This window comes from Corynebacterium mendelii, from assembly GCF_017307055.1.
GTDB lineage: Bacteria > Actinomycetota > Actinomycetes > Mycobacteriales > Mycobacteriaceae > Corynebacterium > Corynebacterium mendelii.
Window position 1 is genome coordinate 663,297 of sequence record NZ_JAFLEQ010000008.1, and the last position, 42,542, is coordinate 705,838.

32 protein-coding genes are annotated in these 42,542 nt (G+C 63.8%); 15 read left to right on the forward strand and 17 right to left on the reverse strand.

Going from position 1 to position 42,542, the window contains the following annotated elements:
• The coding region (locus JZY06_RS06115) for a ComEC/Rec2 family competence protein (protein ID WP_207119183.1) at positions 1-1,546 on the forward strand (1,546 nt) is incomplete at its 5' end.
• Positions 1,547-1,808: 262 nt separating this feature from the next.
• Positions 1,809-2,777: a DNA polymerase III subunit delta gene (gene holA / locus JZY06_RS06120; protein WP_330617148.1), complete on the forward strand. Its 969-nt coding sequence runs from the start codon at positions 1,809-1,811 to the stop codon at positions 2,775-2,777.
• 182 nt (positions 2,778-2,959) lie between these two features.
• Here the strand turns inward: holA and rpsT are convergent, their stop codons facing one another.
• Together rpsT and JZY06_RS06130 are read right to left on the reverse strand one after the other, a co-directional pair.
• The gene (gene rpsT, locus JZY06_RS06125; protein ID WP_207119186.1) at positions 2,960-3,235 is read right to left on the reverse strand and encodes a 30S ribosomal protein S20; all 276 of its coding nucleotides are present in this window, start codon (positions 3,233-3,235) and stop codon (positions 2,960-2,962) included.
• 235 nt (positions 3,236-3,470) lie between these two features.
• On the reverse strand, positions 3,471-4,028 hold the full coding sequence (locus JZY06_RS06130; protein ID WP_207119187.1) for a type II toxin-antitoxin system PemK/MazF family toxin: 558 nt from the start codon (positions 4,026-4,028) through the stop codon (positions 3,471-3,473).
• 174 nt (positions 4,029-4,202) lie between these two features.
• On the opposite strand from JZY06_RS06130, the gene lepA reads away from it, so the two are divergent.
• Together lepA and JZY06_RS06140 are read left to right on the forward strand one after the other, a co-directional pair.
• Entirely contained in the window at positions 4,203-6,050 is a 1,848-nt protein-coding gene (gene lepA, locus JZY06_RS06135; RefSeq protein WP_207119188.1) for a translation elongation factor 4, read from the forward strand.
• A 174-nt stretch (positions 6,051-6,224) separates the two neighbouring features.
• Positions 6,225-6,716 (forward strand): GNAT family N-acetyltransferase, encoded by a 492-nt coding sequence (locus JZY06_RS06140; protein ID WP_207119189.1) that lies wholly within the window; start codon positions 6,225-6,227, stop codon positions 6,714-6,716.
• 50 nt (positions 6,717-6,766) lie between these two features.
• On the opposite strand, the gene JZY06_RS06145 is transcribed toward JZY06_RS06140, so the two are convergent.
• The gene (locus tag JZY06_RS06145) at positions 6,767-8,371 is read right to left on the reverse strand and encodes a glycerol-3-phosphate dehydrogenase/oxidase (protein WP_207119191.1); all 1,605 of its coding nucleotides are present in this window, start codon (positions 8,369-8,371) and stop codon (positions 6,767-6,769) included.
• 382 nt (positions 8,372-8,753) lie between these two features.
• Between JZY06_RS06145 and JZY06_RS06150 the strand changes: the two genes are divergently transcribed.
• From JZY06_RS06150 to JZY06_RS06165, 4 genes are all read left to right on the forward strand, one after another.
• On the forward strand, positions 8,754-10,430 hold the full coding sequence (locus JZY06_RS06150; RefSeq protein WP_242516665.1) for an FAD-binding oxidoreductase: 1,677 nt from the start codon (positions 8,754-8,756) through the stop codon (positions 10,428-10,430).
• A 173-nt stretch (positions 10,431-10,603) separates the two neighbouring features.
• Entirely contained in the window at positions 10,604-11,809 is a 1,206-nt protein-coding gene (locus tag JZY06_RS06155; protein WP_207119193.1) for a diacylglycerol kinase family protein, read from the forward strand.
• A 268-nt stretch (positions 11,810-12,077) separates the two neighbouring features.
• Positions 12,078-13,106: a diacylglycerol kinase family protein gene (locus tag JZY06_RS06160; protein WP_207119195.1), complete on the forward strand. Its 1,029-nt coding sequence runs from the start codon at positions 12,078-12,080 to the stop codon at positions 13,104-13,106.
• Between the two features lie 1,154 nt (positions 13,107-14,260).
• The gene (locus JZY06_RS06165; protein WP_207119196.1) at positions 14,261-15,271 is read left to right on the forward strand and encodes a diacylglycerol kinase family protein; all 1,011 of its coding nucleotides are present in this window, start codon (positions 14,261-14,263) and stop codon (positions 15,269-15,271) included.
• Between the two features lie 1,870 nt (positions 15,272-17,141).
• Here JZY06_RS06165 and JZY06_RS06170 read toward each other — a convergent pair.
• The 4 genes from JZY06_RS06170 to JZY06_RS06185 form a co-directional block, all read right to left on the reverse strand.
• Positions 17,142-17,807: a CAP domain-containing protein gene (locus JZY06_RS06170; RefSeq protein ID WP_207119198.1), complete on the reverse strand. Its 666-nt coding sequence runs from the start codon at positions 17,805-17,807 to the stop codon at positions 17,142-17,144.
• 929 nt (positions 17,808-18,736) lie between these two features.
• Positions 18,737-19,183 carry a cupin domain-containing protein gene (locus tag JZY06_RS06175; RefSeq protein WP_242516666.1) on the reverse strand — a complete coding sequence of 149 codons (447 nt, stop codon included), beginning with the start codon at positions 19,181-19,183 and terminating at the stop codon, positions 18,737-18,739.
• 183 nt (positions 19,184-19,366) lie between these two features.
• Positions 19,367-20,170, reverse strand: coding sequence for a class I SAM-dependent methyltransferase (locus tag JZY06_RS06180; RefSeq protein WP_207119199.1), 804 nt, complete (start codon positions 20,168-20,170; stop codon positions 19,367-19,369).
• Positions 20,171-20,941: 771 nt separating this feature from the next.
• Positions 20,942-21,637 (reverse strand): CAP domain-containing protein, encoded by a 696-nt coding sequence (locus JZY06_RS06185; protein ID WP_207119201.1) that lies wholly within the window; start codon positions 21,635-21,637, stop codon positions 20,942-20,944.
• Positions 21,638-22,733: 1,096 nt separating this feature from the next.
• On the opposite strand from JZY06_RS06185, the gene JZY06_RS06190 reads away from it, so the two are divergent.
• A complete protein-coding gene (locus tag JZY06_RS06190) occupies positions 22,734-24,062 on the forward strand; it encodes an alpha/beta fold hydrolase (RefSeq protein ID WP_207119203.1) in 1,329 nt (442 codons plus the stop codon).
• Between the two features lie 120 nt (positions 24,063-24,182).
• Positions 24,183-24,308 carry a hypothetical protein gene (locus JZY06_RS12435; protein ID WP_255568457.1) on the forward strand — a complete coding sequence of 42 codons (126 nt, stop codon included), beginning with the start codon at positions 24,183-24,185 and terminating at the stop codon, positions 24,306-24,308.
• Between the two features lie 237 nt (positions 24,309-24,545).
• Here the strand turns inward: JZY06_RS12435 and JZY06_RS06195 are convergent, their stop codons facing one another.
• The 3 genes from JZY06_RS06195 to JZY06_RS06205 all read right to left on the reverse strand — a co-directional run bounded on the left by JZY06_RS06195 (position 24,546) and on the right by JZY06_RS06205 (position 26,503).
• On the reverse strand, positions 24,546-24,908 hold the full coding sequence (locus JZY06_RS06195; protein WP_207119205.1) for a DoxX family protein: 363 nt from the start codon (positions 24,906-24,908) through the stop codon (positions 24,546-24,548).
• Between the two features lie 218 nt (positions 24,909-25,126).
• Positions 25,127-25,684: a DJ-1/PfpI family protein gene (locus JZY06_RS06200; RefSeq protein WP_207119207.1), complete on the reverse strand. Its 558-nt coding sequence runs from the start codon at positions 25,682-25,684 to the stop codon at positions 25,127-25,129.
• A gap of 285 nt (positions 25,685-25,969) precedes the next feature.
• Entirely contained in the window at positions 25,970-26,503 is a 534-nt protein-coding gene (locus JZY06_RS06205) for a hypothetical protein (RefSeq protein ID WP_207119209.1), read from the reverse strand.
• Between the two features lie 667 nt (positions 26,504-27,170).
• Between JZY06_RS06205 and JZY06_RS06210 the strand changes: the two genes are divergently transcribed.
• Positions 27,171-28,211, forward strand: coding sequence for a hypothetical protein (locus JZY06_RS06210; protein WP_207119211.1), 1,041 nt, complete (start codon positions 27,171-27,173; stop codon positions 28,209-28,211).
• Positions 28,212-28,290: 79 nt separating this feature from the next.
• On the opposite strand, the gene JZY06_RS06215 is transcribed toward JZY06_RS06210, so the two are convergent.
• The 5 genes from JZY06_RS06215 to JZY06_RS06235 form a co-directional block, all read right to left on the reverse strand.
• Positions 28,291-29,991 (reverse strand): dipeptide ABC transporter ATP-binding protein, encoded by a 1,701-nt coding sequence (locus JZY06_RS06215; RefSeq protein ID WP_207119213.1) that lies wholly within the window; start codon positions 29,989-29,991, stop codon positions 28,291-28,293.
• Positions 29,988-30,746: an ABC transporter permease gene (locus tag JZY06_RS06220; protein WP_242516781.1), complete on the reverse strand. Its 759-nt coding sequence runs from the start codon at positions 30,744-30,746 to the stop codon at positions 29,988-29,990. Before JZY06_RS06220 ends, JZY06_RS06215 begins: the two co-directional genes overlap by 4 nt.
• Before the next feature lie 110 nt (positions 30,747-30,856).
• Positions 30,857-31,810: an ABC transporter permease gene (locus tag JZY06_RS06225; protein ID WP_207119217.1), complete on the reverse strand. Its 954-nt coding sequence runs from the start codon at positions 31,808-31,810 to the stop codon at positions 30,857-30,859.
• Positions 31,811-31,816: 6 nt separating this feature from the next.
• The gene (locus tag JZY06_RS06230) at positions 31,817-33,379 is read right to left on the reverse strand and encodes an ABC transporter substrate-binding protein (protein WP_207119219.1); all 1,563 of its coding nucleotides are present in this window, start codon (positions 33,377-33,379) and stop codon (positions 31,817-31,819) included.
• An 87-nt stretch (positions 33,380-33,466) separates the two neighbouring features.
• Complete coding sequence (locus tag JZY06_RS06235; protein ID WP_207119221.1) at positions 33,467-34,387, reverse strand: fumarylacetoacetate hydrolase family protein; 921 nt, start codon at positions 34,385-34,387, stop codon at positions 33,467-33,469.
• Between JZY06_RS06235 and JZY06_RS06240 the strand changes: the two genes are divergently transcribed.
• Entirely contained in the window at positions 34,364-35,377 is a 1,014-nt protein-coding gene (locus JZY06_RS06240; protein ID WP_207119223.1) for an AEC family transporter, read from the forward strand. The genes JZY06_RS06235 and JZY06_RS06240 overlap by 24 nt on opposite strands.
• A gap of 155 nt (positions 35,378-35,532) precedes the next feature.
• Positions 35,533-36,102 carry a hypothetical protein gene (locus tag JZY06_RS06245; RefSeq protein ID WP_207119225.1) on the forward strand — a complete coding sequence of 190 codons (570 nt, stop codon included), beginning with the start codon at positions 35,533-35,535 and terminating at the stop codon, positions 36,100-36,102.
• Positions 36,103-36,345: 243 nt separating this feature from the next.
• On the opposite strand, the gene brnQ is transcribed toward JZY06_RS06245, so the two are convergent.
• Complete coding sequence (brnQ, locus tag JZY06_RS06250; RefSeq protein WP_207119227.1) at positions 36,346-37,959, reverse strand: branched-chain amino acid transport system II carrier protein; 1,614 nt, start codon at positions 37,957-37,959, stop codon at positions 36,346-36,348.
• A gap of 282 nt (positions 37,960-38,241) precedes the next feature.
• Positions 38,242-39,402: a MalY/PatB family protein gene (locus tag JZY06_RS06255; RefSeq protein ID WP_207119229.1), complete on the reverse strand. Its 1,161-nt coding sequence runs from the start codon at positions 39,400-39,402 to the stop codon at positions 38,242-38,244.
• A gap of 137 nt (positions 39,403-39,539) precedes the next feature.
• On the opposite strand from JZY06_RS06255, the gene JZY06_RS06260 reads away from it, so the two are divergent.
• Together JZY06_RS06260 and JZY06_RS06265 are read left to right on the forward strand one after the other, a co-directional pair.
• A complete protein-coding gene (locus tag JZY06_RS06260) occupies positions 39,540-40,130 on the forward strand; it encodes a hypothetical protein (RefSeq protein WP_207119231.1) in 591 nt (196 codons plus the stop codon).
• A gap of 656 nt (positions 40,131-40,786) precedes the next feature.
• A partial coding sequence (locus JZY06_RS06265) for a type VII secretion target (protein WP_207278668.1) occupies positions 40,787-42,542 on the forward strand: 1,756 nt, incomplete at its 3' end.

Here is a 42,542-nt window from a genome sequence, read left to right on the forward strand (position 1 = left end):
CCGCGGGCGGGCAGTGCTCGGGTGGGCCTGTGCGGTGGCAACGGCGGTGGCGGCCGCGGTGTACCGGCAGTCCGCAGCCCTGACGGTTCACGGATCCGGGCAGGAGATCGCCGCCACCGGCACGGTGGTGTCCTATCCGCATCCCACCGCGCGGGGACACTACAGTGTCTCACTGGTTGTCGACGGCACCCGCTGCGCGGTGACGGCACTGACCGGTAATGACCCCGGTCTTATTCCCGGAACACCGGTCAGTGTCACCGGCACTGTCCGGGAAACCACCCGGGTGGCGGTGTGCCCCGTGATCATCCGCGCCCACAGACTGGTTGCCGGCGGCCCGGCCGGGCCGCTGCGCACCTGGACCGCCGGGATTCGGCGGGAGTTCGCCGGTCTGGTTGCCGAGCGGGCCGATGGATCCTCGGCCGGGCTGGTCACCGGCATGGTGCTGGGGGATACCTCTGCGCTGAGCCAGGAGGCCAACCAGCTCTACCAGGACACCGGGCTGTCGCATCTGACAGCGGTCTCGGGGTCGAATGTGGCCATAGTCATTGGCTGCGTGCTGGCGGTCCTGGCGGCGGTGAAGCTGCCCGTGCCGATAAGAGTGGCGGTCGCGGCTGCCGCACTGGCGGGGTTTGTGGCGCTGGTGGGCACGGAGCCGAGTGTGCTGCGGGCCGCGGTGACCGGATACATTGCGCTGGCGGCCATCGCCACCGGGTCGCAGGCCATGGCGGTACGGTCGTTGTCTTGGGCGGTGATCGGGTTGTGCACCGTATTCGCCGACATGGCGGCAAGCTACGGATTCGCCCTGTCGGTGGCGGCCACGGTGGGCATTGTGGTGGTCTATCCGCGGCTGGAACAACCGGTCGCCAAACTGGGGTTTCCCGGCCCTGTCACCCGGGCGGTGGCCATCGCCCTGGCCGCCGACGTGGTCACCGCCCCGATCATTGCGCTGATGGTGGGGAGATTGTCGACGGTGGCGGTGGCCGCCAATGTGCTGGCCACCCCGGCGGTCGCGCCGGTGACAGTCATGGGTTTCATTGCTGTGGTGCTGCTGATTGCCGGTGCCCCGGCCGTCATCCCGGGGCTGTTGGTGACAGCCTGCCGGCCGTTTGTGTGGTGGATCGACACCGTGGCCGGCGCCTGCGGGAATCTGCCGCTGGCCACCATCTCCCTGCCGGAGGGGACAGCCGGCGTTTTCGCGGCCCTGCTGGTGGTGGCCTGGACGGTCACGGTCATCCACACCCGGTGGGGTGCCAGGATCACGGTCGGCCTGGTGGTGGCCGCGGCCGTGGGACTGTGTGTGTCCACCTGGCGGGCCAGCCCACGGATATCCCCTGGGAGCCTGACCCCCATCACCGTGGCCACGGTCGATGAGATCACTGATCTTCCGCCCGGGACCGGGGTGATCATCGTCACCGATCCGGCGGGCAGGCCACACACCCGGCCGACAGTCACCCGGGAAGGAATACCGGTGCTATTTCCCAACCGGGACGGACCGGTGACCATTCACCGCGACGGCAGCCAGCATGCGGCCAGCGGCAAGTTTTGAACAAGCGCGGAGAAAACAAGCCGCTGCAGCCGGCAATGATCCCGGAATATCCGGTTGTGAGCGGTCGACGAACACTGGCGTTTCTATGGCACATCCGGCATGGCGGTCCCGTTGTCCTCGATGCGTCTTGTGTGATTTTCAGTGGCTGTCACGCCGTGTGGCGGGGGAGGATCCACGTCGTGGCGCCGGGTGCGGGTACGTGGTCGGGTGGAGCGGGCGCCGGTGTCTGGCGGAGTCCCCGTGGTCTGGCACCATGGTGGATGTGAGTACGAAGTCCTTTCCCCCGGTGCACCTGATCCTCGGCGATGAAGCGTTTCTGGCTGAACGCACCCGCCACCGGATTGTCACTGAGGCCAGAAAAACCCTGCCCAAAGGTGCTGACATGCAGATATCCCTGCTGTCCGGCCGGGGACTGGAGGCGGGGGTGTTCGCCGAGGCGACCAGCCCCTCCCTGTTCGGTGATGAGCGCATTATCGCGCTGACCGAAGCAGAGGAAACCAACAAAGATACCCAGGCCGCCATTGTGGCTGCCGCCGCCGATCCGGCCCCCGGGGTGGTCGTGATTATCCAGCACAAAAACGGCCAGCGCGGCAAACCGCTGGCGAACAAGCTGAAAAAAATCGCCGAGACCCACACTGTCGCGCCGCTGAAACAAAAAGATAAGCCGGGCTTTGTCAAACAGGAATTTGCCTCCCACAAGGTCAATGTCACCCCGGATGTGGTGCATGCCGTGTTGACCGGTGTCGGCAGCGATCTGCGGGAGCTGGCCAGTGCGGTTTCCCAGCTGTGCGCCGATACCGGCGGCAATGTCACCGTGGAGACGGTGCGTGACTACTATGTCGGAACCGCCGAAATCAGCGGGTTTGAAATCGCCGATCTGGCCTGTGCCGGGAAAACCGCCCGGGCGGTGGCGGCCACCCGCCGGGCCCTGCAGCTGGGCCATGAGCCGGTGATGCTGGCCGGGGCATTGTCGCGGAAAGTCGCCGGTATCGCCCGGCTGTACAACCTGCAGGGGCGGGTTGACTCCTACGCTTTGGCCGCCGAGGTCGGTATGCCGCCGTGGAAAGTGGAGCAGACCGTCCGGGAAGCACGCACCTGGTCCGGTGACGCGGTGTCGAAGGCCGTCATCGAGGTGGCTGAGTTGACCGCTGATGTCAGGGGCCGCTCCCAGTCGGCCCCCTATGCCCTGGAGCGGTCGGTGACAACCATCGCCCGGCTGGCCGGGGGATGACACCTGCTGGTTTTGAAAAAACAACCGGCCCCCGCTCAAGCGGGGGCCGGGACGGCAGTGGGAAAGGCACAGGGAAATAAACAACACCGGCTGCGGCGGGGGGGCACCTTTTTTTAAAACAGGTGCACCCGTGGCCGGGCAGCCGGTGTGGGGAAACAGCCGTGAACCGGCTGGCGGAAAACCTAGGCCTTCTCGTCGGTCAGCTTGTTCAGGGCCTTGGCCATGCGCGACTTCTTGTTGGCCGCATTGTTGCGGTGGAAGACGCCTTTGGTGACGGCTTTGTCCAGGCTGCGGGAGGCGGCGCGCAGCTGAACGGCGGCTTCCTCGGCGTTGCCCTCGGCCACCAGTGCACGGAACTTGCGGATTTCGGTGCGCACGGCGGAACGCACGTGCTGGTTGCGCTGGCGGCGCTTTTCGTTGGTCTTGATGCGCTTTTGCTGCGACTTGATGTTGGCCATGATTGATGTACCTCTTTAACGTGGCTCGAAAATGTGACGTGTCATCTGTGGCGGAAACCGGCGACATAACCCTGCGGTTTTCTCCGGCCCACCTGCGACGGCCCCAAGGTCCTGGTCGTTCCAGCAGGTGGCTGATCAGGGCACGGTGTGCTCCTGGTCCAACAGACAACCTTGGAAAGACTACCAGCAGCAGGGCGGTGCCGCCAATTCCGTGCCGTCACCCGGCCGGGGCGCGTTATCCCCAGCCGTAGACCGACCGCAGCATGGAGGCCACCCGTTCGAAACGGCGCTGCGGCAGCACCGTGCCCTGGCGGCGGATACTTGATTCGGGGACCTCGAGGGTGATGTCCATGCGCACGAAACAGGGCCTGCCCTGTTCATCCCAGGCGCCGGAACCGATTCCCAGCCAGTTGTCTTCCGTGGCGTGCTCGGCTGCCGGGGAGATCAGCAGACCGAGAATGGTTTGCCGCGCGCGGCCGATGACCAAAATCGCCCGGTCGACTGATTGTTTCGGATTGTCCGGGCGTTGGACGCGAATCCAGACCACTTCCCCCGGATCGGCCTGCCCGTCCATGTCGGGGGCGTAGAAGATATTGCGCGCCAGCGCGGCCGTCGGCTCGGCGGAGTAGTCCACCGCCCCGCGGGTTGTGGTGGGGGGCAGCTGCTCGTCGTCGAGGCCCAGACGTTCACCGATCAGCCGCAGTCCACGGTCGAGCGGTTCCTCTTTGTGCAGGCCCAGGCTGGCCCCCAGGCGCTGCCACCAGCCGGGGTCGTCGATGTTGGAGTGCCGCATGGCTGATAAGTCTAGCCGCTGTCGGGCTGGTCTATCCCGGGGCATGCACCTGCCGTGTGGGGCCGGTCGGGGTGTGCGCCGCTTGTCCGATGCGTGGCCGGGCCACGGTCTCGGGTAGTCTCAGGTGTGGTTTTTATCCGCTCGCTACCGGGAAGGAACCCGCACGAGATCACCATGGTGAACAACTTTGCCGAGCACACGTTCACGGATCCGGAACAGATCCGCAACTTCTGCATCATCGCGCACATCGACCACGGGAAGTCCACCCTGGCTGACCGGATTCTGGGGCTGACCGGAGTCGTGGAAGCACGCGACATGCGGGACCAGTACCTGGACAACATGGATATCGAACGTGAGCGCGGAATCACCATCAAAGCGCAGAACGTCCGTCTTCCGTGGGTTCCCCGCACCGGCAAGCACGCCGGCGAGGAAATCGTCATGCACCTGATCGATACCCCCGGTCACGTCGACTTCACCTATGAGGTCTCCCGGGCGCTGGACGCCTGTGAGGGTGCGATCCTGCTGGTGGATGCCGCCCAGGGCATTGAGGCCCAGACGCTGGCGAACCTGTATCTGGCCATGGACAACGACCTGGAGATCATCCCGGTTCTGAACAAAATTGATCTGCCGGCCGCCGACCCGGACAAGTACGCCGACGAGATCGCCCACATCATCGGCTGTGAGCCGGAAGAGGTGCTGCGGGTATCGGGTAAAACCGGTGAAGGTGTGGAGGCCCTGCTCGACCGGGTGTGTGAACTGGTGCCCCCGCCGAGTTCAACTGTCGGCGCCGACGCCCCTGCCAGGGCGATGATTTTCGACTCGGTCTACGACACCTACCGCGGTGTGGTCACCTACATCAGGGTGGTTGACGGCAAACTGTTCCCGCGCGACAAAATCAAGATGATGTCGACGGGCGCCACCCACGAGCTGCTGGAGATCGGCATCGTTTCGCCGACCCCGAAAAAGTGCAAGGGGCTTGGTCCCGGTGAGGTCGGCTATCTGATCACCGGTGTGAAAGAGGTCCGCCAGTCGAAGGTGGGCGATACCGTCACGTGGGCGCACAACGGTGCCGATGCCCCGCTGAAAGGCTATGCGGAACCGAAGCCGATGGTGTATTCGGGTCTGTTCCCCATCTCCCAGGCCGACTATCCCGATCTTCGCGACGCCCTGGAAAAACTGCAGCTCAATGACGCAGCCCTGACCTTCGAGCCGGAAACCTCGGTGGCGCTGGGCTTTGGTTTCCGCTGCGGGTTCCTCGGCCTGCTGCACATGGAGATCACCCGGGACCGCCTGCAGCGCGAATTCGACCTGGATTTGATCTCGACTGCGCCGAGCGTGAACTACCGGGTGATCACCGAATCCGGCGAGGAGATGAAAGTCCACAACCCCTCCGACTGGCCGGACGGCAAGCCGAAGCAAGTGTGGGAGCCGATCGTGAAAACCACGGTCATTGTTCCGGCCGAGTTCGTCGGCCCCACCATGGAGCTGTGCCAGTCCAAGCGCGGCCAGATGGGGGGCATGGACTACCTGTCGGAAGACCGTGTGGAGCTGCGCTACACCATGCCGCTGGGCGAGATCATCTTCGACTTTTTCGACATGCTCAAATCCCGCACCAGGGGCTACGCCTCGCTGAACTACGAGGAAGCCGGCGAGCAGGAATCCGATCTGGTCAAAGTCGACATTCTCCTCCAGGGGGAGCCGGTGGATGCGTTTTCCGCGATCGTGCACCGCGACAATGCCCAGTGGTACGGCAACAAGATGACCGTGAAGCTGAAGGAGATCATTCCCCGCCAGCAGTTCGAGGTCCCCGTCCAGGCGGCCATCGGCTCCCGGATCATTGCCCGGGAGAACATCCGCGCCCTGCGCAAAGATGTGCTGGCCAAGTGCTACGGCGGCGATATTTCCCGCAAGCGCAAACTGCTGGAAAAGCAGAAGGAAGGCAAAAAGCGCATGAAATCCATCGGCAGTGTCTCGGTGCCGCAGGAAGCCTTCGTGGCGGCGCTGTCGACCGACGACAACTAGGAATTGGAGACGTTGCTCCCGCCGCGTTGAAACTGCCCGCCGCCGCGCGCAGGCGGCCATCCGGTTTACCCGGATGTTTCCCTGTGCGAGGCGATTGTGTGCCGTCCGCGTCCAGCACGCGCCGGGGGATGCGGCGGGTTTTTAGGACAATGACGCCGATGGAGGGTTTGTGCCATGAGGATCCGCCTTGCCGCAGCCGGGGATGCGGCCGAATTCGTGCGGCTGAAGGAACTGATTGTCACCGGCTCCTATCCCTTCGACTATTCCCCGGCCCAGCTTGCGGCTTGGCGGCCCCGGGCGCGGGAAGCCTTCATCGACCTGGTGGGCCGGGATGATCATGTGCAGTTCGTCATCGACCGGGATGACGGGGGCCGGTTGGCCGGATGTGTGTCTGCGGCACTGGAACGGGTACTGCCGTCGCCGTCCTGGCCCGCTGTTCACGGCTATATCGGGGATATGGCGGTGGACGACGATGTTCGCGGCCTCGGGTGGGGCACAAAGCTGCTGGACCGGGCGATGGACTGGTGCGTGGCCTCGGGAGCGGAAACCATCCGGCTTACCGCCACTGCTTCGGCAGTGGGGTTTTACCGTGCCGCGGGTTTCCGGCCGGAGGGGGGCCACGAGGCTTTCCAACATATGCGGTGGTCTGCCCCGCAGCCGGACTAGCCGGCGGGTGGTTGTGCTTCCCGCCGCCTGCGGTGGGGTGGTTTTTTCTTTCAGGCCAGATGGTCGGACAATTCGTCGAGGATGTTGTCCACCGCCGGGAGGCAGCGTTCCCGGTCGCTTGCCACCATGCCGATGCGGGTGCGCCGGTCCACAATATCCTCGGCCGACAGCGCCCCTTCGTGGGTGATGGCCCAGGCGATTTCGGCGCGGGTGTAGGGCACCGATTCTGCGACCGGTTCCAGCGGGTTGGCGATGGGGCAGCTGTCGACCAGGTTGGGGGCTTCCAGTCCGAAGCGCTGCAGCATGGTTGACGGCAGGCCCGCCATGCGCCGCTGGTTGGCCGTCGGGGCGCCGTCGTTTCCCGGCGAGCCGATCAGCGGGATGGTGGCGGTCACACACCGCCCGACCGCGGACAGCCCCCGGGTGTGGCGGACAACGGTGTCGACGGCCTGTTCGGCCATGAAACGGTATTCGGTGAGTTTGCCGCCGACAATGCTGATTACACCATCCCCGTTGATGATGGTGGCGTGTTTGCGCGACAGGTCGGCGGTGCCGCCTCCTTCGGCGCCCAGCAGCGGGCGCAGACCGGTGAAGGTTCCCAGTACCTCGCTGCGGGCAAGCGGCCTGGCCAGATAGGGGTTGAAAATTCCGAGCAGAAAATCGATGTCACCGTCCCCGGCCGGCGGCACATCGGGGATCGGCCCCGGCGCATCATCGTCGGTCAACCCCAGATAGATGCGGCCCGGACCGCCGGGAAGGGTGAAACAGAACCGGGAGACCGATCCCGGGTGGGGGACAGTCAACGAACAGCTCGGATTGCCCAGCCGGTCGGCATCCAGCACCAGATGCGTGCCCCGGGAGGGGCGGATGCTGATGCCGCTGTCGATGTGGGCGGCCCACACACCGGTGGCGTTGACCACCGCTTTGGCGGTCAGTTCATAGCTGTCGCCGGTGAGGGTGTCGGTGGCGGTGACACTCCGGCCGGTGGCATGGCTGACCCCCAGTTTGGTGATCACGGTCGCCCCGTACTGCACGGCGGTGCGGGCCAGGGCGGTGACCAGCCGGGCATCATCGGTGAGGGTCCCGTCAAAGTTTTTGATGCCGCATTTCAGCCCCTCGCGGCTGATTCCGGGGAACAGTCTTTTGACCTCGTCGGCGGTGATGAACCGGGAACGCGGCAGGGTGGTCGCGGTGGTGCCGGCGGCAATGCGCAGCATGTCCCCGGCGAAAAAACCCATCCGCGGCAGCAGGGTTCCCACCGGTCCGGTCCCGTCGGTGACCGGAATGACCTGGGCGAGTTTGGCGGTCAAGTGCGGGGCGGTGCGCTCCATCAAAATGCCGCGTTCCCGCGCCGAGCGCATGGCAATGCCCACATCGCCTTTTGCCAGGTAGCGCAAACCGCCGTGCACCAGTTTCGACGACCACCGGGAGGTTCCGAAGGCAATATCGTTTTTATCGACCAGCACCACCTTCAATCCCCGGGTGGCCGCATCCAGGGCCACCCCGCAGCCGGTGACCCCGGCGCCGATGACAATAAGATCGATGGCGGCATCGTTGGCGGATACCTCTTCAAGCCACCGGGTCCGCCGTGACCCGTTGATCACGGGGGAGTCGGTGATCCGCGGCCGCGGGGGGTTGGGTGTGCTCTTGCTCATCGGTTACTCGCATCCGTGGGGTGGTGCACCCGGGGGTCCGGGTGTGCGGTGCCAGCCGGACAAAGCCGGGTGCGTGCGCATGTTTTTCAAAAACAGGTCGACAAAACAACTACGAAACCTACCGCACCCGCCCGACGGGAGTGGCGTGGCTGCCCATCGCCGGGTGGGCTGCTGGCCGCGGTGCGGAGAACTTCCGGGCCGGCGGAACATAGCCGCCGGTGACCGTGTATTTGTCACCGGTGATCCGCGGCCGCGGTGACGGCTACGAATCTACCCGCCGCGCGGGTGGGTTTTAGCGATGAAAAATCTTTATCCCCGCTGTAGGGGGGCTTAACCTGCCGGGGAGGGACACGGGATGGGCCGGTGGGATAGCTTTGGGTCCATGACCGCTTCCACACACACCTCCGCCATGTCGTCGCCTGTCGCCCCGGACGCATTGGCCGTCCCCCCGATGCTGTATTACGCGTGGGCCACCGACGATGATGCGGTCAGCCTGCCGGAGCCGATCAAAGGGATGATCGGCCAGGTGCTGGGGGCCACCAGTGACAGCGCCCGCCCGGTGCGGGACGCTGACAGTATTGAACTGACCCCGGTGCGGCTGGAAGAAGAAGACCTGGACTGCCTGCGCGGCGTGGTCGGTGAAGCCAATGTCTCCACCGAACCCGGCCAGCGGCTGCCGCGCAGCCTCGGGAAATCAGGCATCGACCTGTTTTTCTTCCGGGGCGGTGATGACGTGTTGGACGCACCCGACGCGGTGGTCGCCCCCCACACCGCCGGGCAAGTGCTGGAAGTCCTGCAGTGGGCCGAACACGCCGGGGTTGCTGTGGTGCCCTTCGGCGGCGGAACCTCCGTGGTGGGTGGCGTCGCCGCTGTCACCGGCGGACACCGGGCGGTGATCTCCATTGACATGCAGCATTTCACTGCGGTCGAAGATATCGACCACGAATCCGGGTTGGCCACCCTCGGGGCGGGACTGACCGGCCCGGAAGCGGAGAAACTGCTGGCCGCCGAAGGACTGCAGCTGGGCCACTACCCGCAGTCTTTCCCGTACGCCACCATCGGCGGCTATGCGGTGACCCGGTCGTCGGGCCAGTCATCCTCCGGCTACGGTCGCTTCGATCAGATGGTGCACTCCATCGAAATGGTCACCCCCCGCGGCATCATTGACATCGGCCGCGCCCCCGCGTCGGCGGCGGGACCGGATTTGAAGGAACTGGTCCTGGGTAGTGAGGGCACGCTGGGGGTGGTGACCAAAGTGCGGCTGAGAGTCCATCCCGTGCCCACCGTCACCTTGTATGCCACCTACCATCTGCCCGATTTCGACTCCGGGGCGAAAGCCGTGCGGATGATCACCCAACAAGGCATCCAGCCGACGGTGATCCGGCTGTCGGATGAGGCCGAAACCGCCGTCAACCTGGCCGGGCACGGCAAAGACACCCAGGCGCCGGTGTCCGGCGGCTGCCTTGCGGTGTGCCTGTTCGAAGGCGACGACAACCAGCGGGAGCTGTTGGCGGCGCGCCGGGATGCGGCACGGGCGGTTGTGGAGCACTGCGGCGGCACCGACATCGGTGAACAGCCCGCCATCAAGTGGGAGAAAAACCGTTTCGACGCCCCTGTGCTGCGGGATGCGCTCATGGACAACGGGGCGATTGTCGACACCGTGGAAACCGCCTGCGACTGGTCGAAGGTGCGCCTGGTCCATGATGCTGTCGGCGAGGTACTGCAGCAGTCGTTCATCGAGGGCGGAACCCTGGCGCTGGTGATGTGCCACATCAGCCATGTCTACGCCACCGGCTGTTCGCTGTATTTCACTTTCGTTGCGGGCCAGCGCAATGATCCGGGACAGCAGATCAGGGATGCGAAAAAAGCGATGCTCGACAAGGTCACTGAACTGGGGGCCACCATCACCCACCACCATGCCGTGGGCACCGACCACCGTGGATGGATGGATGAGGAGATCACCGGTACCGGTGTGGAGATCCTGCGGGCGGTGAAAAACCGGCTCGACCCGGCGGGCATCCTCAATCCGGGCAAGCTGCTTCCCGACCCCGGGCAGTAGACGGTGCGGTGTGCCGGGCGATGCCCCGGCGGGGTGGGCCGGGGTGGGCGGAGCACCAGCGGTTTCCCCATGATTGTCCCCGCGACCATATAGTTTGGGTGCGCAGGTTTTGCAGAAAACTTGTCCGCCATGAGCATCTGTCCGGGTTCGCCAGAAAGGTAGCGATCAGCGCGATGACACCACCACTCCCGCCTGCTGACGCCGCCGACGGTACCGGCGACAGGGTGTACCCCCGCAAAACGGCGTTTCCGCCGTCGTCGCACATCTTTGTTGAACCCAGTCACTGCCCGGCGCCGTTTCAGGCCGGTTTTCCCGCCATTGCCAGTGTTTTTCCGAAAGGCCAGGACAAAGACACCGTGCTTGGCGGGGCGGGGATGAACTATGCGATGGGTTTTGAGCGCATCAACTCGGTGGCGGTGCTGACCAATCCGCATTCGGGCAAAGGCTCCGGCATGTCGACCATGGGCCGTGCCCTGGACCGTTTCCGGCAGCTGGGGGTGACGGCGGTGGCCTACCACGGCACCGGACCCCACGACTCACGGCGACTGGCCCGGGAAGCGATGGCGGATGGGCGTTTCGACGCGATCGTGGTCTGCGGCGGCGACGGCATGATCAACCTGGTGCTGCAGGAAACCGCGGCCTCCGGGTTTCCGGTGGGCATCATCGCCTCCGGCACCGGCAACGACCATGCCCGGGCGTTGGGGATTCCCCACCAGTGCCCGGAGATGGCGGTGGAGGTCATTGCCGCCGGTTTCACCTCCACCTTCGACCTGGGGCTTGTCACCGGCGGTGATGGCTCCCGCAACTGGTTCGGGACCGTGGCCTGTGTGGGCCTTGACGCTGCTATTTCTGAACGCACCAACAAAATGAGCTGGCCGACCGGGGCCACCCGCTACTATGCGGCCATTATCCGGGAGCTGGTTGGTTTCACACCGGCCCGCTACACCCTGACTTTGGACGGCGCCGCCCCCATCGGGGCATTGCCGCCGGCGGCGAAAAAACATCTGCAGGATCAGCTGGCCGCCAGCGGGGACCGCCTGGTCATCGACCGCCCGCTGGTGCTGGCGGCCTTCAGCAACACCGGCACCTACGGCGGCGGCATGAAAATCGCCCCCTACGCAGACGACAAAGACGGCCTGCTCGACATCACTGTTGTGGAGGCCTGCAGCAGACGGCAGCTGATCGCCAACGGCACCAAGTTTTTTTCCGGGGCACTGACCTCGCAGCCGGAGTACGCCTCGGTCTACCGCTGCCGGAAAGCCACCGTAGAAGCAGCCGGTGCGTCCACCTGCTTCGCCGACGGGGATCCGATGAGTCCGCTTCCCGTCACCATCGAATGCGTTGCCGGTGCCGGAAGGTTCATTGTCCCGGTTCCTTGAAAAGCCGCACACAGCCGGACGGCGCCCGCACCCGGCCCGCCCGGCAGGGTGGATCAGCGCGGCAGCCGGGGCTGGGGTTAATCCGTGTGCCCAACCCGGGGCAGTGACTGCACCGGCGCTGGTAGTGTCAGTGCCGTAACGGCGTCTTCCCCGCCACCCGCAGCCTTGTGCCGGCGGTGCCGGGGGATTGTCCGTCGGCCGTATCGTGCTGCCGCGGGGCCACCGACCCCACCCCGGCACTGTCATTTCCAAGGAGCCAGCGAACCCCATGTTTGAATACCCCATCGGCTACGAGACCATCGGTTGCGTCGCGATGCTGACCAACCCGAAGGTCGGCTCCGGCAGTGTGCGCCATGCCGCGGAAGAAGCTATGGAACGCTTCGGCGTGCTCGGGGTCGAGGTATTTACCTTCCAGGGTGTTGACCTGCAGGACACCCGTCGGTTGACGCGCCAGGCCATCGAAGACGAATACGATGCGATTGTGGTGTGCGGCGGCGACGGAACCGTCAACGTCGCCCTGCAGGAGGTCGTCGGCACTGACATGCCGCTGGGTATCATCCCGGCCGGTGTCGGCAACGACCATGCCCGCCAGTTCCGGCTGCCGACCTCCCCGGAGTCCGCCGCCGACATCATCTACGAAGGCTTCACCACCACCTCCGATGTCGGCAAACTCACCGACTCCAAGGGTGAGTCCCGCTACTTCGGTACCGTGGCCTGCGCCGGTTTCGATGCCGCTTTCGGCAACCGGGTGGCCGGACTGCACCTGCCGACCTCCAAACTGGGCTACTCCGCTTCGGTGGCCGCGGAATTTTTCAATATGACCCCCCGGCTCTACCGCATCGAGTTCGAGGGCCTGGATGAGGTGCCCTACATCGACGAGGAAGCCCGGGCCACCCGCATCGCCCGCGACGGCCAGGCGGCCGGATCCGGTGATTCGCTGGTGCTGGAAAGAAGAATCAATCTTGCCGCCTTCGGCAATTCCCGCTACTACGCCGGCGGAATGATGGTCTGCCCGCGGGCAGACCACCACGACAACTATCTGGATGTCACCATCATCGAAGACGCAAGCCGGATCGGTGTCATGCGCTCCTACCTCGGCTTCCGCAAAGGCACCCACCTGGACTACGAGTTCTGTTCCTCCTACCGCTGCCGCAAAGCCACCATCGAACTGCTCGACAAAGGCCCCGACACGCTGGCCGACATCGACGCCTACGCCGACGGTGACCCGATGCTCAGCCTGCCGGTGACCATTGAATCGGTCCCGGCTGCCGTGCGCTTTATCGTCCCGGCCCCGTAACAGACTAAAAAGAACTCCACCACCGGCAGGCAGCGTGGCACCGTCGGCCCGTACAACGTCCGGGCCGGCGGTGGGTTCGGCCGGTAAAACAACCAGCTGGACTGTTACCGGCGGGTGTGGCCGCGTCACCGCCTGCCCCGGATGTGTGTGCCCCGCACTTCAGTGATGGGGGAGGGGGTATTGTGGGTTGTGGCGGTGTCCCCTCGCGTGGCCCGGGGCGGGGCCATCGGTCCGCTGCCGCAAATGGGTGCGGCAACCGCGGCCCTGTCCGCCTGCCGGGCGGGCACGGGAAGCGGGGTCATACGCTGGGTATTTCCGGTGCTCAACGGCAATGACCGGCTGGTGGGGCAGCTGGCTACCCCCAGATTGCAGAGGATGGAAAATGTATGTTTCGGCAAAGGAACACACTTCCCGTCTGTCGCTCTAGGCTTGCGTAACGGCGGTGACGCAAGCAGTGTGGGGCGCCATCACCCCTGCTCACCGGCGGAAAAGAGGGCGTGCACAACCGCGGGGCCGCTCGGTCTGGATGCACTGAAAGTTGATTTGGGCTGAAAGTTACGCCAAAAAAATAAAGAAACCAATTCATTGTTTCGGGGGTTGAAGGTTCATTTCAACGCTGATTCAACTGGTAACGTTGCCGGTGAACCACACGGGCGGATGCCTTCCGGTACCCGCTGTGACTAGGGCTTTCCCTCGTTGCGCCGCCGTTGGGTCACGCTTGACGAAAGAAGCGCGGCACACCGGCTGTGGTTCACCAAGACGAGTCAGTTGTCTTCCATCCCACCCGGATGCCCATCCGGGGACGATGGCTGGGGACACTGTGCCATATCATCCGGGCGTTGTTGGAAGGCGGCGGCCGGTGTACCACGATCCGGCACACCCGACCCCCAGGCGCTGCTCCGCGGAAACGGAGCAGTTGTGATTGGCACTGTATTTTCCACCGCCCATGTGGGAGCTGACGGCGACGGAGGGTACACCCGTCTGAGAAACCAATTGTCGAGGTTTGACACGAACCGGGCCCCGGGAGGGCGCCGATCGGTGGGTGGTACGGCACGGGAAGGATGCCGTACCACAACACAACCACCCGGCGCCTTGCCCCGGTGCTTTTTCCGGTTGGACCCCAGAACTCAGTCGCACGAAGCTAGGAGCATGCAATGCCTGATTACCCGATCGGATATGAGCCGATCGGAACCGTCGCTTTGCTCACCAACCCCCGGTCCGGTTACGGTTCCGCCCGTCACGCAACGGAACGTGCCCTGTCGCACTTCAACAAGCGCGGCGTGGAATCGGTGGCCTTTACCGCCATGACAGCCGAAGACAACGGCCGGTTGATTCGGCAAGCCCTCGACGACGATGATTTCGATGCCATCGTAGTCTGCGGCGGGGATGGCATGATCAACTCCGCATTGCAGGAAACCGCAGACACCGGCATTCCGTTGGGGATCATTCCCGCCGGTTCCGGCAATGACACCGCCCGCCACTTCCGAATCCCGATGGATCCGGGGGCCGCGGCCGAAGTCATTGCCGATGGCTTTGTCACCACCACTGATTTGGGCCGGGTCTCAGATGACAACGGCCAATCCAAATGGTTTGCCACCCTGCTCGGCTGTGCCACGGACGCCTATGCATCCCGCCGGGCCGATTCTTTGACCTGGGCGAAAGGTCCGAACAAGTTCACCCTCGCCATTGCCCGTGAGATCATCAGGCCGACCACCCACACCTACCGCTTCGAGCTGGAGGGCGTGCGGCCAATACCGTTTCTCAGCGATGCTGAAAACGCCCGCCGTATTGCCCGTGACGGAGAAATACCCGATGATGGCCGGGTGGTTATTGAACGTCAGGTCGGTATGGCCACCTTCGGCAACACCCGCTGCTTCGGTGGTGGCCGGGCCGTGTGCCCGCGGGCCGACCACCGGGACGGGATGCTCGATTTCACCATCGCGGAGCTGTGCAACCCGCTGATGTATGTGAGGTATTTCAACGACTTTGGTTCCGGAAACCACGCCGATGTTCCCTTCGTGACCAGCTACCGCTGCCGGCGTGCCCGCGTGGAATGCCCGGCCATGCGCACCGCCGCCCACGGTGACGGTGAACCCCTGATGCGGGTGCCCTTTACTGTGGAGGCAGTCGAAGCCGCCGGCCGCTATATCGTCCCGGCGCCGTAGAAAACATAACCAACATCCCGCGGGCGACAGGCTCTGCGGGCATTGAAACCGGGCGCGTTCGTCCGGCCGGGAAAGTGGAAGGTTTCCCGGGCCGGACATTTTCGTATGATCTTGGTCGATCAGCGCGGCACCGATATATGAACATTCATGATCAGGCCTTTTGTCCGCTCTTACGGAGATGAGGGCCAGTCGGCTGAAAGGAAGGTATGCCTTTTCATTGTCGTTGTTCTTTATTGATAGATCTTCCGAATATTGGGTAAAAAGCGACTGCCTACCCCCATGCGGGGGTAAGCAGGTCCCTGAAATCTTGTTATCTTTATGGCGTTTTTGGCCAGGAAGGGTAAAGTTTAGGGCAGAGCATGACAACAGATCTACGCAGCCGTGAGCGCGAGATTTCGATACAAACTCCAGTTCCCGACGGTAACCTGCAGCAACCAGGTTTCCTCAGCCGTTGGACAAGGGCTGGTGGAGTATGGGATATCCCGTTTACGGAGCCTTTCTCCTAAAAGGTTGCCGTAGCGTCGTGCATCTGGCTTTAAGACGAATGGGAACGTCTTTCAGCTGTATATAAAGAGCAGTGGTTCGGTCGTTTTGGTGCGGATCGAGACGCTGCTCTTTATTTTTTCCGGTGAAGTCCACGATGGCGGGGTGCCGTTGTGGGCTTGAGGGGCCGGGGTTGGTTTCGGGGAAAAATATTTGGGCAGATCAAACGCCGTCGCCGCATGTTGAGTCTCGGCGGGGGCACATTGCCGCCGTCAAAGCGGTGGTGTCCCTCTGTCTGGGACTAGGGGGTAGTGGGATTGAAATTCGGGGGTGGGCTAAGTATTCCTTTTGAATCTGTCTTCTTTTGGGGACGATAGGTTGGATACAACTAATAAGTTGCATAAACCAATGGGGGGCGGCTAGGGGCCGATGACCTGCGTAAAATAGCGTGACGGTTGATCGGGGATTTAGTGTGATCTGGGGAAGGGAATGGGCATTCCTTTTTCTGTCCCAACCGCTTGTTGTCTGCCGTGGCGGGGATCTGCCTGCCGGTCAACTGTGGGGAACTGGGGGCGGGGGTTTGGGGGTCGGCATTACCGGGTGTGTGTTGTGCACGTGTGCCCGGCCGCGGTGCGGCAACAGCGACAACCACTGTCTTGTTTCGGGACAGTGGTGGGTTATCCATCCGGCGCATGTTCCTGTGGCGGCCGGCGTGGTGGATATCCGCGAAGCCGGGGCGAAAAGCCGGTGACTGTGTCTGGCACGTGCGGGTCAACCGCCGTGAAGAACCCCCGGGGGCAACGCATGGCGCGCCCCGCCCGGCCTGGGGAGGGTAAGTTGTGAAAGCTTCTCAGCGCTTCTTCCGGGGGGCCATCCGGGGCATCCGGGTCGTATCCGGATCCTTTGGGTGGGGGCTAAAAAATGAGGGTCCACAATGCCATGTGGACCCTCACTCAAACTCAGGTGGAAGGAAGACTGCAGATGCCGCACTCGGGGGATCCTGTTGTGGCTTCGGGACTTTCTGGGAGGAAAGCGCCGGTGGGCCGTGATGGGAGCGGATCAGCCGGGGGCATGAGCGTCTGAAGGAGCACGTGCCGTATAGAAACCTCCTGTGCGTGTTTCGCGTTGTTGTCATCGTGGGGCTAATGTCGTTCGCCCGTTACTTTCAACCATAGATCCGCAACGGGGTGAAATCCACCGGGAGTGACGAAGGCAACAATGGGAAACGGGCAGTACCGGGTATGAATCTGGCAACCCGGTTGAATGGCCGCCGCGACCACAGCTGATCGGTGGGGTGGTCCCGGATATAGGTGCGCCCCGGTTGATGGCCGGGGCGGGGGTGTCCCGCAGACTTCTGGGGGTCTGCGGGGCGATTCGGGGTGGTTTTTTAGTGGAAGTAAAGGCGGACGACAGCGTAGACTTTGCCGGTTTTATCGTTGGCGGCGATGCCTACTCCCATGGCCGTGAAGTTGTCTTGGTGCAGGAGTTTGTTGTGTTCGGGGCTGTTTTCCCACTGCCAGATGAAGCGTTCGGCGGTGTCAGAGCTGTCGATGTTGTAGCGCATGGCGATGATTTCGCCCATTTTTTTGCTGGCGGGGTCGTGGTCGAACCAGTCGTATTCGGCCATGTGTTCCGCCCAGGCCTGGGCGGCGACGCTCATGGTCGGGTCGAGGCGAAGGGGGCCTTCTCCTTGGTGTGCCCGGTGCCGGTTGATGTTGGTGGCCATCTCGATGGCTTTGGCGCGGTAGACCTTGTTCGTCCAGATGTCCTGGGATTTGTCGAAGTCTTTGCCGAGCATGTCTGTGGCACTGCGGGCGGTGTTGTCGGCCGTGTAGTCGGCGGCCATTGGGGTGTTGGTGGTGGCTGTGGTGTGTGTTGCGCGGGAGCCGCTGGGTGCGGTGGTGTCGTATTCGGCTTGTCCGCCCGCCGAGATGGAAAGTCCGTTGCTGATTGCGTCGAGAATGCCAGCGTTGGCTGCGGGGGCGAACCCTGTGAAGGCGACTGCCGCTGCAACTGTCGCCGTCAGGAATTTGGTGCGAATGGTCGTGGCCATTTCGGTCTCCTAGGTGCGTGTAAGTTTTTGGAGTTTTGTGCTTCACCCGGTTTGGGAGTGTCCGGGTTTCCTCTGAAGCGGTGGGACGCGGTGTGAGTGGGGGCTTCACCTGGATTGGGAGTCCGGGTTTCCTCTGAAGCTTTATTCTCATCGTGTCCCGTGAAGGCTAACTGCTTTTGCCTTCGGGACCAATACTATCCCCTCCGAACTCATTTGGTCTACTGAACTAAATATGGTCACCACCTTATTGGGGGTGATTTGAGGGGGATAACGCTGTTTCCCCAGGTTGGAAACCGTCGGATGTCGGGACGAAATGTGACGAAACAATGATCAGCGGACGTTGAAAACGACCAAAAACGGGCCCAAAACGATCGAAAAAATATGTTGGTGATCGATACTGTTAAGGCTTATCAAACGTATTAGTGCTGGTTAAAAGTTCTCTCCCCCGAAAGCAAACGCTGTTATCTCCCCGGAGCTACCCCCGATACGGGCATAATCCAACTATTGATGAGTTAGTCTATTGTTGATTGAATTTCCTTTTTGTTGCCGTGTCGGGTGTGTGTTGTGGTGCTTTTTAGTGTGGCCGTTCGAGTCATTTGTGCTGGTGAGGGTGTTTTTGCGGGTGTGGCGCGGCGCTCTGTGGTGGGTGCTGGGCGATCGTTGGGTTACGGGGCCGAAAGTTAAGGTTCGGTAGGGATAGGTTTGGTGAAGAAAATAAGTTATGTGCTGGGGAATTGGGTGTTGCGTGGGTTGTGTCGGCCCGGCTCTTCCTTTAGCGGGGGGTAGTTTTAGGGGTAATAGTTATATGTGGGGAAACCTTTGACAGGGTTCTCTCTTTTCTGGTGTAACGGACGTAGATGCGGCAGGACGCAAAAAACCGGCCGCAGTGTCTGACAGACACCACGGCCGGATTGATGGCGGCAGTTGTTCTACTGTTGTTCTTCCCCGGTAAGCATGGTCAGAAGGAGGATATTGCCGGATTCCGGGGCGGAGTCCGGGCAATCGACCCGGTGGAGCGAGTAAGCGGGAAGATGGGCAACCGTGCCGGGCGCCAGGTCGATGGTTGTGTCACCGCAGGAAAAAGTCAGTGATCCCCCCAGGCACTGCACCGTGATCGGGTGCGCGGCTTTATGGTCGGGGAGGCACTGGCCGCGGCAGAAGTTGAAGGCGATCAGATTTGCCCTGTCCCCGCTGAAAAGTCGTTTAACCGCGGGACGTGGCTTGCCGGGCTTGGGGTCGGGGACAAGGTCGGTGACCGGGATAACGGTCATCGCGGTCACAGGCGATGCGGCTGTGCCGGGATGGCTCTCGGGTGCTGAAGCAGCCGGGCCAAAAGAGTCCGGGGTGTGGGTTGGTTCATTCGGTGTGGCCGTCATAGTCAGCGAATCGGCTCCTTGTGATCGTTTGTTGTCCGCCACGGGTGGATGCTGCTCACCGGTTTTATCAAAAGCTTGTGGCGGGTGCCTAGAGAAATTTTAACCCTTCCGGGCCGGTTGGCCGGGCTGCGCTGCGAGTGTGAGGGGAGCAAAGCCAGTGGTTAACACGGTCTGCCGGGTAGCTTATGGCTTGACGAAGACCACGCCGATTGCCCGGAGATGTTCTTTGTTGTCGCTGAAACACCTGCGCATATTGAGCACCCGTTTGCGCAAATCTTTGTTGCGCAGAACGTTGAAGATAATTGTGGCCGTACCTTTGATTCCCTCGTCGGCGAGCAGCCGTTTGGGTTCCAGCAGTGCCATGGCCTCGAAGCGGTGGCACTCGGGGGAAAATCCTGCCTGGCGTCCCAGTTCTTCCCATTCGCTGCCGGTTAACGGGCGGGCGTTGACTTTGATGGAACGGGCCAGCGCCCGTTGGATGTCTTGTTTGGTCTCGTCGGCCAAGTCATCGGGTTGGAGGGCCAGTTCGTGAATGGCGTAGAGGCCTCCGCTGCGCAGAAGACGGTGTGCTTCCCGCATTATTTCGAGTTTGTGTTCGTTCGTGGTCATGGTCAGCATCGCCTCGCCGATAACAACATCGGCTGATTCAGCCTCCAGGCCACTGTCGGCGGCGGAACGATTGACGATACGGTGGTTGTCGTCCGCCGGAATTTTGGAGGACACCATGGCGACCGCATCGCTGTCCTGCTCCACGCCGCGGTAGGTTTTGGGCCGACAGTTGATCAGCTCAACGGCAGTAATCCCCAGTCCGGGCGCAAACTCCACAACATCGTGGCCGTTGACGGGCAGCCTGTCGAGCAGCCAGTTGGTCAGTTCTCTGCCGCCCGGGCGCAGAACTTTCTTGCCCGCCCGTGCAAGCAGCCAATGTCCCTGTGCTGCTTCATCGGACCGGTTGCTCCCGGGTATCACATGATCCTGATCAGACATTTCAATCTCCTTTTTCTGGGGACGGCCCCGAGAAAACACGGGATGGCCCAAGTGTGGTGCCATGGCGGACGTGCCGTGGACTTTATCATCACCGACGAGCCGGTTGACTGTCTCTTTGAGCTTAGCCGTGCCTATGTCACTGATGGCCGGTCAGGTGTCCTGCCCCGGTACCGGCGCGGCGGCACCGGGCACCGGAAAAGCGCGTGGTAGGCCCGGTGGGCAACAGCTGCACAAGCGCCATTGTTGCTAACTGGGGAGGGGAAACCCTGCGCTCACAATATCGTCAGTTGACGGAAAAAGGGCTCTGGGGGGTGATGGAATAGGGTGGGCCGGTTTCTGCCGGTGGCAGGTGACAATGAAAACCCGATGACTGTCGGCGATGAGCAAAATCCGGGGAGGGAAATAGCCGTTAGCCCCCGCCACATTTCTGTGCCGGGGGCTGGCTCCCGTGAAACTTCGCTCCGTTCGAAGGCGTCGGTTGTAATCACCGACGTGCTCCCATGCTGTCGGTACCAACACCTTCGATGGGCCGTAATGCGAAGAACTCGGGGATCATTCACACGGTTCCCAGTTTCCTGGAAGAGATCGAAGTGGCTGTGGAATCCGCCCCAGAGGTGGGCTCGTCGTGGATTCCACGGTTTCTTCGACAACCCGGACAGTGGCGTTTCAACAACGCCCTGCCGGGAGTTTTTTCAATTGTTCGGGCGGCATCAGGTCCCCGGGAAGCTCTCGGTGTTCACGGTGCCTGATCTTTTTGCCTGCCCGGATGGCTCAGTTGTAGTAGAAGCGAACCACAGCGTAGACTTCGCCGGATTTCTCATCGGAGGCAATGCCGACGCCCATGACGTTGAAGTCCGACTGGTAGAGAACCGCGTTGTGCTCTTTGCTGGCTTCCCACTGGTCGATGAAGCGCTCGGTAACGGTGGGATCTTTGAGATCGGTGTAGCGCATGGCGATGATCTCACCGTTTTTCTTGGAGGCGGGGTCGTGGTCGAACCAGTTGTACTTGGCCATGTGTTCGGCCCAGGCCTGGGCGGCGACGCTCATGGTCGGGTCGAGGCGGAGGGTGCTTTCGCCGTGGTGTGCGCGGTGGCGGTTAACCAGGTTGGCCAATTCCACGGCCTTGGCGCGGTAGACCTTGTTGCTCCAGACATCCTGGACTTTATCGAAGTCCCTGGTAAGCATGTCGGCGGAGGTGTCGGTCCGGTGGTCGGCCGCGTAGTCGGCAGCCATCGGGGTACTCGTATCAGCGGTGGGGGTGAAGCTCCGCTGGTTTGAGTTGCTGGTCGACCCGCGGGTCTGTGTGGGTGCGGTGGTGTCGTATTCGGCTTGTCCGCCCGCCGAGATGGAAAGTCCGTTGCTGATTGCGTCGAGAATGCCAGCGTTGGCTGCGGGGGCGAACCCTGTGAAGGCGACTGCCGCTGCAACTGTCGCCGTCAGGAATTTGGTGCGAAAAGTGGTGGCCATTTCGGTCTCCTTGGTGCGTGTAAATGGTGCTGTCCCACCCGGTTGGGAGTTCCGGGTTCCTCTGAGACGGTGTGTGGGAGTCGTCGTGAACTGTGCTTCACCCGGTTGGGAGTTCCGGGTTCCTCTGAAGCGTGGTTCTTAACTTGTCCCCGAAGGCTAATGTCCTTTGCCTTCGAGAGCAATACTATCTACGGCAAAGTCATTTCGTCTAATGAACAAAATAAGGTCACTCCCCTTACGGGGGTGGTTTCTGGGGTGGGGTCTCCCTTTTTGCAGGTGGCGTTCAATCAACTTACGGTACAGAAAGTGACGAAATGACCATCAGCAGTTGTTGAAAACGCTGAAAAGACAGTCAAAAACGGGTTGAAAAATATGTTGGGTGGCGATAGCAATACGGCGTTCAGTATTTAAAAGCACTGGTAGAAAACTCTCGCAGGCGAAAGGAAACTTAGTTAGCCCCCTTTAGATACCCCCGATTCGGAAATGAAGTCACATTTAAACGAAAATAACTATTGCAAAATGGCGGCCCGCCACCTCGGCGGCCGGGAGGGCGGCGTGGGGCTTCAACTGACGTCGAAGGGTCGGTGTAGTAGCAGGTCAGGGTGATGAAATGGGGTGAAGTGGGCATCCTTGTTTCATTGCTGGACCGATGTTAAAGGGCGTAGGCATGGAAGTTGAAACCTATGGACCCGTAAGTTTAGGTTTGCTGGCAAAAACAGGTATTTTCCTGCGGGAAGAGTCTGTTTTTGCCGACGTGTGATCGTTTCAGGGCGGTGAGGGTGGGGGGTTGTTTCGGGGGGGATAATGTTTTGCGAAGTGGTCGACCGGGTGAACAAGCGGTGGAAGCAGGGCGCGGGATCGGATTGCGGGAGATGGGTTTGTCGGAGTGGGGGAGTCCATGGTGGTGACGTTGGGGAGGATTCTTCGTGCGGGGCGCCGCCGGCGCAAAGCCGGCGCACGGGTTTGTGACCTGCACAGGTGGCTGTTTGTGTGGGGGTGATGCCGTTTGGATCGGGTGTGTTGTTTGCCGGTGGTGTGTCCGCAGGTGCTGCGGGGGAGCGTGCCGGGAGGTGGTGGGCAACTACGCTGGTCAACCATGAACACAGATGAGCATGTTTTCGATGGTGCCGCGACAATCACGCGTTTTGGCCACACGCTGCGCCCGATCACCCTGACAAGGCCGTTGAACTGTGCTGAAGGCACGCAGGAAGAGATCGATGTCTTCGCCCGTCTGGTCACACCCCGCGGTGGGGATGATCTTCCCGTCGTCATCAAGCTGCAGGGCGGCCCGGGCTTTCCCGCACCGCGGCCGGTTGAGGCGAGCGGATGGCTTGCAACACTGCTCGAGCGCTACCGGGTGTTGCTTCTTGATCAGCGGGGAACCGGTAACTCCACGCGGTTTGACCCATCGTCGCCACATGTGGTCGGGGCCAGTGCCAGCCAGTTGGCCGGGAAACTGTGCGGGCTGCGCGCCGATGCGATCGTTGATGACTGTGAGGCGTTCCGGGACTATCTGGGTCTGGACACTGTCAGCCTGTTCGGGCAGTCCTACGGCGGTTTCATCGCCACAACCTATATGAGCCTGTATCCGCAGTCGGTAGACAAGGTTTATCTCACCGGCGGGTTACCGGCCATCAACGTTCATGTCGATGACGTCTACCGGGCCACGTACGCCAAGTTGCGGCAACGTCACCGGGAGTTTTACCGCCGGATACCGTGGGCCGAGGACCGGGTGAGGGAGATTTGCCATCATCTGGACCACAGCGACGAAAGACTCCCCGACAACAGTCGGCTGAGTTCGAGACGGTTCCGCACCATTGGTGTGGCATTGGGCCGGTGCAGCGGAATCGACAATCTGGCCTGGTTGCTGGAACAGCCCTTCCACACCACCGGCGGTGAAAAGCGTATGACCACGGCGTTTCTCGACAGTGTCGGGGCAGCGGTTTCTTTTGCCGCGGCCCCGCTGTATGCCGTGGTCCACGAGTCCATTTATGGCGGAAATGTTCCCGGTGCCACCGCTTGGTCGGCGGAGAGAATACGCCGGGAAGTCCCGGGATTCGAAGAAGATGCCGATCCCCGCAACCGGAGCGAACCGTTTTATCTCACCGGCGAACACATCTATCCGTGGCTGTTCGAGGAAGATCCGTCACTGCGCGCATTTGCTGCGGCCGCGGATATCCTGGCGGCCAAGGATGACTGGTCCCGGCTGTACAACGAGGATAATCTCGCTGCCAGCCGCGCGACAGGAGCGGCGGCCGTGTATGTCGACGATGTATTTGTTCCCATGGACCATTCACTGGCGACCGCGGATGTGATGCGCGATATGCGGCCCTGGATCACCAACCGGTTCCAGCATGACGGCATCGGCAAAGACGGTGCCGGGATTGTCGGAAAGCTCATCCACGACGTCGATGAGATGGTCTAAACAAAAACCGGGTGTTGGTTTCCCGGTGGCCGCGGAAACGGCCACCGGGGGCTGGGGGCGGGTAGAATTGCCACCGGAGGATCGTTTTTTCTGCCGGAGAAAAACCAGGAGGGTGTTTTCATGGCCGGTGACTGCGACAGTGCCGCGGGGCAGCTGACCGCCGATGAAGTGGATTTTCTCTTCGAAGTGGCTGAGGAGCACCGTGTGAGCATCGACGATGCTCCGGTGCGTGTGTTCAGCTCCTGATGCCGGGCGGCCTTGCGCCGCCGACCGCCGGCGGTGCTGTCCCGGGCCGCCGGCTACCGCCCCACCGACCCGTTGCCCAGCGGGGTGACGGGTCGTTTTGTACGGGTGGATGCCGCCCCCTGGGTCCGGGCGCGGCACAGGTTTGCCGAGACACTGGTCTGTCCGGGCGCATGCAGGGGGCTTGCCGTGCGGGCCAACACACTGTTTTCCCGCGGGTTGTTCCCGCGCCGTCGGCGACTAGGCGGTGCGGGTGCTATCGGTGTAGATTTTCCAGCCCCCCATGATCAGCGGGATTTGCAGCGGAAGCCGGATGAGGGCGATGGCTTTTTTCAGCGGGGATTTTTTCCGCCAGTTCCAGGCCATCTGGAAATTGCCGGGCCATACCGCAACCATGAGAATCGCGGTGGCCAACCCTCCCATACGGCGGGTTTTTTCTGTGCTCAACAGTGCGGCGGTGGCGATCTCCGCGACACCCGAGCCGTAGGTCCAGGCCCGCTGGCCCAGCGGCAGTTGTTCGGGAACGATTGAATCGAAGCCTTCGGGTTTGACGAAATGCATGACCCCGGCGAAGCCGAGCAGACCGATCAAAAACTTTCTCATGGTTGTCCAACCTACCTTTCTTGCAGGTTGGGTGCCGGGGATATCTGCCCGTGGTGGATGACCGCAGTTGCGCCGGTTGCACCTGACGGCATGAAGCGGGGGAGGGAAACACCGGGCAGCACGATCCCCGCCCCTTAGTCCATACCAGGGGCGGGGATGCCGGTGTGACAGCCCGCGGTGGGCGGGATGTGCGCCGGGGAGGGGGATAAGGCGCTGGATCAGGCCTTGTCGACAAGCGCGATGAACGCGCCGATCCACGGGCCGTTGTCGTTCCAGGCGCGGGCAGTGACCAGATTTCCGTCGACCACCGCATCGCCGTCGACGTAGGTGGCCCCGGCGTCGGTGACATCGGGTTCAATCATGGCGAATCCAGAGCATTCGCGGCCCTTGATCACACCGGCACGGGCCAGGATCAACGGACCGTGGCAGGTGGCCGCGATCGGCTTTCCCGCCCGGTCGAAGGCGGCGACAATATCCAGGACTGTGGTGTTCAGCCGCAGGTATTCGGGTGCGCGGCCACCGGGAATGATCAGGGCGTCATAGTCATCGGGGTTGACATCGTCGAAGGTGATGTCCGCCGGCCAGGTGTGGCCGGGTTTTTCGGTGTAGGTGTCGAAGTCGTCCACGAAATCGTGGCAGACCAACTGGATTTTGCGGTCGGTGTTGCTTGCTGCGACCACCGGTGTGTAGCCGGATTCGCGCAGCCGCTCATAGGGGTAGAGGACCTCCAGGTCCTCGCCACCGTCACCGGTGATGATCAGAATTTTTTTGCTCATGCACGTACTCGCTTTCGGTTGCGGCATCGGCGGATGTGTGTGGATGCTGGTTGAAAACAACCCCGGCCCGTTCCGCCTTCCGGCCGCAGGGTGGGGTTTGTCATTTTTTCGGGGTGAAAAAATGCGGGGCCGGTGGAGTCCACTCTAGTGACACATATCCTTCCCGGACGCCGCAGTGCCGCCGGTGGGTGTAGCGGGCGGGCATGGCCGACCGGGTGCGGGTGAAAAAAGAAAAGCGGTAAAAACAACCGTGGTGTCCTGCGGTGGGCACCCGGCACTCATCGGCTACAGGCGGTGCCGCCCCTGACAGGGCGCAGCCTGCGCGGCTGATTCGGTGGCGGACCCACCGCAGCAGTGCCTGCCGTAGGGGTGGGTGGCCGAAGAAACCGGAGTGGTGCCCGGGGCGGTGATGCCAACCACAGGCGATACGTTCCGGGGGGATGGGTTCTGGTGTGCGGGACCGTCGGGGTGCAGGCGCCGGGAAGAGATGCGTGCCGATTCGTAGAGGGGGGTATCGGGCAGATCATCGGTGTCCAATGCCGGGAAGGGATCTGTCAACGGATCGAAGCGGCCGTTGTCGTCTGCGGGGGTGTCGGTGCGGCCACGCACCACATCGGCCAACTCCGGGTGCCCCTGGTTTCCGGGGGTTTCCGCCGGGTGGGTGCCGGCCCGGTCAACCAAAGCCATAAACGGTGCCGGTGCGGCCGCAAGCGCCGGAAAAGAACCGGTGTCGGTGCGTTCAAGGAAATCACTGTGGCTGCCGGGTGCGGTGTCATCGGCGTGGTCAGTGCACAGTCCGTCACCGGCGGGGGCATTCACAGTAAACGATCCTTTCGAATGATGCTGCCTGACATGCCCGCAGCAGGCGGACGGGGTGTGCCGGGTGCCTGCGGGGCGGGTTCCTTGCTGTTTATAGTAGGGGGCCGTCGGAGGGAAAACAGCTGGGTGAAGACTAAAACCCCGAAGCTGGGGGACGATCATTGTTAGCCTTGCGTGCCGGGGTGGCACGGTAGCCGGTACCGGCTGCACCTACTGTAGTGTAGTCGAACATATAGGTGACTAAAGCAAAAGTGTTCGAATAATTGGCGGGCCGGATGCGCGGCGGCGGATTTGTTCAAGTCCCGGTGAGGGGGTCTTTCCCGCGGGTGCCGCTGCCGGGCAACGGGAAGTGCCGTTGTGGCGCCGGCTGGCGGGGATGGCTGTGGCTGCAGTGTCGCGCGAACCGGTGGCGCACAATGGTGCTACCGCGGTTCCCGCTGTTGTCTGTGCGATGGGGGCACCCCGGGATCGTTGTGTCCGGGTCTGCCCCCGGAGCGGGGGATCGGTACTGCGGTGGTGCGGATACGTGTTCGACCGTCGGCATCCGTGTTCGGCAGCCGGGGTGATGGCCACCGGGGCCGCTGCCGGTTATCCGGTGGGTTGTGCCGTGTACCCCACCTTCCCCGGGGGTGGGTAACAGCAGGTGGTCACCGTAAGATAACAAAGTGTGAAACGAACCAGACAAATTCTTGCTGCCCTTGCCGCGGTGTCTCTTCTGGCACCCATTGCCACGTCTCCGGTTATCGCCGATGACCACACCGGTGGAACCGGGACCACCACCGGTGCATCCGGAAGCGGTGTGACAACCGATGGCGACAGCGGGGACACCGGTACCGGCGGGGACACCGGTACCGGCGGGGATACCACTGGCGGGGACACTGCTGACGGGGGTGACGCCGGAGGGGATACAGCCGACGGGGACACTGCGGGTGGAGAGAAGGGCACCGGTGGTGCGGGCGCTGGTGGGCAGACAACCGGTCAACAAGACGGGGAGAGTGCTTCCGGCGGGCACAACGATGACGGTGACACAGACGGCGGTGACGGCACTCCTGCCGGGGGCGGCACTTCCGCCACCGGCACCTTGGGCGGGGATGATGATGCTGCTTCCGGCGGTGCAACCGACACCACCGGTGGGGAGGGCACGGATACACCTGACGGCCGGGATGACAGCGATGGTGATGTCTCCGACGGTCAGAACAGCGCAGACAGCGGCGAAGCGTCGTTGAGCGATGATGATTCCGCCGCCGACGACACGGCGGACAACGGTACTGCCGCGGCGGGCACCTCGCGGCGGGCACGGGGAAAGGTCTACACGCCCGCTGATTTCATCAAGGAATACGAGTCGGTGAGTCTGTGGTACAACTTCCCGACGGCCTGGTCGGGAGGGTCACTGCCGCGCAATGTCCGTGATGCTTTCCGCTTCGGTCCCACCGATGACAAGGACGTGGAGCGGTGTCTGCGGGATTTCATCGACAACAAGGACGATTACCTGCACCCGAATCCGATTTCCGGTTTCCTGTACAAAGACGCGAAAACCTTCCCCTGCCCACGGCACAGGATCACTGTTTTTGATTTTTTGGCGTCGGTGATTTTGTCGCTGATCAACGCCCTGGCGCAGGAGCCGAGCCAGTACGGCCTGTCGTCGGTGTTCAGCCCGGTCAACGAGACCCTGTCGTCACCGTCGTCGAAGATGCCGCAGGACGCATAACCGTCTGTCCCGGCGGCGGTGGACAGGGTGCAGTCCCCGGTGCGTGCCGGTGGGGTGCTGCCCGGCCGGCACGGGTGGTCTAAGCGCCCTGGTCGCCTGCGGTGTCGGTGACCCGGGGTACCGCCTCCAACAGGGTGCGGGTGAACGGGCTGCGTGGATTGTTCCACACCTGTTCCACCGGACCCTGTTCGACAATGGCGCCGTTGTTGAGAACAATCACCCCGGAACACATTTGCCGGATCACCGCCAGGTCATGGCTGACGAAGATCATTGCCAGATTGTGGTTGACCAGCACATCGGTCATCAGGTTGAGTACCTGGGCGCGCACCGACACATCCAGGGCGCTGACAGGTTCGTCGGCCAGCAGAATACGCGGCCTGACACTTAACGCGCGGGCTATGGAAATCCGCTGCCGCTGTCCCCCGGAGAACTCGTGGGGGAAACGGTTCACCGCCTCCGGGTCGATGCCGACTTCCCCCAGCACTTCGGTCACCCGCCGGGTTTTGTCCGCCGGATCCAGTCCGGCCACCCCAACCAAGGGTTCGGCGACGATATCGCCGACGGTCATCCGCGGGTTCAGGGAACTCATCGGATCCTGGAACACCATCTGCATGCAGGCGTGGGCTTTGATCAGCTCTGTTTTGTTCAGTCCGCCGCGGCCGTCGGTGATGGTGTGCCCGCTGACGGTGATGGTTCCGGTGGTCGGTGTTTGCAGTCCCGCCAGCAGTTTCAGCAGGGTGGTTTTACCCGATCCGCTGCCGCCGACGATGCCCAGCCGCTGTCCCTCGTTGAGGGTGATGGTGGTGGGGGACAACGCCTCGACCGGTGGTTTTTTCCGGCCGAACAACCCGCGGCGCACCCGGAAGGTTTTCGATATGCCTGTCGCGGTGAGTACCGGTGCGCCTTCGGCGGGAAAATCCGGCTGCGCCAGGGCGGTGCCGGGAACATAGCTGTCCCCGGCGGAATCGACGGTGAACAGATGCCCGTTGCGGTCGCGCGCCGCAAGATCACTGGCCGCCAGCAGCCCTTTGGTGTAGGTGTGGGTCGGCCGGGTGAGGATTTGTCCGATGGGGCCGCGTTCGACGATTTCACCGCCCCGCATCACCAGCACCCGCTGGCAGACATGGTTGACCAGGCCCAGATCGTGGGTGATAAACAGCAGGCCGGTGCGGTGTTTGTCGACCAGGGCGATAATCAGGTCGACGATTTGCCGCTGCACGGTTACATCCAGGGCGGTGGTCGGTTCATCGCAGATCAGCAAATCCGGATCATTGGCCAACGCCATGGCGATGAGTACCCGCTGGCGCTGCCCGCCGGACAGCTGGTGGGGATAGATCGAAAACGCGTCGGCGGCCCGGGCCAGCTGCACGTCGGTGAGAATCCGGATGGTTTTTTCCACCGCTTGTTTCCGCCCCCGCACCGTGTGGTGGTGGACCATGACTTCGGCGATTTGGTCGCCGATGGTCATCAGCGGGTTGAGGGCGGTCATCGGTTCCTGGAAAACCATGGAAATCCGTTTGCCGCGGATGGTGCGGGTGATCCGGTCGGGGGAGTCGACAATATTGCCGTCTAGCCCGTGGAGGGTGATTTCACCGGAGTCGTCCAGTCCCTCCGGGAGCAGGTCCATAATGGAAAGCGCGGTCACTGATTTTCCGGAGCCGGATTCCCCGATCAGGCCCACCCGTTCCCCGCGCCCGATGGAAAAAGTCAGGTTGCGGCAGATCGGTTCACCGGTGCGGGTGGTCACCGACAGGTTGGTGACGGTCAGCAGATCACTCATGCCTGCCCCCTGGTTGTCGGGTCGAGGTGGTCGCGCAGGCCATCGCCGAGCAGGTTGAAGCCCAAGACTGTGACCGCGATGGTCATTCCCGGCCAGAAAGCCAGCCACGGCTGGGTGCCCAGGCTTGACTGGGCGTCGTTGAGCATCCGGCCCCACGACGGGTCGGGCGGGGGAGTGCCCAGCCCCAGGAAACTCAACGCGGCTTCCGCCAGGATCGCCAGTGCAAAACCGACGGTGACCTGGACTGTCAGCATGCCGGTGAGGTTGGGCAGCACATGGTGGACGGCGATGGCCGTGCTGCTTCTGCCCGACAGCCGGGCGGCTGAGACATAGTCGCGGGTGAGAATCGACAGGGTGCCTGCCCGGGCCACCCGGGTGAAACCGGGGATGGTGGCAATACCGATGGCCACCATGGCCGATGCCGTGGAGGCGCCGAACACGGCCCCGGTGACAATGGCCAGAAGAAGCGCCGGGAACGCCAGCAGCAGGTCCGCCCCGCGCATGATCAGCTGCCCGATCCACCGGTTGCCCACGGCGGCGGCAATACCCAGCGGGGTGCCTGCCAACGCCCCGATGCCGACGGCAACAACACCGACGAACAAGGTGATGCGGGAACCGGCCATGATCCGGGACAACGTGTCGCGGCCGTAGCGGTCGGTGCCCATGAGATGGTCCACCGACGGTCCCTGCAGCCGGTCGGCCGGAATCGCGTGAATGGGATCGTAGGGGGTGTAAAACAGCGACACCACCGCCATCACGATCACGCCGGTGACGATCAGGGCGCCGACGGCGGTGGTCACCGTCGGGCGGATGCGCCGGTTGACCGGGGCTTTTGGGCTGGTGCGGGGGTGTTGTTCCGGCAGGGTCATGACAGCGGCTCCTTGCGCAGCCGGGGATCCAGGGCGGTGTAGGCGATTTCGACGGCGAAGTTCACGGCCAGGGTGGCCAGCACAAGCAGCATCACAATGGTTTGCACGGTCGGCAGATCGCGGGTGATCACCGCATCCAGCAGCATGCTTCCCAAACCGGGGATGACGAACACCCGTTCCACCACCACGGCGCCGGTGATCAGGGCGGCCAGCTGCAGGGCGGCCACCGTCATCACCGGCAGTGCGGCATTGCGCAGACCGTGGGTGAGCAGCGCCTGCCACAGGCTCAGGCCCTTCGCCCGGGCGGTGCGGATGAAATCGTCGGAGAGCACCTCCAGCACCGCGGAGCGCACATAGCGGGTCATAATCGCCGACTGCACGGCAGCCAGCGCCACCGTCGGCATGATCAGCCGCCGCACAAACTGCAGCGGATCAGCGGCCGGGGGCACCCAGCCGTTGGCCGGCAGCCATCCCAGGTGCACCGCGCACACGGTCACCAGGAGGATGGCGGCCAAAAAACTGGGGATCGCGATTCCGATCTGGCTGGCGGCGGTGATCGCGATGCCGTCGGCGTGGCGGCGGCGCATCGCGGCCCAGGTGCCCACCGGCACAGCCACCGCAATCGCCAGGGCCATGGCGGTGGTGACCAGGATCGCCGATACCGCGGCCCGGTCGGCCACCAGCGGGGATATGTTTTCCCCGCTGGTCAGCGACACCCCGAAGTCGCCGGTGGCCATGCCGCCGATCCACGAGAAATACTGCACCGCCAGCGGCTGGTCGGTGCCCAGCTGGGCGCGTTTGTCGGCCAGCAGTTCCGGGGTGGCGCCGACCCCGAGGGCGATTTCCGCCGGGTCGCCGGGGGCGATGCGCAGCAGCAGGAAAACCACCAGGCTCGCCACCCACACGGCGGCGGCGTAGCGCAGCAGATGTGTCACGATCGAACGCAGCATAGTGTCCTAGCCGTCGCTTTCCGGATCCGTTTTGACCAGGGCGGACAGATCCAGGCCGTCGGAGACCGCATTCGGGTCGATGCCTTCCACCCCGGGGGCGAACACGACAATATTCGGGTAGTTGAACACCGTGTCCGCGGCCGCCTGGTCCATGATCTCTTCGACGGCCTGTTTCATTTTCGCCGGGTACTGGTCGGGCGGGGCGGTGTCCGCGGCCGCCAACAGTTCACGCACCCGGGGGGAATCGAAACCGAGATAGTAGTCGGGGTTGCCGAACAGGGCGGGGATGTCGCGCGGTTCGATGTGCATGATGATCGACATGTCATAGTCGTGCTGCCGGTAGACCTTCGACAGCCACACCGCCGGGAATTCGGTTGATTCGATGGTCGTGTCAAAGCCGACATCGTTGAGCATGGAGACCACGATCTCGGAGACGTTTTGCGCGTACGGCCTGGACGGAACAGAGATCACCACCCGGTTGTTGGTGTCGTTGATGCCGGCTTCGGCCAAAAGCTCCCGGGCTTTGTCCGGGTTGAAGGGATAGGCGTCGGAGACGTAGTACCACGGGTCGGTCGGCGGGACCGGAACCCCGCCGGTGTCGGTGCCGTTGCCGTCCCAGGCAGTGTCGATGACCGCCTGCCGGTCGATGGCGTACATCACCGCCCGGCGGACCCTGACATCGTCAAACGGTGCCCGCCGGTTGTTCATCGACAAAAGCACCTCACCGTTGGTGCTGCCGGTTGCCACCGTGTAGATCCCCTGTGCGGTCAGCGCGTCGAGAAGCTCCGGGGACTGCATGGAATAGACCACGTCCACATCCCCGGACTGCAGGGCGTTGGTGGCCCCGGTCGGATCGGGGAAATAGCGGATGGCCACCGTCTCCGATGCCGGTGCCGGACCCCAGTAGTTGCCGCGGGCCCGCAATTCGATCGCCTGCCCGGGTGCCCACCGGGCGACCGTGAACGGCCCGGTGCCCACCGGATGGCGGTTCAGCTGCTCGTCGGTCACCCCGTCGGGGGTCATCATCGCCCCGACCATGGTGCCCATGTTCCACAACCACTCATTCGACGGCCGGGACAAGGTGACCGCCACCGTCAGCGGGTCGATGACATCCACCCGGTCGACAACCGACATCTGTTTTTTGCGTCCGTTGGTCCACGCTTCGGATGTGACCCGCTCCAGGGAGAACTTCACGCTGTCGGCATTGAACGGGGAACCGTTGGAGAAGGTGACATTCTCCCGCAGGTGGAACGTGTAGGTCATCGCGTCATCACTGATATGCCAGGACTTGGCCAGCCACGGTTGAAGGCTTCCGTCCGGGGCGATACGAACCAGGGTTTCGTAGATGTTCGCCATCATCGCCTGCGGGATGGCCGCACCCCCGGTGCGGGTGAAGTCGAGGGTTGCCGGCGCCCCGGACACCGCCACCGACACCGCCCGCGGATCCTGGGTGGTGCCGGTTTGCGTGGTCAGATGTCCCGCATGGCACGACGACACCGTCAGCGCGCCGGCCAGGGCCGCAGCGGCAAAAAGCGGGGTTATTTTGGGCAGTGCCGGGAGGTTTCCCATGGGGCACAGGGTAGCCGGTGCGGTGGTGTTATCAACAATGGGCGCTTCCCGGGCCAGGTGGGGCGGCCCGGCGGGGGAGAGGGGCCGCTAGTCGGTGACGGTGATCGTCGAGCTGATCGCCCCGATTCCCGTGACAGCGACCTCCACCACATCGCCGTGGTGGAGGAATATCTGCGGATCACGGGCGAACCCCACCCCGCCGGTGGTGCCGGTGATAATGACATCGCCCGGCGCCAGGGCAGTAAAGGAACTGATGAACTGCACCAACTGCGCCGGACCGTGCAGCAGATCGGATATCTGCGCCTGTTGCATGGTGGTGCCGTTGACCCTGGTTTCCAGCCTGGCGGATCCGGTGTCGTGATCGGCGCCGTCGGCAAGCCACGGTCCCAGGGGCGTGGAGTGCAGCAGGTTTTTCCCGGCCAGCCACTGCGGGGTGGCTTTCTGGTAATCGCGCATCGAGACATCATCGGCGATGGTGAATCCGGCGATGGCTTCCCGGGCCTGCCGGAGGGAGGGACGGAAGTTGTATCCGACGGCCCGTCCGATCACCACCGCCAGTTCGCCTTCGAAATCGAGCCGGGCGGCATTGTGGGCGGCCACCGTGATCGGGTCGAAGGGGCCGGTGAGAGTGTCGGCGAACTTGGCGAACAGGGTCGGCCGGTCCGGCAGCGGGTGGCCCATCTCCCGGATATGGCTGGTGTAGTTCAGCCCGCAGCAGAAGATTTTTTTCGGCTGCCCGACCACCGGGGCGATCTGTGCCCTGCTGACCGTGGTCTCCCCGGTGACGGTGAAACCGGCCCGCTCAATATCGGTGATGCGTGCACCGCGGCCGATCAGGCCCGCCGCACACAAATGCCCGACATCGCGCACCGCCGGAATCAGACGGACCCTGACCGGTTCCTCCGCGCCGATCGCCCGGCCATCGGTGGCCCGCGGGTCGGTGACGACAGCGGCGCAGGTACCGGTGCCGGTGGCAGTGGCGGTGTGGCGGATCGTCGCAAAGAGCATGCCCCGATTATCACCCAAGCCTGTTTCGTCCCGCCAGCGGTGGATGCAACAATGGTCGTCATGTCGGCGGTGGTCAACGGATATGCGGTGGTGGCTGTGGTGGTCGCTGTCGGTGTCCTTGTCGCGCGGTGGAATGTGTTGGGGCCATCCGCCCGGCAGATGCTCAACAGGTTCGCTTTTGTGGTGGCCACCCCGGCGCTGCTTGTCGATGTGATCACCTCCGCCGGGCAGCCGGTCGCCGACGGCCGCCGTCTGGCGGTGATCGCCGCCAGCGCCCTGGTCACCGGGGCGGTGGTGTATGTGGCGGTGCGCCGGGTGATCGGGCTTGACCGGACGCAGTCGGTTATCGCCATGCTGGCCTCCAGCTACGTCAATTCGGCGAATCTGGGTATTCCCCTGGCGGTCTATGTTCTCGGCGACGCCGCCGCCGTGATCCCGGTTCTGGTTTTCCAGGTCGCTTTCTACGGACCGGTGGCACTGGCGGTGCTCGATGTGCTGTCCGGCAACCGTCAGGCCCGCCCGGTGATGCGGTTTGCCGCCCCGCTGCGCAACCCTATTGTGCTGGCCGCCGCCTGCGGGGTGGGGGTGGCGGCCACCGGCGGCAGCCTGCCGCCGGTGGTGGCCGAAGCGGTGCACATGATCGGTGGTGCGGCGGTGCCGGTGGCGCTGATTGTGTTCGGTATGGCCGTGGCGGAACCGCCGTATCTTCCCCAGGGCCCCAACAGGCAGGCTGTGGCGGTGGCCACGGCCGCGAAATGTCTTCTCCACCCGGCGGTTGCCGGGGTCATTGCGGTGGCGGTGTTCGGTGTCACCGGACGGGAGCTGGTCACCGCCATGGTCCTGGCCGCGCTTCCTACCGCGCAGAACGTCTACATCTATGCCGGGCAGTACGGCACCGGTCAGCAGCTGGCCCGGGACACCGCGGTGGTGACCACACTGGCGGCCATCCCGGTACTGATGGCGATCACGGTGCTGGTGCCGGGGGCGTGAACGCAATATGCACGATTCGGTTACAGCTTGGGGTGTATCCGGCCACACCGGCTCTCGGCAGGCTGGCTGCGGTGCATAATCGTCGCCAGCACACCCGCCGGGCGGGCCAGTGGCACGAGCCGATCATTTGTCGCCGACTTTCGGGAGGACCCTCCATGGACACGACACCACCGTTGGTGATCAGACGCTCGACCGGATCGCTGTGCCGGTCGCGGGCGACCGTCAGTTTTGTGCTGTTCGCCGTGGCGATGGCCTGTGTGTCGGTGGTCAGCTGGAATGTGCGTGCCGGAGCCGGGCACTACCAGCAGGCGGTGCTGTTCGGGGTGTCCGCCCTGTCGCTGGGGGCGATTGTGCTGGTGCTGTTCGCCGCCACCCTGTGGTGGGTCAGGCAGCGCACACCGCTGGCGGTGATCGGCGACGACCGGGTGACCATAGCCCGCACCGGGGCCAGCATCGCCACCGACACAATCGGTGCCGTACGCCTGTGGACCCAGCAGTACCCGGGGAAAACCGTCCACTATGCGGAGTTCGTGCCTCATGCCGCATCCCACAACCGGCGGCTGTCGGTGACCATCGGCAAAGACAACAAAGGCGCCATTGTCACCGAAGCCAATGACCGGCTGACCGTGGAGATGCCCCACGGCACCCGTCCCGCGCCCGAGGATTTGGCCAACCAGTTGCGCCACCGCCTGCCGCAGGCAACCGTGACGATGATCCGCCCCTGAAAAACCGCGCACCGGGCAACACCGGTGGCACTGGCCACCCCCGGCCCATACTGCGTTGCGCTGCACCCGGAACCGGCCCGACCCGCCGGGGCAACGGGGACAGCGCCCCGCCCCCGCCGGATGCGGGGGCGGGGCAGGGGGGAGGGTCTTTGTTGAAAAAAACAACTCCCCGCCTGTGGCACGCGGGTGTGACACGGTGCCGCAGGCGGGGAGAAAGTCAGGTCAGTGGCTGTGGGGCGGGGTTTATTTTTCCGTGGGCGCGGAGTCTGATTGCGACAGCGACTGGTGGTGGGACTGCGCCGTGGAGATCGCCTCATCGAGGGCTTTGAGCCGGGCTTTGGCTTCCGCGCGTTCGCAATGCAGGGCCGCCAGCCGGTGATCGACCTGGTCGAGTTTGTCCGGGCCGTCGGCGCCGGGCCTGTCCGGATGTTCGATCAACACCGCTTCTTCCAGCGCTTCCACATCGCGGTGTCCGCCGCGCAGTTCCGCTTCCAGCTGGTGTTCCCCGCCGACCGGTACCGCCCGGACCGGGCGCAGCACCAGATCCAGCACGTAACCGGCCGCCGCGCCCACCAGGCTGGGAACCACCCAACCCAAATCCTGCTCATGGGCCGGGGACCAGTCGATGATCGGACTGATGATGCCGGGGGCGATATCCAGGCTCAGGGCGGTCATCAGGGCCGACCAGACAACCGCGACAAACAGGGCGATACGGAAAGCCCAGTACAGCTTGCGGCGGAACACCGGTTCGATGAGGGTCAAAAACACCAGGGTGATCGCCGCCGGGTAGAGGAAACCGATGATCGGCCCGGCGATGGCCAGCACCTGCTGCAGGCCCAGAGTGGACACCCCCAGCGAAATCAGGGCGAACACCACCGCCCAGGTCCGGTAGCTGACCGAGGGGACGATGCGGTGGAAAAACTCACTGGTCGCACCGATCAGGCCGGCCGCGGTCGACAGGCAGGCCAGCAGCACAATCAGTCCGAAAACAATCATGCCGGGAGTACCCATGGTCGTCTGGGCGGCGTGGGTGAGAAGCGCGGCCCCGTCGGGGAAGGCGCCCGGGTTGTCGACTTTCTGTCCGATCATGCCCAGACCGACGTAGATGACCGCCAGCAGCGCACCGGCAATGATCGCCGCCGCGCCTACCCCGCGCACCAGCACCGGGCCGTTGGGAACACCCTTGTAGCGCAGCGAGGAAACAATCATGATGCCGAAGGCCAGTGCCGCCAGCGAATCCATGGTCATGTATCCCTTGATCAGTCCGGCCGACATCGGGTGATCGGTGTAGACCCCGGAGACCTCACCGGGGTTGCCGGGCAGGTTCACCATCGACAGCACCACCAACACAACCAGCAGGGCCAGCAGGCAGGGGGTGAGGTATTTGCCGAGCTTGTCCACCAGGCCGGACGGGTCGAAAGCCAGGGCCAGGGCGATGGCGAAGTAGACCGCCGCAAAGATCACCGCGGCGGTGGTCGAATCGTATCCGGTGATCGGGGTGACCGCGGTGGAGAAACTGACCACCGCGGTGCGCGGCAGCGCATAGAAGGCGCCGATGGCCAGATACACCAGCACCGGGAACATCAGGCCGAAGATCTTGCCGCCCCGGTGCGCCAGGTCGTAGATGTCGTTGCCGGTGATGGCCACCGCAATGACACTGATCACCGGCAGAGCCACACCGGCCAGCAGAAAGCCGGTGATCGCCGGTGCGAAGGACGTCCCGGCTTCCGCGCCGAGCATCGGCGGGAAAATCAGGTTTCCGGCGCCGAAAAACATCGAAAACAGCATTAAAGCCGCGATGGTGACAGAGGCGGCGATGGTGGGGGACTTTGTGGGGGCCGTGGTCCCGGTGGTCATGGAAATTTTTCCTGTCGCTGGGAAGGTTGTCGCATACCCGCCGGACACGGCTCCCGCCCCCCGTCCGATACGGATGGGGATATTGCCGGAAAGTGTCCACTGTGTGGGATGCAAAAACTGTATAATGGGATTGGTTTGGGAAAACAGGTGACAGTATATCCGTTCGGACACTGAAAGTGCCCGTGTTTGCCCGAATTGTGTCCTGTCAGCCCGGCACGTTAGCACGTTCCCACCGGTTGGCCACATTCCGAGTCATGCCCGGCCGGTTGTTTTCCGGGCAGCTCACCCGGGCAGCCGGGAATGTTTTTTCACCGCATCAGCCATCCGGTCGACCGCTTCGGCGAGGGTATCGCGCCGGCAGGCGAAGTTGATGCGGGCGTGATGCTCACCGCCGTCACCGAAACACGTCCCCTCATTCAGGGCCACCCGGGCCTGCCGGAGGAAAAACGCGGCGGGACTGTCGGCCACCGGGGTGTCCGAGAAATCGATCCACGACAGATACGAGGCCTCCGGGGTGGTGACCGTGGCCCCGGCAATGGCCTCCGGGAGAGTCCTGGCCAACCAGTCCCGGTTGCCTTTCAGATACTCCAGCTGCCGGTCGAGGAAACTCAGCGGCGCGGTGTAACAGGCTTCGGCGGCAACCAGCCCCAGGGTGGAAAACCCCTCCCGGAAATAGGGTTCAAGACCGTCGAAGACTTCCACATCCCCGGGATTGGTGAAAATGATCTGGGCGCATTTCAGCCCGGCCACATTCCACGCCTTCGACCCTGCGGTCAGCGTGATCGTCACCGCGGCAGCGGTGTCACTGACCGACGCCATGGCCACATGCGGCCGGTCATAGACCAGCGGGCAGTGGATTTCATCGCTGATGATCCGCGCCCCGTGCCGGGCGGCCGATTCGGCCAACTCCCGCAGCAGCTGCGGGGAATGGGTCAAACCCAGCGGATTGTGCGGATTGCACAAAATCAGGCAGCCCGCGCCCTTTTTGAACAGGGAGTCGATATGGTCGACATCCGGCTCCAGCCGGCCGTCGGCGCCGGGAATATAGGTGGTGGTCATCGTCATCCTGCCCGCCATCGGCCCCAGCCTCAGAAACGGCGGATACGCCGGAACCGCCACCACCACCGGGCTGTCCGGGCGGGTGAAATGCCTGATCGCCAGAAGCAGCCCGCCAACCACATCGGCGGTCGGCCGGACAAAATCAGGATTGACCGCAAAACCGTGGCGGGCGGCGGAAAACTCCGCCAGGGCCTTCTCCATGCGGCCATCAGGGGCCGGGTAACCGAAACGCTCCTGCTCGACAGCCCCGGACAGGGCATCGACAATATGCGGGCAGGTGGCGAAATCGGATTCAGCCACCCACAACGGCAACACATCATCCGGGTAGGCCGTCCATTTGACGGTGGCACGGCGGCGCAGCACATCGAGACCGGGAAGATTCATGCCCAAAGAATAGACAACCGGCGCGCCGGTCCGCCGCGCCGGGGACGATAAGGCAAAATACCCCCACCGGCCCCAACCGGGCTAGCCTTGAGACCACAACATCCATCCCTTTTCCCGACCCGCTGGAGCAAACCACCGTGGCAGATAACAACCGGCTGCGGCGCAGTGCCACCGGGGCGGCGCTCGGCCTGGTCGGCCTGGCCGCGTCCGCCACCACCGGCTGCACCGCCATCCACGACTTCATGAACGAGGACCGCGCGCCCCTGGTGGCCACCGTCGCCCCCATACCGGAAGCCGATGAAGGCCAACCCACCAGTTCCTTCGTTCCGGCACCACCGGTTCCCACAACAGTGACCGAAAGCCTGGTCAGCCAGCCCCCGGTCGACGACGCCCAACTCAACTGCACCTGGCGGTTGCAGTCACTGGCCTACGGCAACCTGCGCGGTGGGGTGGTGCACCTGATGATCACCAACAACAATCCCGTGCCGCTGCCGCCGTCGGCCATTCCGGAACCCGTACTGGTGGTGCGCAACCCGCAGGGGGAGGAAACCGTCATCGATCTGCTCGATGAACAAAGCTCCGGGATCGTCAACGGGCTGGATGTGCCGCTGGGGCCGCATGCGACCACCACCATCTCCTACGCGGTGGACACCACCCCGCCCAATGCCTACGACGCCACACTGACCATCGGGGACGTCAGCTGGCAGGGAAACCTCGGGCAGGTCTAGCCCACGCCGGTGGTTACCCCCCCATCCGGGGACAACACCCGTGCCGTCAGCCCGGTAACCGCCCGGCGGTCAACCACCCCCGCCGGCGATCCGTTAAGAAGGTGAAAAACCGCAGGCAAAAATAGATTTTGCCGGTTGTGGCGGGGGTGCCTGAAATGGGGTGATTGAACCAATCACGCCCCAACCCGGTCCTAACACCCCGAGTACGGCACCCGGCGATCCGCACGATCGCACCCTGTGCCGGCGACGGTGTTTGTTTTTTTCATCAGACCCCGGTAACCCACAGTCAGTCACCCTCCCCTGTATCCCGGCTGGCGGGAACGTTACCCACGGGACATCCACCGCCGTCGACCACAGGACGCGCCCACCGCGGCCGTCGGGGTCCCATCCGGTACCGGTCCACCGGCCGGCGGCGAGCTGTGTGTTCGGGCATCACCTGCCCTTGTCCGCGAACCGCCGGTTGCGTTGATGACCGGATGGGACAGGCCGTACCGCGCCGGGGTGCGGCGGAACCGGGTACGGCAACGTTCCGGCCCACCCCAGCACCCGGAAGAAACGGTGGCAGAAGGCCGCACCACAAAAATGGCGGTGGCCGCATCCTGCCGATATCCCCATTCCCACGCCCGGAGCACACGATGACACCTTTGGAACTACAGATGGACCCGCCCGCAGTTCGGGCAGTGGCCGCGAAACTGGACAGAGCGGCCGCCGCGGTACGCCACGCCCCCACCATGGGCAGTGCATTGACCGCGGCCTGGTCACCGCTGCCCCAACTGCAGGCGGTCGGTGCCTGCTACCAGCAGGCATTCGACACCGCGCCCGGATCGCTGCGCGCAACCATGACCACCATCGCCGATCAACTCGACTGGATGGCGGCGGCGCTGACCACAACCATCGACATGTTCGAAACCCACGACCATGCGTTCGCCCGCGCCCTGGACCAGCTGGAAAAAGGCAGCGTCACCGCCCCGTCGACCGCCACCATTGCACCCCGCCCGGCCGAACTGTTCCCGCCACTGGTGCAGCTGCCGCCGGTGGCCGGTCCGCCGATCGGGGTCACGGAACTGATCACCGCGCTGAAAAGCACCCAGCAGGCGGCGGCGGAAGCCGCCGCCGACCAGTGGCGCACCGTCGGTGTCAGCGTCGGCGAAGTATCGGCAACCCTGACCGAGGCGGCCACCGGGTTGCGCGCCGGGGCTTCCGGTGGGGTCTACGACAAAGTGGCCGCCAATATCCGCCGGATCGCCGCCACCACATCGACGGTGTCGGCCAATGCCCTGCGGGTGGCCGCCACCGCGCAGCGCCTGGCGCTGCTGCCACCGCCGCTGATCGCCGCCCTGATGGCTGTGAAAACCTCGATCGAGGCGTTCTACGCGCCCGTGCCGATGGCAATCCCACCGGCGCTGCACGCCGCGGGCGCCGCATTCGGGACCAGCGTGATCACCCCGCTGGCTATCGCCCACATTCCCCCGGTGGTGGCTTTCACCAGCACCAGCCGCCCCCACCTGTCGTTGCCGGGGATGCTCACCAGCTTCCTCAGCTCCATCGGTGCCGCCGGGAAAACAACGGTCGGGCCGATCGCCGCCCTTGTCGGTGACACCTGTGAACGCATCGGTGTGCCCCACGACCGCGGCACAACCGAAAAACAGGTCGAAGACGCCATCACCGAATACCAGAAAGAGCACAACAACATCACCCGCGGGGTGGATGACCGGCTGGGTGCCCGCAGGGTGGAATCACTGGCCACCGCCGCCCAATCCTCCGGGTTCATCTCCCCGTCGATGCTGACCGGCGGGGTGGCCGGGCCGCCGTCGGCGCCGACGGGCATTCCCGGCGGGGAACTGGCCCGCACCGTCGGCCGCCTGGTCAGCCAGGCTGCTCCCGTCACCCGGATGCTGCCGGGCCTTGTCGGCGGGCTGATCAACAGCCAGACGATGCCGAAAGCGGTGTCCCTGCCCACCTATGGCGATGCCCTGAAATCCAGTCAGGCTGTGGGCGGGCGGCTGGGCGGCAGCCACTACAATCCCGCCGCCGGTGGCGACACCGCCGGTGCAACCGCCCGGGACGGTGGCGCGATGGTTCCCCCGGGTGGCCCGGGGGCAGGCCGGGACAGCCGGAACAGAACCCATTCCGGCGGGGAGGTCGGCGCCGACATCGACCAGCCCGACCGCGGCAGCAGCCACCTGAAGAGCTTGAGCTCGGCCGGAATGATGTTTCCGCCGGGCGGTACCGGGGCGCTGCGCAATGGCGCAAAGATATTCGATCCGTCCACGGTGGGTACCGTCCAGGCGGGCATGGGGCCACTTCCCGGCCCCGGGTCGGCCTCCCTGCCGGCATCCGGGTCACTCGGCGGTTTCGGCCCCGGTGCGGGCACGGCGGTCGGCGGGCCTCCCACGGCCCCGCCCACCGGAA

Coding starts and splice junctions, on each gene's coding strand:
- JZY06_RS06140 (WP_207119189.1), top strand. CDS start 6,225: ATGAGGATCCGCCTTGCCGCAGCCGGGGATGCGGCCGAATTCGTGCGG.
- JZY06_RS06165 (WP_207119196.1), top strand. CDS start 14,261: ATGCCTGATTACCCGATCGGATATGAGCCGATCGGAACCGTCGCTTTG.
- JZY06_RS06215 (WP_207119213.1), bottom strand. CDS start 29,991: ATGAGTGATCTGCTGACCGTCACCAACCTGTCGGTGACCACCCGCACC.
- JZY06_RS06190 (WP_207119203.1), top strand. CDS start 22,734: ATGAACACAGATGAGCATGTTTTCGATGGTGCCGCGACAATCACGCGT.
- JZY06_RS06130 (WP_207119187.1), bottom strand. CDS start 4,028: ATGCGGCACTCCAACATCGACGACCCCGGCTGGTGGCAGCGCCTGGGG.
- JZY06_RS12435 (WP_255568457.1), top strand. CDS start 24,183: ATGGCCGGTGACTGCGACAGTGCCGCGGGGCAGCTGACCGCCGATGAA.
- JZY06_RS06145 (WP_207119191.1), bottom strand. CDS start 8,371: ATGAGCAAGAGCACACCCAACCCCCCGCGGCCGCGGATCACCGACTCC.
- JZY06_RS06200 (WP_207119207.1), bottom strand. CDS start 25,684: ATGAGCAAAAAAATTCTGATCATCACCGGTGACGGTGGCGAGGACCTG.
- JZY06_RS06180 (WP_207119199.1), bottom strand. CDS start 20,170: ATGTCTGATCAGGATCATGTGATACCCGGGAGCAACCGGTCCGATGAA.
- JZY06_RS06150 (WP_242516665.1), top strand. CDS start 8,754: ATGACCGCTTCCACACACACCTCCGCCATGTCGTCGCCTGTCGCCCCG.
- lepA (WP_207119188.1), top strand. CDS start 4,203: ATGGTGAACAACTTTGCCGAGCACACGTTCACGGATCCGGAACAGATC.
- JZY06_RS06155 (WP_207119193.1), top strand. CDS start 10,604: ATGACACCACCACTCCCGCCTGCTGACGCCGCCGACGGTACCGGCGAC.
- JZY06_RS06170 (WP_207119198.1), bottom strand. CDS start 17,807: ATGGCCACGACCATTCGCACCAAATTCCTGACGGCGACAGTTGCAGCG.
- brnQ (WP_207119227.1), bottom strand. CDS start 37,959: ATGACCACCGGGACCACGGCCCCCACAAAGTCCCCCACCATCGCCGCC.
- JZY06_RS06185 (WP_207119201.1), bottom strand. CDS start 21,637: ATGGCCACCACTTTTCGCACCAAATTCCTGACGGCGACAGTTGCAGCG.
- JZY06_RS06225 (WP_207119217.1), bottom strand. CDS start 31,810: ATGCTGCGTTCGATCGTGACACATCTGCTGCGCTACGCCGCCGCCGTG.
- JZY06_RS06235 (WP_207119221.1), bottom strand. CDS start 34,387: ATGCTCTTTGCGACGATCCGCCACACCGCCACTGCCACCGGCACCGGT.
- JZY06_RS06175 (WP_242516666.1), bottom strand. CDS start 19,183: ATGACGGCCACACCGAATGAACCAACCCACACCCCGGACTCTTTTGGC.
- JZY06_RS06230 (WP_207119219.1), bottom strand. CDS start 33,379: ATGGGAAACCTCCCGGCACTGCCCAAAATAACCCCGCTTTTTGCCGCT.
- JZY06_RS06255 (WP_207119229.1), bottom strand. CDS start 39,402: ATGAATCTTCCCGGTCTCGATGTGCTGCGCCGCCGTGCCACCGTCAAA.
- rpsT (WP_207119186.1), bottom strand. CDS start 3,235: ATGGCCAACATCAAGTCGCAGCAAAAGCGCATCAAGACCAACGAAAAG.
- JZY06_RS06195 (WP_207119205.1), bottom strand. CDS start 24,908: ATGAGAAAGTTTTTGATCGGTCTGCTCGGCTTCGCCGGGGTCATGCAT.
- JZY06_RS06160 (WP_207119195.1), top strand. CDS start 12,078: ATGTTTGAATACCCCATCGGCTACGAGACCATCGGTTGCGTCGCGATG.
- JZY06_RS06245 (WP_207119225.1), top strand. CDS start 35,533: ATGGACACGACACCACCGTTGGTGATCAGACGCTCGACCGGATCGCTG.
- JZY06_RS06220 (WP_242516781.1), bottom strand. CDS start 30,746: ATGGCGGTGGTGTCGCTGTTTTACACCCCCTACGATCCCATTCACGCG.